A 57,671-nucleotide genomic window follows, 5' to 3' on the forward strand; every position below is an offset into this window, starting at 1 on the left:
GCCGCTCGGCACCTGCGCCGCCGCCGCGCCGTCAGGCCCCGGGCCTTGGCCTTCCGTCCCGGGCGACGGCTGCTGCGATTGCGCGTGCGCGCGCGCCCTGGGCTGCTCCTGCCGCGCCGCCTGCGCCTGCGGGCCTTCCCCGGGCGCCTGCGGCGCCTGCTCCTGCGCCGGGCCGGGCGCCCGCCGCTCGGCGGACCCCTCCCGCGGCAGCGGGCCCCGCGGCTGGTCAGGCCGCTGCCGCTCCTCCCGCGGGTCCCGCGGACCCTCCGGGCCCCGCGGCTCTCCGGTCTCCGGCCGTGCCTGGTCCGGCATCCTGCTGCACCTCTCCCCGTGCGTCGCCCCCCGTGAACGGGCCCAGCGTATGCACCGTGCCCGCTCCTGGCATCGGCCCTCGGTGGGAGAAGCGGGTGGAGAGCGGGTGGAGACATGCCCGGCGCGCACCACGCCACGGCCGGCTTACGACATTCGTGCCTCTTGTCCACAGGCGTACGCGAGCGGGCTGATCATCTCATCGGCTTCCGGCAGCCAGCGGTTGGCCCGGGTGGGCCTGCGCGCCCACTGGACCGCGCCCATCCCGCCGATCCGCGTCGGCGGCGCCGCGACGTAGTGCCCCTCGCCGCGCGGCACCAGGTCGATCGCCGTCGGCGACCAGCCGAGGGCGCGCACGAGACCGGCCGCCTTCGCGGCGGCGCCGGGCAGCACGAAGAAGAGCATCCTGCGATCGGGCGTGCGGGCCACAGGACCGAGCGGCAGCTCCATGCGCTCCATGCGCGCGAGCGCCAGGAAGCCCGCCGACTCCGGCACGTCCAGCACGTCGAACGCGCGCCCCGTCGGCAGCAGGACCGAGGCCATCGGCTGCCGCGCCCAGAGCCTGCGCGCCGTGCTGCCGCTGCCGGTCGCCTCCGTCGCCCAGCCGTCGCCCGCCGGGTGCGCGCCGGGAGCGGAGCACCGCGGCTGCCCGCAGGAGCAGGCCTCCGTGCCGCCGGCCGCCTCCAGCCAGGTCCCTGGGAAGACGTCCCAGTGGCGTTCCTCCGTGTACATCACGGCGCTGTCGAGGGGGAGTTCCGTGCGCTGACCGGGGATCCTGGCGGCGTCCTTGACACCGATGCTCTCTTCCACGAACAGCACAACTCCCGCCACCACGCCGGGTTACGGCCTGGTACGGCGTGCGCCCCCGCTCGCGGAAGGGCCGAATCCGGCATCCGGGGCGCACCGGTGCACTGCCGGGGGCGCGCGCGAGGCCGCGCCGCCGTGGCGGGTAACCCTCTGCGGGGACCTGACGCGCGGCCAGGGACGTGCAGTCCCGGACGCACCGGTCGGCACCAGCGTCCCAGGCGGCACCTCCGACACACCCGGTGAACAGCGCGAACGTCATCAATAACGCTGAACTTTCGCATTCTCCGCATATTCGCAGGGCAGTGTCACGGAGATGATCACTGCGGGCACAGGAGGCATTCCTTGGCAGCCAGACCTCTCGTCGCGCGCCAGCCGAACGAACGGCTCCAGGCGCTGATCCAGGAAGCGGCGTGCTCCAACGCCGGGCTCGCCCGGCGCGTCAACATGGTCGGCCACGAACGCGGCCTCGACCTGCGGTACGACAAGACGTCGGTGGCGCGGTGGCTGCGCGGCCAGCAGCCGCGCGGGCGCGCGCCCGGCATCGTCGCCGAGGCGCTCGGGCGCAAGCTCGGCCGTACGGTCACGATCGACGAGATCGGCATGGCCAACGGCAAGCACCTCGCGTCGGGCGTGGGGCTGCAGTTCGCGCCCACGGTCGTCGGCGCGATCGAGCAGGTCTGCGAGTTGTGGCGCAGCGACGTGGGCCGCCGCGACTTCCTCGCCGGGTCGTCCGTCGCGTCGTCGGCGCTCGTCGAGCCCAGCAGGGACTGGCTGATCACCGGCGCCGACGCGGCCGTCGAGCGGTCGTCGGGCGCGCGCGTGGGGCACACGGACGTGGACGCCGTCGTGGCCATGACGGCGGCGCTCAACGACCTCGACCACCGTTTCGGCAGCGGACACGTGCGTCCCGTCGTCGTGCACTACCTCAACAGCGTCGTGTCGGGGCTGCTGGCGGGGTCGTACCCGGACGCCGTCGGCAGACGCCTCTTCGCGGCCGTCGCGCGCCTGACGGAGCTCGCCGGGTACATGGCCGTCGACACCGGCCAGCCGGGCCTCGCGCAGCGCTACTACATCCAGGCGCTGCGGCTGGCCCAGGCGTCGGGCGACCGCGGCTACGGCGGATATGTGCTGGCGGCGTCGATGAGCCATCTCGCCGCGCAGCTCGGCAACCCGCGCGAGATCACCCAGCTGGCCAGGGCGGCGCAGGAGGGCGCACGGGGGCACGTGCCGGAGCGCGCGCTCGCCATGTTCTACGCGGCGGAGGCGAGAGGGCACGCCCTCATGGGCGACGCGCACCTCTGCCAGGAGGTCGCGAACAGGGCGCAGACCGCGCTCGACAGGGCGGGTGACGACCCGGCGGACGACCCGGACTGGATCGCCCACTTCGACCAGGCCTACCTGGCGGACGAGTTGGCGCACTGCTACCGCGACCTCGGACGCCCCCAGGCGGCGGCCCAGCACGCGCGCGACGCGCTCGAAGGCCACCCGGAGACGCGCGCGCGGCGCAGGGCCATCGGCCTCGTGGTGCTCGCGACGGCGCAGGTCCAGCAGCGCGAGGTGGAGGAGGCGTGCAGGACGGGCGCGCAGGCGGCCGACCTCCTCGGCACGCTGCGCTCCAGCCGCGGCACGGAGTACCTGGAGGACCTGCGGCTGCGCCTGGAGCCTTACGGGAGCGAGCCGGTGGTGCGGGAGTTCGCCGCGGAGATGGAGGTGCACGTCGCGTGAGGCGCGGGCCCAGGCCGTGCGGGTGGACGGACGGGGAGACGGGCGGGAGACGGGCGGGGGACGTTCGTCACGTGAGGCGGCGCCCGTGGCAGAGCGCTGGATTCACCCGGTAGCGTGAGCCGACGGTTCCGAAGGTCCACACGTTCCACACGTAGGAGTCCTGGTGACGCACGGCGGGCAAGGGGATGAGCGGGTCGCGCCCGGAGGCGAGCAGCCGTGGGCGCAGCCCTGGCACGCGTCCGGCGACGACCCGAACGGCCCGGGAGGGCAGCCGCTGCCCGCCTACCAGGACACGCGCGACGGCCGGCCCGAGGACGGCCCGCAGCACGGCCAGGGCGGCCAGGGCGGCCAGGGGCGGCACGGCAGGCACGCCCAGCCGTCGTACGGCGATGCCCCTGGCGACGCGCCGTACGGGGGCGGCGGCGGCCAGTCCTTCCAGGGCAGGCTCTACGAAAGCCCGTCCTACCCGCAGGACTCGGGCCCGTCCGGCCCGTCCGGCCCGTCCGGCCCGACCGGCTCGTCCGGGCCTGCCGACCCGTCCGCACCGTCGCAGCTGTCCCAGGCGTCCTACGGGTACGGCGCCGGCGCGCAGCCCCTGCCCGAGGAGAGCGCCGCCCCCGGCAGCGCCGACGCGACGCGGTTCCTGCCGCCCGTGCCCGGCGCGGGCGTCCCCATGCCGCCGGGCGGCGACTCGGCGGCCACGCAGTTCATCCCGCCGTTCCCGCAGCAGGACCCGGCGGCCCATCAGCCGATCCCGCAGCCGGGCTTCCCGCAGCCGGAGCCCCAGCAGCCGGGCCCCCAGCACCCGGACGCGCAGGCCACGCAGTTCATCGCGCCCGTGCCGCCGCAGGACCCGCACACGCCGCCGCCCGGCGGCGCCTACGGTGCGGGCCCCGGCGGCGAGGAGCCGCCCAGGCAGCCGCCCGCCGAGTTCGACAACCTCTTCCGCAACGGCAACGGCAACGGCGGGCCGGCGTCCGGCGGACGCATAGGCCAGGCGAGGCAGGTCAGCCTCGCCGCACCGCAGAACGCCGACGCCACGCAGCACTTGCCGCAATTCGACGGCTACGACGCCGGCGGCCCCCAGCAGGCCCCCGGTTACGGGTACCCCCAGCCCCCCGCGTACCAGCAGACGTCCGGCTACGGGTACCCCCACCCCGCCGCCCATCAGCAGACGTCCGGCTACGGATACCCCCAGTCCTCCGGCTACGACACCCCGCCGCCCGGCGGCCAGGGCGACTACCGCGACGGCGGCAGCAGCAGGCCGGGCCGCAAGAAGTCGCCGGCGATCCTCATCGGTGCCGTCGCCGTGGTCGCCGTCGTGGGCTTCGGCGTCGGCGCGCTGCTGAGCAGCGGCGGCGGGGACGGGAAGAAGGGCGACGCGACGGTAGCCGCCGACTCCTCCGCGTCGGCGGGCAGCGGCAAGTCGGCCCCGGCCGACCCGGCGCAGCCCCAGGCCAAGGCGCTCGACCAGCTCCTCGCGGACAGCAACGACAGCCGTGAGGCCGTGATCGGCGCGGTCGGCGACATCAAGACGTGCAAGAACCTGGACGGCGCGGCGTCCGACCTGCGTGACGCGGCGAAGCAGCGCCGCGGCCTGGCGGACCGGCTGGACAAGCTCGCGATCGACAAGCTCCCCGACCACGACCAGCTGGCGTCCGCCCTCACGGCCGGCTGGAAGGCGTCGGCGGCCGCCGACGACCACTACGCGACCTGGGCCCAGCAGGCCAAGAGCCACAAGGTGTGCAAGCACGGCAGCGCGCGCAGGACCTCGGCGGCGGCCCAGGGCGACAGGTCGAGCGGAGAGGCGACGACGGCGAAGAAGCAGGCCGCCAAGTTGTGGAACGTCATCGCGGCCAAGTACGGCCTCAAGCAGCGCTCGTCCGCTGATCTGTAGCGCGGGGCGGATCTGTAGCGCGGGGCCCGGCGTGTCCCCGCGCTGGGTGCGCTCTCACCGCTCCAGAAAGCCGGACGCCCACCCGGCGGCCAGCGCGCAGAGCACCGGCACCACGAGCAGCGCCACCCCCATCGGCCACGGGAACGGCCCTCGCGGCCGCTCCACCTGACGCGGCGTGAACGCCTTCGTCGTGGCCGCCTTCGTCCCCCGCGTCGACAGCGGCGTCAAGGCGCTCACCAGCACGAGCAGCGCCTCGCGCCACCGCAGCCGCTCATCGCCCTTCACGGGGAGCGTCCACGACGACGTCCACCGGCGGAACGGCAGCAGCGCCAGCACGGTCCCCCACAGGAACCCGGCGCCGCCCGCGAACGACTCGGACCACGGAACCTGCGCGCCGAACCGCAGGACCAGCACGAGGCCTGCGAGCACCGGCGCTGACAGCGCCGGTATCCACCGCTCCCCGCGTACCGGCAGCCACCGCAGCAGCACGCAGGTGAGCACCACGTTCGGCACCAGCGCGATGGCGGCCCAAAGGATGTACGGCACTTCGGCTCTCTTTCTCCAGGGGCGCGTCCGCCCGCTGCCGGTCAGTGGACGAGGAACGCCACACCGACGACGACGAGCGCGAAGGTGCCCACGAAGAGCCAGCCGTACTTGGTGGCCTTCGCCTCCACGCCCATCGCCTTCCCCTCGCGGCGCAGGGCGATCTGCCGTCTCATCCATGGCATGTAGATGAGCCCCGTGATTGCCGCGCTGAGTGCCGCCAACGTGTACATGTACGACGCCTCGTGTGCGGACTCACCCACTGCCAACGTACGGCCGAGCACGTAGGCGAGGCCTACGCAAGGGGGCACCACGAGCGCGTACAACCGCTTCCGCCACGTCTGGCACAGGCTCGCGATCACGACTCCCATGGCCAGCCCGGCGAGGACGGCGAATATCCACCACCCCGTGTCCGACATATCGGGTGTCAGCATGTGCCTTTCCTTGCTGCTCGGCGAAGTGAAGGGGAGCGGGGAGGGGCGGCGCGGCGGCCGCCCTCCCCGCCGGCTGGATCAGCCCCAGCTCAGCCAGCCGATGACGGTCGTGACCCCCTCGGTGGCCTTGTGCACCAGCTTGCCGCCGAACTCCTCCGCCGCCCCGCCGCCGAACTTCCTCAGGAGGGCCCCCTGGCCCATGAAGATCCCGTCGACGAGGAACATCCCGAGCGACTCCTGGAACTCGCTGCTGGTCCAGCCGTCGGCGAACCCTGTCAGGACGGTGCTCACCCCGTGGATGCCCCAGGCGGCCACACCCACGCCGAGCGCCACGGCTTCCGCGGCGCCGTCGAGCGGCGGCGGGAGGAACGCGCCGCCGATGGCGATCCCGAGGCCGGCCGTGCCCACCAGCGTGCTCCAGTGGTGGGTGACCTCGGCCCAGTCCTTCGCGCTGCCGATGTCCTCGGGCCAGATCCCCCAGTCCTCGTACCAGGGCTTGTCCTCTTCCTCGGTCTGCGAGGGGTTCGTGCCGTCCGCGTAATGCTGCTTGGCCTCCTCCGCGGCCTTCTTCGCAGCCGCGGCCGCCTCGGCCTTCGCCTTGTCCGTCGCGATCTTGCGGGCGTCGCTCGCGGCTGCCGCGGCGGCCTGCGCGTCCTTGCCCGCCTGTACGGCGGAGGCACGCGCCGCCGCGGCCGAGGACTGCGCGTTCGCCGCGTACGAGACCGCCTGCTGGGCGGAGGCGGCGGCCTGGCGCATCGACCAGTTCGCCGTGCGGGCCGCGCCCCGGGCGACCTTCGCCGCCTCCTTGGCGGTCGCGGCGGACTTCGCCGCGTCGGCCGCGGACTTGTCCGCCGCGTCAGCGTTGTCCTTGGCCTCCTGCGCGGAGTTGGCGGCGTCATCCGCGTAACCCTGCGCCGCTGCCGCCCACTCGGCCGCCTCCTGGGCCGCGTCGTTGGCCTCCTTCGCCGCCTTCGTCGCGAGCGCGGCGTCCTGCTGGGCGGTGAACGCGATCTTCGCCGCGTGCGCGATGGAGGCGCGGACGGCGGCGACGTGGGTGGCGTCGTCCTGGTCGAGGCGCGCGATGTCGAACTGGTCGTGGACGATGAAGTTGCGCCGCATCCGCGCGGAGCCCTCCAGCACGATCTGCGCCGCCGACTTCATGTAGGCGCCGCCGGTGCCGAGCAGGCGGAATACCTCGACCTGGTCGTCCTTCTTGATCGCGTCGATCAGATCGATCGTGAGGAACCGGTGCAGCGCCTGGGCGCTTCCGTCGTCGAGCGCCGCCTCCGCTCCCGCCTTCACGGCCGTGCCCGGGTTGCCGCCCAGAAGCGCGAACACCTTGAGGCGGTTGTCGCCCACGGCTGCCTCGACCGCGCCGGACTCGAGGAAGACGCGGGCGGCGTCGGGGTCGTCGCTCGCCAACGCGTCCGCGGCCGCTGCGGACACGGCCGCCGTCGACACCTTGGCGACGGACAGCACCGTCTCGCGGTCGTCCTGACGCTCGGCGATGGCCCGGTCGGTCTCCAGCCAGTTGACCACGTCCTCGTCCGCGCCCCCGAGGGCGAAGGCGGCGGCCTGGCTGGTCCACGTGCCGGTGGAGTCGAGGAGCAGGACCGCGGCCTTGCGGCCGTTCACGACGGCCGTAGGGGTGTCCTTGGCCTGGAGCGCCGACTCGGCCGCCGCGACGGCGTCCTTGACGTCCTGTGAGGTCTTCTCAGCCTGCGTGCGCTGCCTGTCGGTCCTCGCCGTGTCGTCGGTCTCGGCCTGCGCCAGGATGCGCGCCTGTTCGACGCCGGTCTCCGTGTCCTGGGCGATGCGGTCGGCGTCCGCGGCGCGCGCGGCCTTCTCCACGTCCGTGGCCTCGTTGACCGCGTCCGTGGCCGTCTTGGCCGCCTCCACCGCGGCAGCGGCGTACGCGGTCGACCGCTTGGCGTACTCGACGGCCTCGCCGGCGTGTTCCGCGGCCTCGTCGGCGGCGTCCGCGGCGGCGTCCGCGTGGTCGGCCGCGCTGTTGGCGGCGTCGCGCGCGACACGTGCCGATGAGGCAGCCTTGTTCGCCAGGGACTGGGCTGTGCTCGCCGCCTTGGTGGCACGCGCAGCGGCCGCGTTCGCCTCGGCTGCGGCCTGCCGCGCCGCGGCGGCCTCCGACTTGGCGACGCCGGCCGAAGTGGCGGCGTCCGCGGCGGCGTTGGCGGCGGCCGCGGCGTTCTGCGCGGCGCTGGTGGCCGGCACCCTGGCGATCGGCCTGGGCACCGCGGTGATGCTGCGCGGTCTCGGGCGGTTCGCCCGTACCGCCGTGACGCTCACACTGATCGCCTCGTGGGCCATGCCCAACGTCGCGGCGACGCTGGTGTGGCAGTGGCTCTTCCAGCCCGGGTACGGCGTGGTCAACTGGTGCCTCACGCGGCTGGGCTGGTTCGGCGATCTGACCCAGCACGACTGGACCGCCCACTCCCTGACCGCGTTCGCCATGGTCTGGCTGCTGGTGGTGTGGCAGTCGGTGCCGTTCGTCGCCCTGACGCTGTACGCCGGTCTCACGCAGATCCCGCGCGCCTACTACGAGGCCGCGTCGCTCGACGGCGCGGGCGCGTGGCGCTCGTTCCGCGTCATCACCGTGCCGTTCCTGCGTCCGGTGCTCGGCCTGGTCACCGTCCTGTCCGTCATCTGGGACTTCAACGTCTTCAACCAGTTGTGGATCCTGACGCAGGGCGGGCCCGGCGGGTCCACCACGACCCTCGGCGTGTGGTCCTTCACCAAGGCGTTCAGTTCCAGCTCCTTCGGGCAGGGCGCGGCGATCGCCGTCTTCTCGGTCGCCGTCCTCGCGGTCCTCACCGCCGTTCACGTACGCGGTCTGGTGCGCGCCGGGGAGGAGTGGTGAGCCGCCGGGGGGCCGCCCGCACGGCGGCACGCCGCGGGCGCAGGATCGCGCTGAACACCACGGCCGGCCTGTTCTGCCTCCTGTGGATCTTCCCGGTGTACTGGATGCTCAACACCGCGCTGACGCCGTACGCGAGGATCGTCCGGCCGACGCCGAGCTTCCTGCCGTCGCCGCCCACGCTCGCGAACTTCTCCGACGCGGTGCACCAGCACGGCTTCCTCGTCGATCTGCGCAACAGCCTGCTGGTGACGTGCACCGTCATCGTGGTGGCGCTGCTCGTCGCCTTCGTGGCGGCCGTCGCCCTGACCCGCTTCCGCTTCCGGGGCCGCCGATCCTTCCTGGTGGCCGTGCTCGCGGTGCAGATGGTGCCGCAGCCCGCGCTGATCATCCCGCTGTTCCTCAGCCTGAAGAGCGCGCACCTGCTCAACCACCTCGCCGGCCTGGTCGGCACGTATCTGGCGCTTGTGCTGCCGTTCACCCTGTGGACGCTGCGGGGGTTCCTGGGTGGCGTGCCGCGTGAACTGGAGGAGGCCGCCATGGTGGACGGCGCGGGGCGTGTCACCGTCATGCGCCGCATCCTGCTGCCGCTCGTCCTGCCGGGGCTGATCGCCACCAGTGTGTTCTCGTTCATCACGGCCTGGAACGACTACCTCTTCGCCTACGTGATCATGAAGGACCAGAGCGGCTACACCCTCCCGGTGTGGCTCGTCTCCTTCTCCACCGGCACCGGTACCGACTACGGCGGCCTGATCGCCGCATCGGCCCTCTTCTCGCTGCCCGTGATCGTGTTCTTCATGCTCGTCCAGCACCGTCTGGTGGAGGGAATGACGGCGGGCGCGGTGAAGGAGTGACGCGCGCACGCGCCGCGACCCGCGACCGCCGGCGGCATGGGCGCCGGGGGCCTGAGCGCCGGGGGCCTGAGCGCCGGGCGCACGGTCCGCCCCCGGTGGGACGAGCCCGCTGCCCACGCCACCGTACGCCCGCGCGTCACCGGAGGAAGCCCTCGTGATCATCCCTCAGCCCGCAGGAGTGCGCCGGATGCCCGGCCGCCTGGCCCTCGCACCGTCCATCCGCCTCGACGCGGGCCCCGGCGCCGTCCCCGCCGCCGAACTCCTCGCCCACCACCTCGGGCCAGGCCGCCCGCGCTCCCGCGAAGGGACCCCCCTGCGGCTGGCGCTGCGGCCGGGCGGCCCGCCCGAGTCGTACCGCCTCGTGGTGGCGCCTGGCGGGCTCGACCTGACCGCCCCGGCGCTGGCAGGACTGCTGCACGGAGTGCACACACTGCGCCTGCTGATGGACGAGGACGGGAGCGGCTGGCCGTGTGTCGAGATCGACGACGCGCCCGTGATGCCGCGCCGCGGTGTGCTGCTCGACGTGGCCAGGCACTTCATGCCCCTGGACTTCCTGCGCTCCTTCATCGACGAACTGGCCCTGCACAAGCTCAACGTGCTGCACCTGCACCTGACCGACGACCAGGGGTGGCGCATCGAGATCGGCGCGCGGCCGCGGCTGACGGAGATCGGCGCCTGGCGCACCGAACCCGACGGCTCCGTGCACGGCGGCCACTACACGAGGAAGGACCTCGTGGCGCTCGTCGAGTACGCGGCGTCCCGCGGCGTCGAGATCGTCCCGGAGATCGACATGCCGGGACACGTGCGTGCCGCGCTCGCCGCCTATCCCGGCCTCGGCAACGATCCGCGGGGCGGTGTGACGGTGTGGAACGGCTGGGGCGTCAGCGAGGACGTCCTCGCCCCGCACGACGGGTCGCTGGAATTCCTGCGTGACGTCCTCACCGAGGTCGCGGAGGTCTTCCCCTCCCCCATCGTCCACATCGGCGGCGACGAGTGCCCGACCGTCCAGTGGGAGCGCAGCCCCGCCGCGGTCCTGCGCGCGCGGGAGGCCGGCCTGGACGACCCCAGGCTGCTGCGGTCGTGGTTCGTCGCCCGCATGCACGAGCACCTCACGCGCCTCGGCCGGCGCACCGCCGTGTGGGACGACGGATCGCGCCTGCCGGGGGGCCGCCTGCCGTCCGACGCGCTGCTGACGGTGTGGCTCGACGCGGCGCACGCCGCCACGGCCGTGGCCCGTGGGCACCAGGTCGTCATGGCCCCGCACACCGCCACCTACTTCGACTACCGCCAGGGCGACGGCCCCGACGAGACGCCCGCCCCCGGGCATCCCGTGACCACGCTCGCCGACGCGTACGCCTTCGAGCCGCTCGCCGGCGGCCTGCCCGCGGCCGACATCCGCCGGCCGGAGCAGGCAGGAGTGGTCGCCGTCCAGGCCCAGTTGTGGACGGAGTACGCGCCGACACCCGACCATGTCCGCTACCTCGCCTACCCGCGCCTGTGCGCGTTCGCCGAGGCCGCGTGGTGCGCCGAACGCCCCGGCTTCGCGGCGTTCCGCTCGCGGCTGCCAGGGCACCTCGGCGTGCTGCGGTCGCTGGGCGCGCTCGCCGGCCCGGGGCCTCGGTGGGAACGGCCGGCCGATGCGGCTGAGAGGATGAAGCGGTGAGCAGCACCCAGCGCAGGGAGGCCGGCATGCCGACGGTCCGACGACCGGCCACGGCGAAGAGGGACCTGGTCCGGCGCCATCTGGTCGACATCATCGAGAGCGCGGGGCCCGGCACCGGGCTGGCGTCCGAGCGTGACCTCGCCCTCGAACTCGGCGTGTCGCGCCCCACGGTCCGCGCCGCGGTCGAGGAGCTGATCCACAGCGGGCTGCTGGTCCGCAGGCACGGCCAGGGCACGTTCACCAGCCCGCACAAGGTAACCCAGGAGCTGTCGGGCACCACCACCAACGGCATGGCCGTGCCGCCCGCCGAGGGCCACTGGACGAGCCGCATCGTCTCCTTCCGCACCACGCAGGCCGGGCCGACGCGCGCCCAGCGCCTCGAGGTGCCGCCCGACGAGCCGGTGCGGCGCGTCACCCGGGTGCGTCTCGTGGACGACGAGCCGATGGCCATCGAGCACCTGGAGCTCCCGGCCGCACTGGTGCCGACGCTCACCGCGACCGACCTGGAGCACGGCAACTTCTACCAGCTGCTCAGGGAGCGCTTCGACATCCGCGTCCGCGACGCCCTGCAGACCCTGGAGCCGACCGTCACGAACCCCGAGCAGGCCGAGCTGCTCGGGGTCTCCGTGTACGCGCCCGTGCTCCGTGTCGAACGCACCACCCGCGACGTGCGGGGCCGCGTCGTGGAGCTGGCCCAGTCGTTCTACCGGGGTGACCGCTACCGCATCACGTCGAAACTGCGGTTCGACGACGCCTCGGGGTGAGCCGGGCGCCGCCTCCCGGTGGCGTCCGGCTCAGCCCGAGCAGGTGAGGGTCGGTGCGGCCCAGTCCCCGTGGTCGTAGGCGTTGCCGTCGCCCGCGTCGCCGACCACGAGGTCGAGGGTCTGCACGCCGGTGAGGTCGGCGGTGAGCTGCTGCGCGGGGTCGCCTCCTTTGATCGTCTTGGTGGCCGCCAGTGTCTTGCCGTCGCCCAGCACGCTGAACGTCATGGACCCCGAGCTGCCCGCGTCGTCGTCGTTGCCGACCGTGGAAGCGAACTTCGAGCAGTTGCCACCGAGGTAGATGGTGACGTCGCTGACCGAGTTGGTGCCCAGGCCCTTCGGGTAGACGGTGCCGTTGATGGTGAGCGGCCCGCCGTCGCCGGCGTTGGTGCCGCCCACGGACTCGTCGCGCTCGACCGGGCCCCAGCCGTTCGTCGACGCGACGAAGTCGAGGGCGCTGACGTCGTTGACACCGGAGGGCGGCGGCGGGTTGGTCACCGACACCTGTGCGTCCTGCCGCAGCCACTGCGCCACGCCGCCCTGTGCGAAGGTGGCGGTGGCGTTGATCGTCGCGGTGGACGCCTTGTCGGTGGGCGCGGTCAACTGCCAGGAGGCCGAGGCACTGTGGCCCGGCCTGACCGAGCCGAACACCTGAGGCTGCGCGTCGAAGGTGAAGCCGGGTGCGTCAAGGCCGATGTTGACGCCCTGAGCCGCCTTGGCGTGCTTGGGCACCGAGACGGTGGTGGTGACGGTCAGTGTCTTCCCGCGCCGCACGCTCTTGGCCGAGGGTGTGACGGCGAGCGCGGCCGTCGGCCTGGCCGCGCGGACCTTGGTGAAGGAGAGGTTGTCGAACTGGTCGGTGTCGTACGAGGTGAGTCCGAGCCCGCCCTGTCCCGCGCTGTAGCTGCTGTCGTCCACCACGCCGATGTTCTTGCCGTCGACGGAGGCGGTGATCCGTGATCCGCTGAACGACAGGCCCAGGCGGTGCCACTTACCGGTGCCCAGCGGTGCGGTGGCCGACCTCGTCAGGACGGTGTGCTTGCCGTCGGCGTCGCTCTTGAAGATCGTCCAGGCGCCTGTGTCGCTGATGCGGAAGTAGTAGCCCTGCTGGTGGGACTGGGGGCGGTTCTGCTTCCCGGCGCGGCCGATCAGTTCGACGGTGCCCGGCTTGGCGAGTTCGACGTCGGAGTGCATGGAGTAGTTCGTCCACGACGGGTCGCCGACGAGCGTGAAGGCGTCGGAGTCGTCCTGCCATTCGATCGGCTTGACCGGCGCCATCTGCTGCAGGCACATACCACGGCGGCCGGCGGCGCACTTCTGCACCTCGAACGACCCCTGCATGTCGGAGACGTAGCGCGCTTCGGTGCCCGCCGCGTCGCGGTTGAAGTCGTCCTTGTAGGGGAGGGCCAGCGGGTGCGCGGCGGGCGCGGTGGCGGTGCCCTTGCCCTGGCCCGTGGTCGTGGTGACCGTGTAGATGTACCCGGGCTTCATGGTCAGCGCGTACGTGCCGCCGGACGAGGGGGTGATGTCCTGGGTGTGGACGAAGTCCGTTGCCGTGTCCGGGTGGTTGACGTCGGTGGCCCAGACGTGGACGGTGCCGGTGGACAGGCCGCCGCCGACCGTGAAGTGCGCGGTCTGCGTGTCGCCGGCCGTGGTGGTCTCCAGCACGGTGGAGTAGTCCTTGCCGTCCGGCGACTTCAGCGTCACGTAGCTGCCGTTGGACTCGTCGCCGCCGAGGTAGCCGGAGCCGCCGTCGATGAACTTCCAGCCGGGCTCGGCGAACTGGGTGACCTGCGCGGTCGCCCAGGTGTTCTCACCGATGCTGTAGTGCCCTGACCAGGGCGAGCCGGCGGTGGCCAGGCCGACCGTGGAGTACGGCAGGTTCGGGTAGATCGCGGCGATCAGGGGCCAGTTGAAGTAGCTCGTCATCTTCGCGTCGACGTACCCGCGGGTGATGGAGCGGATCAGCGCCGGGGCGCCCGTGTTCATGTCCTGCGAGCCGTTCTCGCTGGCCCACAACGGCTTTCCGTTGTCCTGCGCGGTCTTGGTGCTCGAGCAGCTCGTCGCCGGTCCGCCGTCGCCCTGGCAGGGGTAGTGCGCGCCGATGATGGAGACCGCGTCGTTGAACGCCTTGTCCTTGGCCATGTCGTCGGCGACGTCCCAGCCGCTGTCGTCGGCGACGATCTTGATCTTGGAGTAGCCGGCGTCGTTCAGCGCGGAGCGCAGCTGGACGTACCAGTCGGCGTCGTGGCCGCGCTCGTTCCAGCCGCCGAGGTACTTGATGTCCAGGCCGTGCTGCTTGGCGCAGCCCAGCCACGAGATGAGGTAGTGGATCGTGTCGGTGGACCAGAAGCCGCCCTTGATCCAGCCGGGCGCCGCCCACGCCAGCCCGTAGAGGCCGATGTCCGGGTTGCGCTTCTGCGCCTGCTTCGCCAGCCAGAACTCGTAGCCGGCGTCGCAGTTGACGCTGCCCTTGCTGTGCTCGATCGACGGCTCCGAGCCGTCGGTGGAGTTGGCGTCGCCGCCGATCTCCAGCTTCAGCAGCTGAAGGTCGGCACCGTAGCCCGGCTTGAAGAGGTAGTCGAGGATCTGCTTCTGCTGGGCGGCCGGGTAGTCCGTCAGCAGCCGCGAGTTGCCGCCGCCCCCGCTGATCGCCCCGATGCCGTCGAAGGTGCGTCCGCCCTTGCTCCCGTCGACGCTGATCGACGTGGCGGTGTCCGCGTGGGCGGCGGGCGCCGTGCTCGCCACCAGCAACGCGGCGAGCAGAGCCAGGATCCATAGGGGGATCAGACTTCGTAGGTGCTTGAGCGCTCTGGGCACGGCTGGGACCCTTCAGTTCAGAGTGATGCGAGTCAGCGTGCCTATCTGTTGAATATTTCGTCAATATCGCGAACAATAAAACATAATCAAACATCACAGCCCGCACTGCGACTGGCCCCCGTCCCGCCTATCGTGACCCCGGGGGCCGTGCCATCCGCCATACCGAAGCGAGCGACCATGGACCGCTATCCGCCGATCGCCGACCACGGCCTGGTGGGCGACCTCCAGACCACCGCCCTCGTCTCCGGCAAGGGCGTCCTGGACTGGTTCACGTCACCCCGGTTCGACTCGCCCAGCATCTTCGCGGCCCTGCTCGACCACGACCGGGGCGGCTGGTTCAGCCTGGCGGCGGACGAGCCGGAGGCGACGTGCCGGCAGCTGTACTACCCGGACACCGCCGTCCTGGTCACCCGCTTCATGTCGCCCCGGGGTGTCGGCGAGGTCCTGGACTGGATGCCGCCCAACCCCTCAGGACCGGCCACCGACCGGCACACGGTGATCCGCGTGGCCAGGGCGGTCCGCGGCACGGTCGACTTCACCCTCGACTGCCGCCCGCGCTTCGACTACGGGCGCGCGCCGCACGAACTGACCCTGGGGCCCGACAGCGCGGCCTTCCGCGCGGCCGGCACCGCCGTCCACCTCCAGGCCACGTTCCCACTGGAGCGTTCGGGTGACGACGTGCGAGGCCGCGTCACCCTGGACGCGGGCCAGGCCGCAGGCGTCGTGCTCACCGCCTGCGCCGGAGGCGAGGCCCCCGCGCCACCGACCGTCGACGGCCTGACCGAGCGGCTGTGGGACGCGGTGAACTTCTGGCAGGACTGGGTGCGCACCTCCACCTACCGCGGCCGCTGGCCGGACATGGTGCACCGCTCCGCCATCACCCTCAAGCTCTTGACCTACGCCCCCACCGGTGCCCCGATCGCCGCCGCCACCACCGGCCTTCCCGAGCAGATCGGCGGGGAGCGCAACTGGGACTACCGCTACACGTGGATCCGCGACGCCTCCCTGTCGGTGCGCGCGCTGCTCGACCTGGGGTTCGTGGAGGAGGCTGCCGGCTTCACCGACTGGCTCGGCGACCGCCTGCGCGACCGCATCGACCTGCCGGGCGAGCGCCTGCAGATCATGTACCGGGTCGACGGCGCCCCCGACCTCCAGGAGGAGGTGCTGGAGCACTTCGAGGGCTACCGCCGCTCGTATCCGGTCCGAGTCGGCAATGCCGCCATGGATCAGCTCCAACTCGACATCTACGGCGAGGCGTTCTACGCGATGGCCGAGGCCCGCACGGCCGGCATCCAGGCCGGCTACCAGGCCTGGAAGGCCGCCGCGGCGACACTGGACTGGCTCGCGGGCGCCTGGGACCGGCCGGACGAGGGCATCTGGGAGACACGCGGCGGCCGCCAGGACTTCACCTACAGCCGGGTGATGACCTGGGTCGCCTTCGATCGCGGGCTCAAACTCGCACAGGACTTCAGCCGCCCCGCCGACATCGAACTGTGGCGGCGCACCCGCGACTCCGTGCTGGAACAGGTCATGACGCGCGGCTGGAGCGAGACCCGGCGCGGTCTCGTCCAGCACTACGGCAGCGACGTGCTCGACGCGTCCCTGCTGCTGATCCCCCGGGTCGGCATGCTGCCGCCCAGGGACCCCGCGTGGCTGTCCACCCTCGACGCCATCGATCGCACACTGGTCCGCGACAGCCTGGTCCACCGCTACGACCCGGCCGCCTCACCCGACGGCCTGCGCGGCTCGGAGGGCACGTTCAACCTGTGCAGCTTCCTGCACGTCGACGCGCTCGCCCGCGCCGGACGCCGGCAGCGCGCCCGCTACGCCTTCGAGAAGATGCTCACCTACGCCAACCACGTGGGCCTGTTCGCCGAAGAGGTCGGCCCGTCGGGAGAGCAACTCGGCAACTTCCCGCAGGCCTTCACGCACCTGGCCCTGATCATGGCCGCGACCACACTGGACGAGGTGCTCGACAACGCCGCCGGCACCGCACAGGGAGCCCGCCGCCCGCCCCGCTGAGCACCACGCGGAGGCGAGGCGTCCAGGGCTGACGCCACGCCATCGAAGCCGATCTCGAAGGCCACCGTGGTCCGTTCACCATCCGAACAGGCGGCTGGGAGGGCAGCACCGGGAGAGCCGGTTCTTTTTGACGCGACATCAGCCGGTTTCCCGCGCGCCCATTGACGCGATCGAAAGACCAGGAGGACCATCTGGGAGAGCGCTCTCCTTCATAAGGTGAAGGGGAGCGCGTGCACGCGGGCGTCGTCCCGCGCCTTTCACTCCCTCACACAGGAGCCGTCCCATGCTCGTTCCGCACGCCGCCGTCGAGTCGGCCTTCGCACGAAGATGTGTGCGATGGCGGGTTCTGACCGCCGCGCTCATCTCCTCCCTCGTCGCCGGGTTCCTGCTGGTGGCTCCGGCCGGCGCCGCTCACGCGGCGGACACCCTGCTGTCGCAGGGGAAGACAGCCACCGCGTCAAGCACCGAGAACTACGGCACACCGGCCGCCAACGCCGTGGACGGCGACACCGGCACCCGCTGGTCCAGCGCCGCCGCCGACCCCCAGTGGCTCCAGGTCGACCTCGGCGCCGAGGACACCGTCAGCCAGGTCGTCCTGAACTGGGAGGCCGCCTACGCCAAGGCTTACAAGATCCAGCTGTCGGACGACGGCACGACCTGGACCGACGCGTACTCCACCAGCGTTGGCAAGGGCGGGACGGAGACCGTCGCGGTCTCCGGAAGCGCGCGCTATGTGAGGATGTACGGCACCCAGCGCGCCACCGGATACGGCTACTCCCTGTGGGAGTTCCAGGTGTACGGGACCGCGGGCACCGGCGGGACGGGCGGCGGTGGCGGCGGTTCGACCTGCGGCACCGGCGACGCCGCGAAGTCGAGGCCCGCGACGGCCTCCAGCCAGGAGAACGGCGGGACCCCGGCGTCCGCCGCGGTGGACGGCGACACCGGCACCCGCTGGTCCAGCGCCGCCGCCGACCCCCAGTGGCTCCAGGTCGACCTCGGCTCGGCGCAGAGTGTCTGCCAGGTCGTTTTGAACTGGGAGGCCGCCTACGCGAAGGCGTACAAGATCCAGCTGTCCACCGACGGTACGAACTGGACCGACGCTTACTCCACCACCAGCGGGAAGGGAGGCACCGAGACCATCGCCGTCTCGGGCACCGCCCGCTACGTGAGGATGTACGGCACCCAGCGCGCCACCGGATACGGCTACTCGCTGTGGGAGCTCCAGGTCCACACCGCGACGTCCACCGGCGGCACCGGCCCGATCACCGGCGGTGGAGACCTCGGCCCGAACGTGCTGGTCTTCGACCCCTCCTCGACCGACATCCAGTCGAAGCTCGACGCGATCTTCAAGCAGCAGGAGACCGCGCAGTTCGGCACCGGTCGCTACCAGATCCTGCTCAAGCCCGGCACGTACAACAACCTCAACGCGCAGATCGGCTTCTACACCTCGATCTCCGGGCTCGGCCAGGACCCCGACGACGTGACCATCAACGGTGACGTGACCGTCGACGCCGGCTGGGACAACGGCAACGCCACCCTGAACTTCTGGCGCTCGGCCGAGAACATGAAGCTCAACCCGGTGAGCGGCACGGACCGTTGGGCCGTCGCACAGGCGGCGCCGTTCCGGCGGATGGACGTCAACGGCGGCCTCAACCTGGACTCGGCAAGCTACGGCTGGGCCAGCGGCGGCTACATCGCCGACAGCCGGATCTCCGGCCAGGTCGGCAACTACGCACAGCAGCAGTACTACACGCGCGACAGCTCGATCGGCGGCTGGTCCAACGGCGTGTGGAACCAGGTGTTCTCCGGCGTCCAGGGCGCCCCGGCGCAGAGCTTCCCCTCGCAGCCGTACACCACCCTGGACACCACGCCCGTCTCGGTCGAGAAGCCCTACCTCTACCTCGACAGCAGCGGGGCCTACCGGGTGTTCGTCCCGTCCAAGCGGACCAACGCACGCGGCGTGTCCTGGGCGAACGGCCACACCCCCGGCAGCTCGATCCCGCTGAGCCAGTTCTACGTGGTGAAGGCCGGCGCGACCGCCGAGACCATCAACGCCGCGCTGGCACAGGGCCTGAACCTGCTCTTCACACCGGGTATCTACCACGTCGACCAGTCGATCGACGTGACACGGCCCGGCACCGTCGTGCTCGGCCTCGGCGAGGCCACGATCACCCCGGACAACGGCGTCGTCCCGATCAAGGTCGCGGACGTCAGCGGTGTGCGCGTGGCGGGACTGCTGCTCGACGCCGGGCCGGTCAACTCCCCGCAGATGATCCAGATCGGCGCACCCGGAGCCAACGCCGACCACTCCACCGACCCCACCACCGTGCAAGACGTCTACGTGCGCGTCGGCGGCGCGGGCCCCGCCTCGGTCGGCACAGCGATGGAGGTCAACAGCAACGACGTGATCATCGACCACACCTGGCTGTGGCGCGCCGACCACGGCGCCGGCGCCGGGTGGAACACCAACCCGGCCACGTACGGACTGGTCGTCAACGGCGACGACGTCGAGGCAACCGGCCTGTTCAGCGAGCACTTCAAGAAGTACGACGTCGACTGGTTCGGCAACGGAGGCCGCACGATCTTCTTCCAGAACGAGAAGGCGTACGACGCGCCCGACCAGGCCTCGGTCCAGAACGGCGGCACGCTGGGCTACGCCGCGTACAAGGTGGAGGACTCGGTCACCTCGCACGAGGCGTGGGGTCTGGGCAGCTACTGCAACTACACCGCGGACAAGAGCATCCGGCAGGACCACGGCTTCGAGGTCCCGAACTCCTCCGGGGTGCGGATGCACGATCTGAGCGTGGTGTCGCTGGCCGGTGACGGCGAGTTCAACCACGTGATCAACGATGTCGGTGCGCCCACCGTCGGCACCGGCACCACCCCGTCCACCGTCACCGACTACCCGTGACGTCCTCCCCCGCCGGGCCCTGGAGGGGGCAGGGCCCGGCGGGGGAAGTGGCGGACAGGAGCGGCGCCAAGATCTGGTTGGACCGTGCCGCCACCGTCGCTGATCGCGCCGACACCGTCGAATGTGCGGCCGCTCTGACCTGTTGGATTGAGCGTCAAATTTCTGCCGGTGGGGCAGGTCCGTCATGGGCGTGTGGCCGCCAACGGCAGAAGCACCTCGTCGACGATGGCCGCCACCTCGGACAGCGGCACCGAGTCGCGCTGCATGGACTCCATGACGATCAGGCGGGGGCCGAGCGAGGCCATGCGCTGGGTCACCGCGGCGGGCCGCGCCTCACCGCGTTCGGCCGCGGCACGGAGGATGTCGAGGAGCAGACCTTGGTGCGGCACGATCAGCGCCCGGAAGACCTCGTCGAACAGTTCCGGATGGCGCGGGCGCTGGGTGATCAAGGGCCGCAGTGCGCGCCCCCTCGGCTCCTGAAGGCCGCGCGCCAGCCCGGCCAGCACGGTCGTGAGATCGCCGCGCAGGGAACCCGTGCCGGGAGCGGCCGGCGGCGGGAAGCCGGTCCCCGGGTCGGACAGCGCGGCGAGCACCAGCTCGGCCGTCGTGGACCAGCGGCGATAAAGGGTGGTCTTGCCGGTGCCGGCTCGGGCCGCGACCTTGTCGAAGCTCAGCTCCTCGTAGCTCGTCTCCGCCAGTTCTTCCAGCGTCGCCAGGAAGATCGCCTGCAGGAGTGCGGCCCCCCTTCGCCGGCTGCTCCCGCGCCGGCGACCCGGAGCGTCCTGCGCTTCCGGAGAGTCCGGCACGTCCGGAGAGTCCGGCACGTCCAGCGCGTCCGGCACCTCCGGCGGGGAGGTCCCGGCGCGTTGACCGGCGGGGCGGCGAGCTGCTGTCACCGTTCGGTTATAGCCGCGAAGGCGCCGGTCCGTCGAACGCACGAGCCGCCCACGGCCCCCGGTCGCAGGGGTTCGGCAAGAGGAGTACGCTCCTTAGGAAACAAGTCAGTATCCTATTTCGTCTGGAGTACGTGTGACCACTGTCAAAACGGCTCTGACCGACGTCCGGGTCTTCGACGGCACACGGTTGAGCGAGCCCACCACCGTCGTCATCGACGGCGCCGTGCTGGGCGACGACGCGGCAGGGGCGCGAACCGTCGGCTGTGACGGCGCCACCCTGCTGCCCGGCCTCATCGACGCCCACGTGCACCTGGTCGTTCCCGACGACCTGACGAAACTTGCCGGCCACGGCATCACCACCGCCCTCGACATGGCCTGCTGGCCTGCGGAGCGTGTGGACTCCTTCCGCGGCCGGGTTCCCGACATCCGCAGCGCGGGCGTGCCGGCCATCGGGCCCGGCGGGAACCATGCCCGCATGCCGGGCATGCCGGCCGAGGCCATCCTGACCAGTCCGAATCAGGCGAAGGACTTCGTCGCCCGGCGAGTCGCCGAAGGCTCCGACTACATCAAGATCGTGATCGAAGGGGACCTGCTCGACCAGGCCACCATCGAGGCGGTGATCACCGAGGGCAAGGTCAACGGCAAGCTGACGATCGCGCACGCCTCCTCGGTCGATGCCTACCGCCGGGCCGTGCACGCCGGTGCCGACGTGGTGACCCACGTGCCGCGCGACGGTGTCCTCGACCCCGGCACCGTTGCCCTGATGGCGAAGCGGCGGCAGGTCGCCGTCCCCACGCTGACCATGATGGAGGCCGTCGTCGACGGCGCGCGCGTGCCCGGGGAGGACTACGCCTTCTGCCGTGACACCGTGGCCGCCCTCCACGAGGCAGGGGTCCCTGTCCTGGCCGGGACCGATGCCTTCTCGGGCCACGCTCCCATCCCGAATCCCGTCGTGCACGGCCCGAGCCTCCACCGCGAGCTGGCTCTCCTCGTCGCCGCCGGCCTCACCCCGGCGGAAGCCCTGCGGGCCGCCACCACGCTGCCAGCCCGCCACTTCGGCCTGCCCGACCGCGGGGCCGTGCGGCCCGGCCTCCGGGCCGATCTGCTCCTCGTCGACGGCGACCCGCTGTCCGACATCACGGCCACCCGGCACATCAGGGGTGCCTGGTCGGCGGGGACCGAGATCACCCACGTCTGAAACGGAGGACCTGCCATGGCCGGCACGGCCGACGAACTGATCGACGTCCACGCCCACTTCGTGACCGACTCCTACGTGGCGTCGGCCAGGGCCGCGGGGCACGCGCATCCGGACGGGATGCCCGGCTGGCCCTCCTGGAGCACCGAAGAGCACCTGCGGCTCATGGACGAGCACCACATCCGCACCTCGCTGCTGTCCATCTCGTCCCCCGGCACCCACTTCGGTGACGACGCCGCCGCGCGCGCACTCACCCGCCAGGTCAACGAGCACGCCGCGGAACTCGTCCGCGCCCACCCCGGCCGTTTCGGGCACTTCGCCTCGCTGCCCCTGCCGGACGTGGACGGCAGCCTCGCCGAACTCGCCTACGCGCTCGACGAGCTGGGCAGCGACGGCGTCACCATCGAGACCAACGCGCACGGCCGCTACCCGGGTGACCCGCACTTCGAGCCGCTGTGGGCGGAACTCGACCGCCGCGGGACCGCGGTCTTCGTCCATCCCACCTCGCCCGTCCACCCCGAGACGGTGGCAGTGGGACGTCCCAGGCCGATGCTGGAGTTCATCTTCGACTCCACGCGGGCCGTCTCGGACCTGGTGCTGAGCGGTGTCGTGAATCGCTTTCCCGGAGTGCGGTGGATCTTCACCCACGGCGGCGGAACGCTCCCCCTGCTGATCGACCGGATCGAGCTCTTCCGCACCGCGTTCCCCAGCGGGCACCAGGACGGCGGCCGCAGTGTCCGGGAGCAGGTCTCCGAGCTGTGGTTCGACATCGCGGGAACACCGTTCCCGCGTCAAGTACCCGCGCTTGAGGAGGCTTTCGGCAGCCGGAGGATCCTGTACGGGAGTGACTGCTGCTGGACACCGGCCGACGCGGTGGCACGCCAGATCGCGTCCATCGACGCGGCCATCCAGCCCGGCCCGGCCACCTGGCGATCCCTGACATCGGCGAACGCACGGCGCCTCTTCCCCCGGCTCGACCGGCTCGGCTGAGGGATCCCTACGGCCTGTCCCGGCCCCCGGAGTGGCCGAGCTCCTCCGACATGGCCCGGGTCGAGCGCAGCAGTTCCGCCGAAAGGCCGGCGAACTCCTGCTCGCTGACGCCGCGTCCGGGCATCACCAGCGTGACGACGAGCGGGAAGGAGTCGCCCGCGGTGAACACCGGAGCCGCCACCGACGTGACGCCGGGGATGACGCCGCCGACCGTGGTGGCGACGCCCTCACGCAGCACGTCGGCCCTGATACGGGCCACCCTCTTCAGAGTGGGCGCGTCCAGGGCTGCCACCTCCAACTGCCCGCGCAGCACCGCTTCGGTGAGCCGCTCGGGCACATGGGCGAGGAACGCGCCTCCCATCGCGGAGTTCAGCAGGGGCATCGTGGCGCCGACGCGGACGGTGATGGGCAGTGTGTGCGCCCCGTACTCCCAGCGCACGACGACCGGGCCGTGGTCTCCCCACACCGCCAGGTTGACCGCGTGGGACGTACGGTCACGCAGCCCCGGCAGGTGATCGCTCACCAGCGCGACCTCGTCCATCCGGCGGAGGGACTCGACGCCGAGCCGCCGCATGGCCGGGCCCATGTCGTAGCGCCCTGAGCTCGGCGACTGCGCGACGAGCCCGACCCGGGCGAGGCTCACGAGGTAGCGGTGCGCCTTGCTCGGCTGCATCCCGCAGGCCCCGGCGATCTGCGTGAGGCTCATCGGCCCGCGGCCCTCTTCAAGTGCCCGGAGCACCGTCATCGCCAGTTCGACGGACTGGATGCCCTGCCGGCCCGGCGGCACTCCGTTGCCGTCGGGCTCGTCCGGATCACGAAGACGCTCAGCTGCCACACGGGCGATCATAGGACTCCCTCCGCGCGGCGCGGGCACCCGCGGCCACGGTGCCGCCCGCGGACACGCGGAGAGCGAGTGGTCAGGCGGCCGGCAGGCCGAGCGCCCCGGACCCGGTGACCGTCCGCAGCAGCTCGCCCGCCAAGGCGTTCGCCGCGCCGGGACCGCTCGCGGTCCCGAACACGTAGAAGTCCGGTCGGACGGCCACGGCCGAGGAGCCGAGGTCGGCGAACCAGCGGCGGTAGGTGCCGTCGACGTCCGACACCACCGAGGCCCACGGGTGCCCGCCGGCTCGCTCGCCCGGCGCGGCGACACGGACGCCCGCCCGTACGAGGGCGGGAAGGACGTCCGCGAGCCCACTGCCGTCCAGCAGGCCCTGGTCGAGAATGAGCTGGAAGCCGCCCCCGACGACCTGGTCGAGGCGGTCGCGGCGATCGCCGTCGTCCACCAGGCCCTGGACCGACAGCTCACCGCGTCCGGGCCCGGAGACGGCGGCGAGCAGCCCGTCCGCGAGCCCGGGGAACCGGAGGGTCTGCGGGGCCCTGGGCCCGGAGCGGCCCGCGAGCAGGGTGCGGTCGCGTTCGGCCGCGCGCCCGGGGTCGCGGATGGTCTGCAGGTGCCCGAGCTCCACGCCCTTCTCCGTCACCGCTCGCACGTGTGGCTCGCGCTCGGCCTGATAGGTGTCGAGCAGGCCGTCATCGGCAGCGCCCCGCAGCACCAGGTCCAGTTTGAAGGCCAGGTTCTGCGCGTCACGGATGCCGGAGCACATGCCCTGGCCGAGGAACGGCGGCATCTGGTGGGCGGCGTCGCCCGCGAGGAGGACCCTGCCGCCGCGCCACTCGTCGGCCACCAGCGAGCGGAAGGTGTACGTGGCAACCCGGATCAGCTCGGCGTCGTCGGGCGTGAGGTAGCCGAGGACCCGCTTCCAGACACGCTCAGGGTCGCTCTCGGTCTCGAAGTCGTCCGGCGAGTCCAGCATGAAGCTGAAGCGGTGATGGTCGGGGCCGAGCGAGATGATCGAGGTCGGACCCGACGGATCGCCGCACTGGAGGGCCGGAGGCACCGCCACGGGGCGACGGAAGCGGAAGTCACACACCATCCACGGCTCGGAGAACCCGTAGTCGTGCTGGCCCACGCCGAGCGCCGACCGCACGAAGCTGTTGCCCCCGTCGCAGCCGAGGACCCACCGCGCGGTGACCGTCCGCCGTCCGCCCGGTTCGTCGACGGTGAGCACGGCACCGTCCGCCGCCTGCTCCAGCGCGACCACCGGGCTCGCATGCCGCACCTCGACCCGCGGAAGCGACCGGCAGGCGGCGTCCAGCACTTCTTCCAGCTCGGGCTGGTACATCATGTACCACTCGGCCCAGCCACTGCGCCCTGCCTCGGCGAACGCCTGCTCCATCAGGAGGTCGCCGAGGCCGTTGCGCCACTCGTAGGTGCGCTGCACCCGGAGTTTCGGCAGCAGTTCCCCGGCCACCCCGAGCCGCGCGAGCGTGCGCATGGTCTCGTCGTCGAAGCTCGCCGCGCGGGGGAGGTTGTAGAGCCCCGCATACCGCTCGAGCACCAGCACCCGGTGGCCCGCCTGTCCCAGCAGCGCCGCCGCCACCATGCCCACCGGCCCGTATCCGACGATCGCGACGTCCACCACCGCGTCACTCCGGCCGGCACCGGCACCGTCCGCCGTGTCCATCCGGGTACCTCCGTTTCCCTGACCACTTCCAAGGGGTTGACACCGACGGAACGTACGTTTCACCATCGTGAAAGTCAATGCATATTAGTGAATTTAGTGAGGCGCTCATGGGGCCCCGTAACCGCATCGACGTACACGCCCACTACCTGGGCGGCACCGTCGAGTCCCTGTTCAGATCCGGCTTCACCCTGGCGGGTGGCTACAAGATCGCCGTGCGCTGGACGCCCGAGGCCGCTCTCGCCTTCATGGACCGCCACGAGATCGCCGCCCAGATCCTCTCCGCCCCCTGGCCGTTCGCGGGCCGCCCCGACGACCCGGCCTTCGCGACCCGTTTCTGCCGCGGCGTCAACCGCGAGTACGCCGAACTCATCGCGAAGCATCCCGGCCGGTTCGGGGGATTCACGGCTGTCCCGCTGGACGATCCCGAGACCATGCTGGCCGAGATCGCCTACGGGCTCGACCAGTTGGGGCTCGATGGAGTGGTGCTGACCTCGAACAGTCTCGGCCACTACTTCGGCGACCCCTTCTACGAGCCGGTGCTGGCCGATCTCAACGAGCGCCGGGTGCCCGTGTTCCTCCACCCGACGGACTGCCCGCACGTGGACGTGCTCGGGCTCGGGCGCCCCAGTTCCGTCTGCGAATACCCCTTCGACACCGCGCGCAACATCGTCAACGCCCTGTACACCGGCGTGTTCCAGCGCTATCCGGACCTGAAGCTGATCCTCGCCCACTGCGGTGGCGGCCTGCCCACCCTGGGCGGCCGCGTCGCCGAGCACACGACCATGGGCATGGGACCGGGAGACGCCGGCATCGATCCCCAGCACGTGGCCCACGTCCTGCACCGCCTGTACTACGACACCGCCCTGGCCGGCACGGCCCACTCCCTGCTGCCGACGCTGCAGGTCACCGATGCCGACCACGTGTTGTTCGGGACCGACTGGCCGGCGGCCCCTGAGGCGACCGTGGACCGCAACAACACCGGCCTCCTGGATTTCGAAGGCTTCAGCGGGGACCAACTCGCGTCAGTCGAACGGCACAACGCCGCGCGGCTCTTTCCCCGCCTCGCCTGAGGCGATCAAGTCCGGCCCGACGAAGACAACAGATCCGAGAAGGGAAACGGCACACATGGACAACAGAGAGTGGACCAGACGCGGCCTCCTCAAGGCGACCGCGGCGGGCGCCGCGCTGGCCTCCGTTCCGGCCGCGCTGGGGGCCCCGGGGACGGCCGCGGCGGCCGAACGCACCACCGGCGGGAGACCGGAAAGGGTCGCGCTCACCAACGTGCGGGTCTTCGACGGACGGGCACTCAGCGCGCCTCGTACCGTGGTGATCGACGGTGGTGTGATCGGGCTCAGCCCCTTTGGCGCTCGGACGATCGACGGCAAGGGCGCGACGCTGCTGCCCGGTCTCATCGACGCCCATGTCCACCTGGAGGATGTCGGCACACTGGAGCAGCTGACCGGCTACGGGGTGACCACCGCGCTGGACATGGCCTGCTGGCCGCCTTCCCTGGTCGACTCCCTGCGCCACCGGCCGGGGCTCACGGACATACGCAGCGCCGGTGTCCCCGCCACCGCCCCCGGCAGCACGGAGAGCATGCTTCCCGGCTTCCCCCAGTCCGATCTCGTCGACAACCCCGCGCAGGCGCCGGGGTTCGTCGCCGCCCGGGTCGCCGAGGGGTCGGACTACATCAAGATCATCGTGGATGTCCCCGGCGGCCTCGACCAGGCCACGATCAATGCGCTGTCCGCCGTGGCGCATGCGTACGGAAAGCTGGCGAACGCCCACACCGTCACGTCCGCCGCCGTGGACGAGGCGCTGCTCGCGGGCGTCGACGTGATCCACCACGTACCGCTGGACACGGCGGTGACCTCCGCCGTGGCCGCCCGGTACGCCGCAGGACGGCGCGTCTCCGTCCCCACGCTCACCGTGATGGAAGGGTTCGGCGCCCTGGGCATACCCGGTCTGAGCTATGCCGCGGCGCGCGACAGTGTGATCGCGCTCCACAAGGCGGGCGTCCGCATCCTCGCCGGGACGGACTCCAACCGCAAGCAGGGCATCCCGGTGCAACCCGCGTTCGGCGCCGGCCTCCACCACGAACTCGAACTTCTCGTGGCGGCCGGCCTCAGCACGGTCGACGCCCTGCGCGCGACAACCGTGTTGCCGGCCCAGACATTCGGTCTCCACGACCGCGGGGTCATCAGCCCCGGCCGCCGGGCCGACCTCGTGCTCGTCGACGGCGACCCGGTCTCGGACATCCGCACGACGCGGAACATCCAGCGCGTGTGGGCCGGCGGCATCGAGTACGCGCCAGTGGCCTGAGGCCGGACCTCCGCCCGGCATGCGCGCCGGGGCGCCACCACTCACACCGTGGAGGCGCCCCAGTGCGCCACATATTCATCATCCCCTATTTCGACCGCCCTCTGCCCCCACTTCGGGAGTCACATCGTGCGTATCGCCAACCTCTCCGGCCGCCTGGTCCTGATCCGTGACGGCCTGGCCGTCGACGTCGAACGGGCGAGTGACGGCGGCTTCACCGCCGAGCCGCAGGCCGTCTACGAGCGGTGGGAGGAGTTCCGCGCCTGGGCCGGCCGTGCGGATCTGCCCATGGGCACGGCGTTCGAGCCTGCCGATCTGGGCTCCCCCGCCCCGGCGCCGAGGCAGATCCTGGCGGTCGGCCTCAACTACCGTGACCACGCGGCCGAGTCCGGGTTCTCGGAACCCGACGGGCTGCCGCCGGTGTTCACCAAGTTCGCCACGAGCATCAGCGGACCGGTCACCGAGGTGACACTGCCTGCGGGCGGCCACACCGACTGGGAGGTCGAGCTCGTGGCTGTCATCGGCCGCCGCGCCGAAGGCGTCCTGGAGGCGGATGCCTGGAGTCACGTCGCCGGTCTGGCCGCCGGGCAGGACATCTCCGAGCGTGTGGCACAACTGGCCGGTCCAGCGCCTCAGTTCAGTCTCGGTAAGTCCCTTCCCGGGTTCGCCCCGATCGGCCCCTGGCTCGTCACGCCTGACGAGTTCGACAACCCCGACGACCTGGAGCTGCGCTGCTCGGTCAACGGGGAGGAGATGCAGAAGGGCCACACTCGGGACCTGATCTTCTCCGTGCCGGCGCTGATCGCCCGCCTGTCCGCGCTACTGCCGCTGCTCCCCGGTGACGTGCTCTTCACCGGCACCCCGGCCGGTGTGGGAATGGGCCGCGACCCGCAGCGCTGGCTGGCCCCGGGGGACGAACTGGTCAGCGCGATCGAGGGCATCGGCGAGCTGCGCCAGACCTTCGTCGCCTGAGCCCCCGGCCCCGATGGACGAAGGAGTTCCCCCATGGCACTGCACCGTCTGACCTCCATCACCATGGGGGTCCCCAACGTCGCGGAGACGGCCGCCTACTACGCCGACTTCGGCCTCACCCCGGACCGCGACGGCTGGTTCACCACGCGCGACGCCGGACGCCAACTGCGCATCGTCCACGAACCGAACCGCCGCCTCGTCGAGTTGTGCGTAGGCGTGGACACGGCCGACGACCTCGCGTCGGCCGCTGCCCGGTTGAAGCGGCTCGGCGTCGCGAGCACCTTCGACGCGAGCACACTGACCGCATATGACCAGGCGACAGCCGTGCGCGCCGTCCTGCGGGTCAGCCCCCGTCTCACGCAGGCACCCGTCGCGGCCACCGTCTACAACGGACCCGGCCGCGCGGAGCGCACCGGTTCGCGTGCCCCGGGCGTCCTGCGCACGGGGAGGGTTCGTCCCCGCAAGCTCGGGCACGCCGTCGTCGGCACCACCGACTTCGACGCCACGACCGCCTTCTTCCGTGACGGGCTCGGCTTCAGGCCGTCCGACTACATCAAGGACCACGGGGCGTTCCTTCGCTGTTCCACGGACCACCACAACATCCTCGTGCTGGCCGCGCCGGTCACCTTCCTGCACCACTCCTCCTGGCAGGTCGACGACATCGACGAGGTCGGCCGCGGCGCCGCGGCCATGCTGGAGGACAACCCCGAGCGTCACGTCTGGGGCCTGGGCCGCCACCACGCCGGTTCCAACTTCTTCTGGTACCTCAAAGACCCGGCGGGCAACTTCAGCGAGTACTACTCCGACATGGACTGCGTCGTCGACGACCAGCTCTGGACGCCGGAGGTCCTGGAAGGCGCCAAGGGCCTGTTCAACTGGGGGCCGCCGCCTCCGCCGTCGTTCCTCGCCCCGGACGATCTCGCCGCCCTGATGACCGGCACCCACAGCCCGGCGACGTAGCACGGGCACGGCACAGCGGCGCCCGGGCCTCCACACGGCCCGGGCGCCTTCGCGCGCCGCCGCCCCCGGGTGCTGTGCCCTGCAGGCGGTCAGCCGGCGCCGGCCGATGCCGCGTCGGCCACGGGAGGTTCGGCCGTCATGGCGGCGTAGGCGTCCCGTACGGCCGGTACGAGTGCCCTCGCGCGCTCGACGTCGGTCCTCTCCGCCCTGAGTTTGAGGATGTCCCCTGCGCGGCGATCGGCGGGCAGGTCCGCGGTGCGAGCCGCGATCAGCACGTGGAAGTGCCGGTAGTTCTCACCGAACATGAGCATGTACGTGGCCTCGGCCCCGGTCGCCGCGGTGACCGCGGCGACCATGTCACGGGCCCGCCGTCCGAACGTCTCCTGCTCCGGTACGTCCAGCCCGGTGATCAGCTCCGCATGGCGCCTGGCGCGCAGGAAGAACCATCCGGGTACCTCGTATCCCGGGGCGACCTCCGCGGCCCAGAGCGCGTCGCGCAAGACCACAACGGACTCGTCGGCCTCATCGAGTTCACAGATCAGGCAATTCGGTTCCATGCCAACACTCTTCTGGTAGGTGCGGGTGGGGTCGGACGAACGCACGCGGCGTGACGCGCCCCCTTGCTGTCAGGCTCCGCCGCCCATGAGCACGGGCATCGGGTCGGGCAGATCGGCCCCGAGCGCCCACGCGCGGTCGGAGAGCTCCTCCACCGTCGCGCCGCCGCGTCGTGCCTCGAGAAGGGCCTCGGGATCGAAGGCGGGGCCGACGGAGTCGGCCGCGTACTCGGGGCCCTTCATGTAGGCGGTGGCGTCGTCCGGCTCCGCGAACCGGTCGATCTGCAACTCGACCATGTTGCCGTCAGGATCGCGGTAGTACATCGAGGTGGTCACACCGTGCGCGATGCACACCGCCGGCCTGACACCCTGGTCGCGCAGGAGAACGTAGCGTTCGAGCAGGTCGTCGACGGACTCGAAGGTGTACGCGACGTGGTGCATCGCGGCCGTGCCGGGCGCCTTGCGGCTGAGCGGTACGGGCGGATGGATCAGAGCCACCCTGTGGTGCTCCTCGTCGAACGTGACGAACGACAGCGCATCGTCCTGGTAGACGACGTGGCCGTCGAGGACGGTGCAGTACCAGTCGCGCATCTCCTGCGGCTGACCTGTCTGGAATACGACGTGGGCGAACTTGGGACTCGCTGGCATGGCGGATCTCCCTGGACTGTGACGTCGGGTTTCACGTTCGAGAGCCTGCTCTCTCACGGTAGCCGTGATATGTGATAACAGAAAGGCTCTGGGAGGAGCTTGTTGCGAGCCGACGGACCGCGCGGGGCCGGTCAGTCGACGACGGCCGCGATGCCCTGCTGGGCGATCCGTTCGTTGGTGTCGAGGTGCACAAGGAGCGCGTGCGCCGCGCGGCCGGCGTCGCGTTGGGCCACCGCGGCGAGGAGATCCGCGTGCGCGGCTTCCCGTCGCCGCGGCTCGTCGGGGTCGCTGTCGCGACCGCCGAAGGCGAGCCGGACATAGCGCTCGGCCGCGTGCCAGAGCATGCCGAGGGTGCGCAGGTCCCAGTCGGTGGCGGCGGGACGCAGCAGGTCCAGGTGGAACTCGTGGTGGGCTTCGTAGATCTCGTCGAGCCCCAGGCTCACGTCGCCGAACACGGCGAGATGGCCCGCGAGCCGGTCGTGGTCGCGATCGGTGAGGAGCAGGCAGGCCCGCCCCACGAGTTCCGGTTCGATCTGCCTGCGCAGGCGGTAGATCGCACGCAGGTCGTCATGGCTGAGCGGGGCGACCGCGGCGCTCTTGCCGCGTGCGGTGACGACCAGTCCCTGGCCCTCCAGATGCCGAAGGGCCTCCCGTACGGGAATGATGCTGACGCCGAGGCGCCCGGCGATCTCACGGAGGGAGAACTCCTGGCCCGGCCGCAGATCGCCGGCGAGGATGGAGCGACGGATCTCCTTGGTCACCTGCTCGACCACGGAAAGGGTCTGCACGCGCCGTACGCCGGTCGTGCTCGCCTCAGCCACTCCGGCCCTCCCTCACGGCAACCCGCGCCAGCCTCACCGAAGAGCCGACGTTATCAGGCATGTCGCTCCCGCGTCCCGGTTCTCGCGTCGGCGACCCGCTGGAGCAGCGGGGTCACGCGGTAGCCGACCAGCCGGCGCATGACGAGGGCCGTATGGGTCCGTTCCACCCCGGGGTTGCCGAGTATCCGTCCCGCGATCCGGTACAGGTCCTCGGCGTCGGCCGCCACCACGTGCACCAGCAGGTCGCTCTCGCCGCTCAGGCCGTACACCTGGAGGACCTCGGGGACGGCGGAGAGCGCGGCGGCGACCTCGTCGAGCAGGCGCTGGACGACGCGGGTGGTCACGAAGGCGGTCAGCGGGCAGCCGAGTGCCGCCGGGCTGATCCGTCGCTCGAAGGAGCGGACGGCGCCGGTGCGGTCCAGCGCGGTGAGCCGGGACTGGACGGAGTTGCGGCTCAGGCCCGCACGGTCGGCGAGGGCGACGGCGGTGGCGCGGGGATGCTCGGCCAGGGCGAGCAGGAGCTTGGCATCGGTCTGGTTGACGCGCAGTGGATGATTCACGATGAACACCTTCCCGGGGGCGGGGACCGGAGTTTTGGTCACTGTGCACTGTTATCACGCCGCCTCTTGCGCACGTTCCGGCCGGATGGTGTGCTGCACGGCAACGGCTGCTCCCGCGGTGGGTCCCTCGGCCGCGCTCCGGGCACGGCCACGGGCTCGCCCGCACATCCCAGGACCTCGCCGCGGGGAGTGGTGTCCCTGCCGCGTCGCGTACGGCGCGCTTCTCCCTCTCGCTCGCCGACCACTCGACTCGTCCGGTCGGGCACAGGTCGCCAGGAGGTCCGTCACGCCATGACCACCGCCGAAGCCCACTCACCCACGTCCAGCGCCCTCGACGACGGCTCCCTCGATGTCCTGCGTGAGGTCGAGGACCGTGTGCTGTGGCTGTCCAGCGCCATCGTGCACCACGCGAACCGTGTCAGGCCCAACTCCTCGGGGCTCAAGGTCGGGGGCCATCAGGCCTCCTGCGCCTCCATGGTGTCGATCATGACCACCTTGTGGTTCCGGCACCTGCGACCCGGGGACCGGGTCTCGGTCAAGCCACACGCGTCGCCGGTCCTGCACGCCGTCAACTACCTTCAGGGCAGGCTCGATCCCCGCTTCCTGCCCACGCTGCGAGCGTTCGGCGGTCTGCAGAGCTATCCGAGCCGGTCGAAGGACCCCGATACGGTCGACTACTCCACCGGCTCCGTCGGCATCGGTGCCACTGCCACCATCTGGGGCGCCGTCGCCCGCCGGTACGTCTCCTTCGATGCCGGCACCCCGGGCGGCCGCCAGTACGCGCTGGTCGGGGATGCCGAGCTGGACGAGGGGGCGGTCTGGGAGGCCGTGCTCGACCCGCAGGTCGCCCATCTCGGTGAGCTGGTGTGGATCGTCGACCTCAACCGGCAGTCGCTGGACCGCGTCGTGCCCGGCATCTCCGCCGGCCGGCTGGAGGGCATGTTCGCCTCGGCCGGCTGGCAGGTACTCACCCTCAAGTACGGCAGGCTGCTCGATGAGTTGTTCGCCCGCCCCGGCGGCGGCGAGCTGCGCCGCCGTCTCGACGCCATGCCCAATCCGGAGTACCAGCGGCTACTGCGCTGCTCGGCGGCCGAGCTCCGTGAACGCCTTCCCGGGGAGGGCGCCGGCTCGCGGCCCGTCGCCGCACTCCTGTCGCAGCTGGACGACCCGACCCTGATGCGAGCGCTGCGCAACCTGGGTGGCCACGACATGGCCGCCCTCGACGCGGCGATCGGCTCGGTCGAGGACCACCGTCCCACCGTGATCCTCGCCTACACCGTGAAGGGCCACGGCCTGCCCACCGAGGGGCATCCGCAGAACCACTCCTCGCTGCTGACCGAGGACCAGATGCTGGAGCTGGCATCCCGGACGCACGCCGATCCCGCACGCCCCTGGGACGCCTTCCCCGCCGGATCGGCCGCCGGACGCCTGTGCGCCGACGCCGGGGCACGGCTGAACCGTGAGCCGATCGAGCCGAAGGCTCCCCCGCTCGTGCCCACCGACATCGGCCGGACGCCCACCGGCACCGCGACCACCCAGGGCGCCCTCGGCCGCGTGCTGCTCGACCTGACGCGCGCCGCTCCCGAGGCGGCACGCCGCGTCGTCACCGTAAGCCCTGACGTCAGCTCGAGCACCAACCTGGGCGGCTGGGTCAACAAGGCGGGCGTCTGGGCGCCCACCGAGCGCGTCAACTGGTTCCACGACGACGCCGAGACGCTGCTGCACTGGCGCGAGAAGCCCACCGGCCGGCACATCGAACTCGGGATCGCCGAGACCAACCTCGTCGGCCTGCTCGGCGAGCTCGGCGCGACCTGGAGCCGATGGGGCGCACCCCTGCTGCCCATCGGCGTCCTGTACGACCCCTTCGTGCAACGCTGCCTGGAACCTTGGTCGTTCGGCATCTACGCCGGAGGCCAGTCCATCCTGGTGGGCACTCCCTCGGGCGTCAGCCTGGCTCCGGAGGGCGGCGCCCACCAGTCCATCACCACGCCGTCGCTCGGCATCGAGCAACCCGGCTGCACGGCCTGGGAGCCCGCCTTCGCGCTCGACACCGAGTGGACGCTGCTGGCCGCGCTGTCCCGCCTGGGCAAGCCGGACGGCGCGTCCGCCTATCTGCGGCTGTCCACCCGGCCCGTCGACCAGTCACTCGCCCGGGTGCCCACCGATCCCGCCGCCCGTGAGCGCCGCCGCCGCCAGGTCGTCGCCGGCGCATACCCGCTGCGCCGTACCGGCAGCCCGCGGGTCACCATCGCCGCCATGGGCGCCATGGTCACCGAGGCCCTGGCGGCGGCCGACCGTCTCGCACAGCAGGGCACCGCGGCGGACGTCGTCTGCGTCACCAGCCCCGGTCTGCTGTTCCGGGCCCTCGACAGCCGCATGGGCCACGGGCACGCGGACACCTGGGTCCTCGACCAGGCCTTCCCCGCGGATCGCGCCACTCCCCTGGTCACCGTGCTCGACGGCCATCCGCACACCCTGTCCTTCCTCGCAGGGATCCACCGGGTCCCCGTGTCCACTCTGGGGGTCACGCGGTTCGGGCAGTCCGGCTCGCCGGACGACGTCTACCGCCATCACGGCATCGACACGGACAGCATCGTGTGCGCTGCCCTGGACCTGACGGAGTGACCCGGCCTTCCCCGCTCCGGAGGGTTGACACCGACGGAGTGCGCGTTTCACTATCCATGAAGTCAGTGCATATTAGTGAAACGGAGCCGTGATGCGGACCATCGGCCTTGAGGAGCACTTCGTCACACCCGAGCTGGTGGGTCACGGCACCTCGTCGGCTTCGATCCTCCAGCCGGACAAGTGGCGGGAGGCCTCCCGGCGGCTGCTGGACGTCACCGGCGAGCGGCTGGCCGAGATGGACGCGGCCGGGCTGGACATGCAGGTGCTGTCCCTCAACTCCCCCGGTATCCAGGCCGAGACGGACGCGGCAGCCGCGGTGGCACAGGCGGCGGCGGTGAACGAGCTGCTCGCCGGCGTGGTGGCGGACCAGCCCGACCGGTTCGCCGGCTTCGCCGCACTGCCGCTTCAGGACCCGCAGGCCGCCGCCAAGGAGCTGGAGCGCTCGGTGACCGAACTGGGCATGCGCGGAGCGCTGGTGAACGCCCACACCCAGGGCACCTACCTCGACGACCCCCGCCTGCGCGTGGTGTGGGAGCGCGCCGAGGGCCTCGACGTACCGCTCTACCTGCATCCCGCCAACGGCGTCGGAACGCCCCATGTCATCGAGGGGCACCCCGAACTCGTCGGGCCCATGTGGAGCTGGGGCACGGACACCGCCTCGCACTTCCTGCGTCTCGTCTTCGGCGGCGTGTTCGACGACTTCCCGGAGGCCAAGCTGTTGCTGGGCCACATGGGCGAGGGGCTGCCCTACGCACTGTGGCGGCTGGACTCGCGCTGGGACTACCACAACCACCACGGAATCGAACTCGCCCGGGGCTACCCGTCGGAGTACGTCCGGCACAACCTGTACATCACGACCAGCGGCGTCTGCTCGGCCCCTCCGCTGCTGTGCGCACTGCTCGCGCTCGGCCCCGAGCACATCCTCTTCGGAACCGATTACCCCTTCGAGGACATGGCGACGGCCACCGAGTTCCTGCGTACCGCGCCGGTGAGCGAGGCCGACCGGACGAAGATCGCCCACGGCAACGCGGAACGCCTGCTCCGTCTCCGGTGACAGCGCGCCGCACCCAGCAGCAGGCGACGCCACGGTCCGGCGCACACCCGCCGCTCGCCCTCCCCTCCGTCTCGAGCAAGGACAAGCAAGGAGTTGCCGGTATGGCCCGCGAAGACACCGCACGACACTGGATCGACGGAGAGTGGACCGGTTCACACCGAACCTCCGACAGCGTCGACCCTGCCACGGGCGCAGTGATCGGCACGTACGCGGAAGCGGATGCCGAGCTGGGGCAGGCCGCGATCGACGCGGCGCACCGCGCCTTCACGGACGGGCCCTGGCGCTCGGACCCGATGGTGCGGGCCACTGCCCTGAGCCATCTCGCCGACGCGTACGACCGGCGTATGGACGAGGTCGTCAGCACCCTGTGCGAGGAGAACGGAAAGCTGCGGCCCGAAGCGGGCTTCGAAGCGCACTTCATCCTCCGCGCGCTGCGTTTCGCGGCGGGACTGGCTCTGCAGCCGCACGGCCGGGTCACGGACACCCACCCGGGCCGTCAGGCCTTGTCGATCCGGCAGCCCGTCGGCGTGGCCGGGATCGTGGTTCCGTGGAACTCCCCCGCCTACCTCTGTATCCGCGCGCTCGCCCCGGCGCTGGCGGCAGGATGCACGGCGGTGGTGAAGATGCCCGGGCAGGCGGCGCGCACCGCGGCTCTCATGAGCGACATCCTGGCATCTGTTCCCGAGTTGCCGAAGGGGGCGGTCAACGTCCTCGTCGAGTCCGGCTCCGACGTCGCCCGGCTGCTGGTCGGATCCCCGCGGGTGCCCGTGATCAGCTTCACCGGCAGCACCGCCACCGGACGCCTCGTCGCCCAGGGCGCGGCGGCGCACTTCAAGCGGGTGGGGCTGGAGCTCGGCGGCAAGACCCCGCACCTGGTCTTCGCCGACGCGGACCTGGAGGCGGCGCTCGCCACCGCCGTCCAGTCGTGCACCGTCTTCGCCGGGCAGTTCTGCATGACGGGCAGCAGGGTCCTGGTCCAGCGGGAGATCGCCGACGACTTCACCTCGGCTCTGGCCCAGCGGCTGGAGAGTGTGCGTCCAGGGCCGGCCTCCGACCCGGCCAGCCAGATCGGCCCCCTCATCGACAAGGCGTCGGTCGCCCGGGTCGACGCCCTGGTGGAGGCCGCGATCGCGTCCGGCGCCAAGCCGCTCGTCCGCGGCGGCCCCAGCACGCGTCCCGAACTCCAGGACGGCGCCTTCTACCACCCCACGCTCCTCGCGGTCTCCGACTCCTCGCTCCCGATCGTGCGTGAGGAGACGTTCGGGCCCGTGCAGACGGTCCAGGTCTTCGACACCGAAGCGGAGGCCGTCAGCCTCGCCAACGACAACGAATACGGGCTCAGCGCATGCGTGTGGACCCGGGACGCGGACCGCCCGATGCGCGTGGCGCGGCAGCTCGACGCGGGGCTCATCTCCGTCAACAGCTGGGCCAACCTGACCGTCGAGTTCGAGGAGGGCGGCTTCAAGTCCAGCGGCGTGGGCCGGCTGGGGGGTCTCGCCTCCCTGGAGGACTTCCTCGAGTACAAGCAGATCACCCAGGACTACGCGCCGTTCGGCGGATGAGCCAACCTTCCGGCAGGAGGCCACAGATGGCCAAGCAACGCGAACCTCTGATCTTCGAGGTCGACGGGCACAGAATAACGGCAGTGACCGCCGGTCCCGCCGAACCGACCGGCAAGCCCCTGATCGCCGCCCTCCACGGCGGCACGTACACGGCGCGCTACTTCGATGTCGCGGGCGCGCCCGAGGGCTCCTTCCTCGACGTCGCCACCGCGCACGGCTACCCGGTCGTGGCCTTCGACCGCCCGGGTTACGGAGGCAGCACGCCTCTGGAGCCGGACGCCAACACCTTCACCCGGCACGCGCGACTGCTCGGTGACGCCATGGCGCAGGCGGCGGCACGCCTCGCGGCCGGCAGTGTGTTTCTGCTCGGCCACTCGATCGGCGGCATGATCGCCCTGATGATCGCCGCCTCGGATCCCGGGTTCCCCCTGATCGGTGTCTCGGCGACCGGAATGGGTGCCGTCATCCCGAGCGGCGGAGCGGCGGAGGCCCTCGGTTCCCTTCCGCCCGACGAGACCGTGGACCTGCCGTACCAGGAGCGGGACAAGGTGATGTTCGGCCCGGCACACACGTACAGGAGCGAGGGGCTACGGCAAGCGCACGAGTCCTACGCGCCCGTGCCCGTACGGGAGTTGGTACAGGCCCCGGCCTGGCCGAGGGAGCATCTGCCCACCGTCGCCCCCCGGGTCGCCGTTCCCGTGCACAACGCGCTCGCCGAGTACGACGCGCTGTGGAGCAGCGGCCCGGAGAACGTCGCCCGATTCGCCGCGCTGTTCACGGCGGCCCCCTTCGTCGACGCGAGCGTCGCCCGGGGCACCGGCCACTGCATCGACCACCACACACTCGGCCACGCGCTGCACCTGCGCCAGCTCGCGTTCGCCGAGGAGTGCGCACACTGGGCCGCGACGCGGCAGACGGCACCGCGTACAGCAGGGGACGAGGGGTGACGTCGTCGGCCGGCGACACGCGCCTGCCGCGGCACGTCCAGGTCCTCATCGCCGGCGGCGGACCCGTCGGACTCGCGGCAGCCGTCGAGCTCGGGCGCCGTGGCGTCGACTGCCTGGTCGTCGAGGTGCGCCCCACCGTCTCCAGGGCCCGGCCGCGGTGCAAGACACTCAACGTGCGCACGATGGAACACCTGCGCCGATGGGGCCTGGCCGACCGGCTGCGGGCGCGGGCGCCCCTGCCCGTGTCCTGGTCCCAGGACGTCGTGTTCTGCACCTCACTGGCCGGCCGGGAGCTGTCGCGCTTCACGGGTGTCCTCGGGCTCGCCGCGGAAGGCGATCGCTTCCCGGAGACCGGCCAGCAAGCGCCGCAGTATGTCCTGGAGGAGGTCCTTCGCGAGGCGGTGGAAGAACTCGGCGCGTGCCGGCTCGTGCTCGGGTCGCGGGTCGTCGCCGTGAGCCAGACCGACGACATGGTGTCCGTGACCGTCGAGAACGGCTCCGGGCAACGGAGCACCGTCACCGCCGACTTCGTGATCGGCTGTGACGGGCCGCGCAGTGTGGTGCGCGAACAGATCGGCTCCCGCTATGTGGGCGGGGAGTTCCTGCGCCCGAACTTCGGCATGGTCTTCGAGAGCACCGGCCTCTGGGACCACGTCCGCCACGGGCCGGCCGTGCAGTACTGGATCATCAATCGTTCCGCTCCCGCGCTGGTGGGTCCGCTGGACCGGAGGAACACCTGGTGGGCCATCGCCTTCGGCGTCGACCGGGAGACCGGGGAACGCGAGGCGCACCGCATCATCGACGGCGTGGCGGGCCGGCACGTGCCGGCCGAGGTGGTCTCCACCGACCCGTGGACCGCGCGGATGCAGATCGTCGACCGCATGCGGCACGGCAGGGTGTTCCTCGCCGGTGACGCCGCGCACCTCAACCCCCCGTTCGGTGGCCACGGACTCAACACCGGCATCGGCGACGCGGTCGACCTGGGCTGGAAACTCGCGGCCTCGCTGGCGGGCTGGGGCGCGCCCGGCGTGCTCGACAGCTACGAGAGCGAACGGCGCCCCGTTCAGGAACGCGTCATCCGCGAGGCGACCGCCAATATGCGCGTGCTCTCCACCGAGCTGCTCGCCGACAACCTGGACGAGACCGGCCCGGCGGGCGAGGAGGCCCGCCGGGCCGCGGGCGCGCGCATCCAGGAGACCAAGCGGGCGGAGTTCCACTCGCTCGACCTCGTCCTGGGACTGCGCATCCCCGCCTCGCCGATCCTCCCCGTGGGCGGCAAGGGCTCGGCAGGCGAGGCACGCAAGGGCGCCCGCCTGCCCCACGTGTTCCTCGACGACGGTCGTTCCCTGTACGACCTGCTCGGGGACGGACTGACGCTCCTCGCCCTCGGGGGCCGCGGGCCGGAGGTGACGGCCGTCGAGGAGGCGGCGCGCGTACGTGGCGTTCCGCTGACGGTGGTGAATCTGCCGGAGGCGGCGTCGAGCGCCTACGCCCGGCGGCTGGGCGCCCGCCTGCTCCTGGTGCGCCCGGACCAGGTCGTCGGCTGGCTGGGCGGCGAAGCCCCCGGGGACGCGCTCGCCCTCGTCGACACGTTGAGGGGCTGCCCGCGGCAGAGCGCGGCACCGCGAGCTGGTCGACGCCCTCGACCGGCGGGACCGTGACGAGTCACTGCGGCTCATCCACGAGCACAGCACCAGCCATTGATCCGCTGACGGGTCGAATTGCTGGGCGTAAGAGCCCGGCATGGAGCCAAGGGCAGCAGACTTCTGTTCTTTCAACGGAGTAATTGCAGCCTCTAAAGTTGCGCCATGACAGATACCACGGAGCCGGTCTCGGCGCGACGCCGCCGCAGCCGGGACCAGTTGCTCGCCGTCCTGGCGGAACACGACGCCGTGAGCCGGGCGGATCTGAGCCGGCTCACCGGTCTTTCCCGCAGCGCTGTCGGCGCGTGCGTCGCGTCACTGCTCGCCGACGGTCTGGTCAGCGAAGGCGCCGCGCTGTCCGGTGCGTCCGGTCGCGGCCGCAAGGCGCACGTGGTCCGTCTTCGGTCGGTGAGCGGCGTGGTGGCGGGGATCGACTTCGGGCACTCCCACATCACGGCCGCGGCGGCCACGGCCACGGGAGAGATACTCGCCGAGTGCTCGGAGGAGCTCGATGTGGACGGGCGGCCGACGCAGGCACTGGACGCCGCCTCTTCCCTGGTCGGGCGCGCGCTGGCCGAGGCCGGCCACGAACTGGACGACGTGCTCGGCATCGCCGCGGGCATCCCGGGCCCTCTGGACGTCCGGACCCAGACGGTGCGGGCTCCCACCATCCTGTCGGACTGGGTGGGCCTCGACCCGGCCGACGAGTTGAGCCGGCGGCTGGGCCAGCCGGTGGCGGTCGGCAACGACGCGGACATGGGTGCGAGGGGCGAGCGCGCCTACGGGGCCGGTCAGGGTCTTGACGACTTCCTGTACATCAAGGCTTCGCACGGTATCGGGGCCGGCATCGTCCTCGGCGGAAGGACCTACCGGGGCTCGACCGGCATCGCGGGAGAGATCGGCCATACGCAGCTGCCCGGCGCCACCAGCTGGTGCCGTTGCGGCAGCCGCGGTTGCCTGGAGACCGTCGTCTCCCTCACGCAGGTGCGACGTCAGCTCATCCATGTGCTGAAGACCGGCCCGGCCAGTGGCCCGATGGCCGTTCCCCCCTTGTCGGAGCTGGAACCCGACTCCGCCGCCGCCCGCGTGATCACGGACGCCGGACGTACGGTGGGCCGCGTGCTCGCCGATCTGGTCAACTGCCTCAATCCCGCGGCGATCATCCTGGGCGGCGAGCTCGGTACCGCGGGCAGGCCGCTGGTGCTCGGCGTGCGCGAGTCCGTCGACCGCTATGCCCAGCCGGCCGGCGCGCAGGCGGTCAGCGTGCGCAGCGGCCGGCTCGGGTCGCGTGCCGAGTTGTTCGGCGCCCTGGCCACGGCGGTCAGGCAGCGGTCGGCCGTGTCCGCCGCGGCAGACAGCGGCCGGCTCGGGTAAGCGCGCGCCGGTCCTCCGGGGTCAGCGTTGGAGGCTCCAGGTCTGCGCGGCCGTGCCGTTGCAGTCGTAGATCTGCAGTTGCGTGCCCGGGTCGGTCGACGCCGCGGGGACGTCGAGGCAGCGGCCGGAGGCGGGATTGAGGAAGGCGCCGTTGGCTTGCTGTTGCCAGGATTGCGCGCCGGTGCCGTTGCACTCGTAGAGCTGGACCTCGGTGTTGTTCGCGGTGCCGGCGGCTTTGACGTCGAGGCATTTGCCCAGCGCTCGAATGCTGTCGTCGGCGCCGGGGACCACTGCTGGGCCGGGGTGCCGTTGCAGGTCCAGGTCTGTACGGGTGTCCCGTCGGCGGTGCTCGCTGCCTGGACGTCCATGCAGAGGGTCGATGACAGCCCCGAGACGACGGGGCCGCCGGGGCCGCCGGGGCCGCCGGCCGGTGTGACGGTCCACACGAACGAGGTGCTTCCCGTGGCTCCGGTGCCGTCCGTGGCCGCGACGGTGACGGTGCTGGTGCCTGCCGTGGTGGGGGTACCGGAGATCGTGCCGGTGCCCGGATCGACGGCCAGCCCGGCGGGCAGACCGGTCGCGGTCCAGCGCAGGCTCTGGCCCGTGGAGGAGTCGCTCGCATGCAGGGCGAGGTTCGCGCCGGCGCCGGCGGTGCTGCTCATGCCCGCGGGGTTGCTGATCGCGATCGAGTTGCCGGTGCTGGTGGAAGTGACGTTCAGGCTGCCGGTCAGCTGCGGACGGTCGGAAGTGTCTCCGACGGCGATGCCGTAGGCGCCGGTCGCCATGGTCCAGCTGTCGATGGCGGTGTTCCAGTACGAGAGCGAGTGCGCCGGTAACGTGAAGCTGACCTGCTCGCTCGCCCCGGGTTGCAGGTCCACCCGCTGGAAGCCCTTGAGCTGCCTGCTCGGCTCGCTCGCGGCGGCGGGGTCGGTGATGTAGAGCTGTGCGACGTCGGCCCCGGCCCGGTCTCCGGTGTTGGTGACGGTGGCGGTGACCGTCGCGTTGCCGTGCTGGTCCGGGCCGGTGACGGAGAGGGCGCTGTAGCCGAATGTGGTGTAGGACAGGCCGTACCCGAAGGGGAAGAGCGGTGTGACTGTCTTGGACTGGTACCAGCGGTACCCCATGGCCAGGCCCTCGGAGTACTCGACCTGATCGTTCTGGCCGGGCCACTGCGCGGCCGTGCTCGCGGGGAGGTCGGTCAGCGCCTTGGGGAAGCTCACGGGGAGCTTGCCCGACGGGTTGACGTCGCCGAAGAGCAGCACGGCGATCGCGGCGCCCTCGCTCTGGCCCGCGTACCAGCCCTCCATATCGCGGGTATGACTCCGGCGTAGGAGCCGCTGCCGGTGCCGGCGATCATGGTCAGTTTCTGGTCCTGCGTCATGGCGCCCAGCAGCCGGGAGACCCGGTCGGCGACCGGTGCACCGGACCCGACCCACGGGCAGGACGCGCTCGCCGCCGCCCGCGGTGGTCCGGCGGCGGCTTGTCCGGCCGCGCAAACGGCCGTCAGGACAGCGCCGAGCGCGGCGGCCGGCCATCGTCTCCGTCGCATGAGCACTCCTTGTCAGGGGTCTTGGCTGCGGCCAGCAGCGGCGGTCAACATGGAGGTGCCCGTGCTCACTGCGCCTGCATCTGCTGCTGGGCCTTTTGCAGCTCGGCCTTCACCGAGTCGGTGGTCACCGTGCGGCCGGCCGCGACATCGGCGAACAGGTTCTTCACCGCGGTGCCTACCGCTGTCTCGAACTGGGACTCGTCGGCCACCTGCGGCAGTGCCTGCGCGCTGGTGGCGAGAGTCTTCCTGAGTACCGCGGTGCCGTGGGCGTTGAACGCCGGGTCCGACTGGGCGGCCTTGACCGGCGGGATGGACCCGTAGGCGGTGTTGAGGATCTTCTGCTCCTCATCGCTCGTCATGAACTTCACGAACTTCGCGGCGCCGTCGAGGTTGTCGGTGTTCTTGAAGACAGCCATGTTGATCCCGGCGACCATCGAGTTGATCTGGGTTCCGGTGCCCGGGGACCCCGACTGGACGGGTGCGGGGGCCGCTGCCCATTCGGAGTCCTTCATGCCCAGGGACTTGAAGGTCGCGGAGGCCGTCTGCCACAGCACCATGGCCGTCTTGCCCCTGGCGAAGTCACTCAGGGACTGGTTCTGGGAGTACTCGGCGTCACTGATGTCGATAATCTTGTCCTTGGCCATCAGATCGATGTACTGCTTGACCGCGGCGACCACACCGTCGTTGGTGAAGTCGGGCTTGCCGTCCGCGGTGAAGAAGTCGGCACCGTGCTGCTGGGCCAGGACGAACACCTGGTGGATGTTCTCCGAGAGGTTGGAGCACTCCGCGCCGATGGCCTGCTTGCCCAGGGCCTGGATCTTCTTCCCGTCGGCGGTCAACTCGTCCCAGGTGGCCGGTGGCTTGGTGATGCCCGCGTCGGCGAAGATTTTCTTGTTGTAGTAGAGGGCGTACGACATCGAGTACAGCGGCACGGCCGCCGGATCCTTGCCCCGGGCGCCGGTCGAACCGAGGGCCGAGGGGACGAAGCGGTCCTTGCCACCGATCTTCGCGAAGTTCTTCGCGTTCCACGGCAGCAGCGCGTCGGTGGCCTGCAAGGACGCGGTCCAGGTGTTGCCGATGTTCAGCACGTCGGGGCCCTGACCAGAGGTGGCCGCGGTGAGGATCCGGTTCAGCAACTGCGCCCAGGGCACGACTTCCAGCTTCACCGTGATGCCGGTCCGCTTCTTGAACTTGTCGAGTTCGGGCTGCAGGACCTTCTTGTCCACGGCGATGCTGGCCCCCTGGTTGGAGGCCCAGTACGTGAGCGTCTTCGGCGAGTCGTTGGAGCCGCCCTCACTCGACGAACCGCCTCCGCAGGCCGTTGCCGCGAGAGCCAGGGACAGGGTGACGGCGCCTACGGCTGCGGCTCTGATGTTGCGCATGACTGTGGGTGTCCCTTTCCGGGAGTCGACGTCAAAAAGTGTCAGACATGTCTATGTTGTGGGCGTCATCTCTTCGTCATGGCACGACTACGCACGCTCTCCTCCCAGTTCCACACCCAGTTCCAGTGGCAGGTCTCCCGCCGAGCGGCCCGCCAGCACCCGGCAGCGCCCCGGCTCGGTACGCCACCGGCTCGCCTCTTCGTCCCAGTGGCGCAGGAGCCTGGCGGGAACGTGTACCTGCGCCGTCACCGCCTCCCCCGGGCGGGCGTGCACCGCCGTGTAGCCCGCGAACCACCGTTCGGGGTATTCCACCGCGGCGCCCGGCCGGGCCAGGTAGACCTGGACGACTTCACGGCCCGCGCGCCCGCCGGTGTTGCGCACGCGCACGCACACGGTGAACGGGTCCCCCGCCCGGATGTCGGTGGGACCGGTCAGCTGCTCGTAGGCCCACGTCGTGTAGCCGAGTCCGTGACCGAACCAGTAGGCCGGGGTCCGGAGTGCCCGTAGCCAGCCCCGGTGGCCGACATGCAGGCCCTCGGCGTAGTCGAGGCGTCCGCCGGACGGCCGGGTGTCGGTGACGGGTGAGTCGTCGAGCGCGGCCGGCCAGGTGGTCGGCAACCGGCCACCGGGTTCGCTGCGGCCGAACAGCACGTCGGCCAGAGCCTGACCGCCCTCCTGGCCGGGGAACCAGGCCAGCAGAAGGGCACCGGCCTCTTGCCGCCAGGGCATCTCGACCGGGCCGCCGCTGTTGACGACCACGACGGTGCGCGGATTGGCGGCGATCACCGCCCGGACCAGGGCGTCTTGGCCGGGCTCCAGCGCGAGCCGGACCCGGTCGCGGCCCTCGCACTCGTCGTGCTCGGTGGTGCCGACCACCACGATCGACGCGTCCGCCTCTCCCGCCGCCTGCGCGGCTTCCTCCAGTGCCACTGCCACGTCGGGGGCAGGTGGCCCCGCGCCGACGACCAGCGCCCTTCCCGTGCCCGGCGTGAGTTCGCGGCGGGCGACGAGGAGGGGAGCGGTGCCGACGGTGAGCTCAGCGACGGCAGTGTGTACGGGCGGGGTGACGTGGATGGTGGCGGGGTCGTCGGTGTCCTTGGGGAAGTCCCCTGCCAGGACCTCTTCCTCGTCAAGCCGCAGGCTGATCCGTCCGAATCCGGCGACACCGAAGGTCCACGCCCCGGATTCGTGCGGATGCAGGTGAGCGCTGATCTCCACCGTGTGCGCGCCGGGCGCGAGAGGCGGCTCCAACTGCCGTCCACTCGCGCGGTGTACGGCGCACAGCTGGTTCCCTTCGGCGTCGAGGACCCGCAGCAGCACGCCGGGCGCCCCGGAGCCGGGATCGGTGCACAGCGCAGCGTCCAGCGGAGGCGGCGGGCCCTCGGGAGCGGGACCCGGTACGGCCACCACCTTCGCGCGGCCCCGCAGCAGGGACCGGACTCCGTCCAGGATGCTCACCTCGGCCGTGGGGAACACACCGGCGCTGCCGCCTCCCTGGAGACGGGTCCTGACGGCGTGTGATCCGATGACCGCCACCTTCGCCAGGCTCCGTGCGTCGAGCGGCAGTGTGCCCCGGTTGGCGAGCATGACCGTGCCGGCCGCGGCAGCCCGGCGCACCAGTGCCCGTTCGGTGTCCGACCGTGGAGGAGGCAGAGCCCGCGGAAGGGCCCCGCCCAGCCGGCCGAGCCAGTGGGCCTGCGTCAGCAAGTGCCGTACCTTGTCGTCCACCGCCTGCTGCGTGACGTGTCCCTCCTCCACGGCACGGACCAGCGCTTCGCCCCAGGCCTCCGCCGGGCCCGGCATCGCGAGGTCGAGCCCGGCTTGCGCGGTGTCCCCCGTGGTGCGCACCGCTCCCCAGTCGGAGACGACGGCGCCGTCGAAACCCCACTCGGTCCTCAGCGGAGCGGACAGCAGCGGGCTGGCGGTCATGGTGGTGCCCTCGACCGCGTTGTAGCCGGCCATGACGAAGCGCACACCGGCCGCCACCGCCGCCTCGAACGGCGCGAGGTACACCTCGCGCAGTGCCCGCCCACCGACACGCACATCCACGGTCAGCCGGTCGGTCTCGGAGTCGTTGGCGACGTAGTGCTTGGCTGTGGCGGCCACACCGTGCGCCTGGATGCCGCGCACCAGTGCGGCCCCGATACGGCCGGTCAGCTCGGGGTCCTCGGAGAGGCACTCGAAATGCCGGCCGCCGAGCGGACTGCGGTGCAGGTTGAGGTTGGGCGCGAGGACCACGTGCACGCCCTTGCGCCGCGCCTCCAGCGCGAGGAGGGAACCGAGTCGCTCGACCAGCGGCTCGTCCCAGGTCGCGGCGAGCGCGGTGGCCGAGGGAAGGAGCACGGCGGTGTGCCGCTCGTCCCACGACGGCCCGCGCACGCCGGCCGGCCCGTCCGACATCGTGAACGGCCGCAGCTCGACGGACGGTTCCGCCGCGGTGCTCCAGGTGTCGGCCCCGGTGAGCAGCGTGACCTTCTCTGTCAGCGTCAGCTTGCCCATCAACCGGTCGATCTCGTCATCCTCGTGCATCCCCCGCCCCCTCATCCTGCGAAACCGCTCACCCGCCGTGCCGCGGACCTCAGTTGTAGACTCCGAACTCGTACAGCGAATAGCCGTAGCCGGTGCCGCGTTGTGTTCCGTTGACGCGGACGTAGCGGCCGGTGCCACTGACGTCGAAGTCGTCCACACCGCCGTTTCCGTCAGTCACCGTGTGCACGGTTCGCCAGTTCTGGCCGTCATCAGAGGTCTGGATGGTGTACGCCTTCGCGTAGGAGGCCTCCCACACCAGCTGCACGTGCTTGAACGAGGTGCGCGTGCCGAGGTCGACCTGGACCCACTGGGGGTCGCTCCAGTCGCTGGCCCAGCGGGTGGAGAGGTTGCCGTCCACCGCGTTCGCCGCCGTGCACGGGCAGTCGCCGTAGCTGCCCTGGAACGAGGACGCCGTAGCGGGCTTGCCGAGAGCGAGGTTCGTGCCGTTCACCACGGGCGGCACCACCCTGATCGAACGGGTCTCCACACCGACATTGCCGTGACCGTCGGTCGCCTTGACGTACACCTTCCAGACGCCGGGCCGGTCGGGGGCGGCGATCTTCAGCCGGCCGCCGCCCAGATTGCTGGAGGGCAGGGAGACCAACTGCTTGCTGCCGTCGATGTAGTTGCTGTTGTCGAGGACCTCATAGCTGATCGGGTCGCCGTCCGGGTCCGTGGCCCGGACGTCCAGCGTCAGGTCACGGCCGGCCTGCACATTGCCCGCACCGCCCTCGACGGACAGGTCCGAGATGACGGGCGGAGTGTTGTCGTGAGAGGTGTCCCCTCCGTAGGCCCGCTTCACGGCGTAGTAGGAGAGCCGCTTCTGGCCGGCGGGCAGCAGGTTGAACCAGATGCCGCCGAAGTCGTACTCCGTTCCGTAGTGGAACATCGTCGCGCCCAGCGCCACGCCCTTGTGCCCGGTGATGCAGCCCCACGCCTTCGTGTAGCCGTCGGCCTTGGCCTGGTCGGTGGGTTCCTGGGGTACGCCGTTGGCGTCGTCGGGGACTTCCCACTCTCCGGCGGGGCCCGTTTCCGTGACGATGTACGGCTTGGTGTAGCCGCCCTTCTCCCAGGCGGACCTGACGTCGCAGACGGCGTTGTAGGAATTGACGGCGTACAGATCGAGGTCGGGCGCGTTCTTCTTGAAGTACGGCCATGCGCCGACCCACGCGTCGGTCGACGTGACCGGGTGGTTCGGGTCGATGCTGTGGATCTTCTTGGTGATGTCGTTGACGAGGGTGGTGTAGGCATCGCGCTGTGTTTCCAGCTCGGCGCCGCTGTAACAGTTCTGCAGGCCGAGGACGGACTCGTTGCCGACGTCCCACATGAGCACGCCCGGGTTGTCCTTGTACTGCTGGACCCACTTCGGGAACTCGTCGAGGACCTGGTTCTTGTACGTCGTGTCGGTGACGTAGTTGACGCAGCCGCCGGCGCCGGGGCCACCCCCCGGCTGCAGCCAGAACCCGGCGATGACCTTGATGCCGTGAGCCGCGGCGGAGTCGAAGAGAGGACCGCTGGAGGCGTCGGTACCCCAGGTGCGGATCGTGTTGACGCCCATGGACCGCAGGTCGGGCATGTACTTGTCGGCGTCGGCGATGGACGGGCCCCAGGTCAGGCCCTTGATCTGGTAGGGACTTCCGTTCACGGTCAGCTGCCAGTTGCCTTGCGTTCCGGTCACCTTGACCACGTCTCCCGCGGCATGGGCCTCGGTCGCGGGCAGGGCGGCAAGTGCGCCGATCGCCAGAGCACCCGCGGCCACGGGAACCAGGAGTCGGCGCGCACGAGCGTGCAGTGGGCTCATCATGTCCTCTTCTGATCTGGACGGCGGGGGCTGCCGACCCGGCCGCGACGGGAGCGCCGGGCCGTGGCCGGCCGATACGGGTTCGGGCGGACGCACCACGAGGGGCAGCGGATCAACCTGTTTCGGAGAGCGCTCTCCCGCTGGGAGTCTCAGGGATGTGCCGCACGGGTGTCAAGGCGCGCGACAGGGCGGGATCGACGCGCCGGTCGGTGCGGAGGGTGTGCGCACTCGGCGCGCGGAGGGTGCGCCCGCTCGGCGTCCGGTCGGCCGGGCCCTCTTCCCAACGCAAGGGCCAGAAGCAACACTTGCCCCCGTCATTCCAGCATCGCGCTGGAACGAGACCCCCGAAGAGGAGAACCACGGCGATGCGGCTCAGTCAGCACTTTGCCACCACCGAGTCGGCTCGGTGGCGGCCCGGTGGCGCGTCGCTGCCGGCGCGGGGCGAGAGCATGGTGGAGCTCGCCGGCTCCACCGACCAGACCTTCTTCGGGTTCGGCGGCTGCTTCAACGAACTGGGCCACCTCGCGCTGTGCGCGGCCGGCACGGAGGCGGCGGACCGACTGCTGGACGATCTCTTCTCACCCGACGCCGACGGCCTGCGGCTGCGGATCGGGCGCGTCCCGGTCGGTGCGAGCGACTACGCCTCGGACTGGTACAGCCACGACGAGACCCCCGGCGACCTGCGGTTGCGGCACTTCTCGATCGAACGCGACCACAAGGAGCTCATCCCCTTCATCCGGAGGGCACAGCAGCGCCGGCCCGGGCTGGACCTGTGGGCTTCGCCGTGGAGCCCCCCGACGTGGATGAAGACCCCGTCCGCCTACGCCGGAGGGTCACTGACCTGGACTCCTGACATCCTGCGTGCGTACGCGCAGTACCTGGGTCGTTTCGTTCAGGCCTACGCCGCGATCGACCTGCCGATCGGTCAGATGCACGTACAGAACGAGCCGACCGCCGTCCAGAACTTCCCGTCCTGCGTATGGGACGCCTACCAGTTCGCGCGGTTCATCGGCGACCATCTCGGTCCCGTCCTCGCCCGGCAGGCGCCCACGTGCGACATCTGGGTGGGCACCATCAACGACGACGCCATGGCGTCCACACGCGACTTCTACCGCGACTACGTACTGGTGTGCATGCACGACGAGAAGGCCAGGCAGTACGTACGGGGAGCCTCCTACCAGTGGGCGGGCCGACACTCGATCGAGTCGACGCACCGGTCCTTCCCGGAGCTGGCGCTCGCGCAGAGCGAGAACGAGTGCGGCGACGGCGGCAACACCTGGTCGTACGCGCGGTATGTCGCCGAGTTGTTCCGCCACTACCTGAACGCCGGGGTCGGCAGGTACTCCTACTGGAACATGGTGCTTCCGCGAGGAGGACGGAGCAGCTGGGGCTGGCGGCAGAACTCCCTGGCCACCGTGGATCCCGTCGACGGCGGCATCCGGTACGAGCACGAGTTCTGGATCATGAAGCACTTCTCCCGGTTCATCGAACCGGGCGCCGTCCGCGAACGGCTTCGCGGCCCGTGGAGCGGGCGCGCGGTCGCGTTCCGCAACGTCGACGGATCACTCGCCGTCGTCACCTTCAACCCCCTGCGGCATCCCGTGCGCGTGAACCTCTTCGGCGACGAGAGCGTGACGCTCGAAGCGGATTCGATCAACACGATCGTCCTGCGGTAGACCGCACGCTCGGCGAGCAGAGGGCAGGCGCCGGCTCTCCGGTCGGCGTAGCCGATCCCGAGCAGGGGCCCACGAGAGCCTGCCGGTTCTTCACCGCGGCCACGCCCGCGTCAGACTGTCGCGCAACTCCGCCAATTCCGCGTGCCCCAGCCGACTGGCGAGTACCTGTTCCAGGTCGTGAAGAATCCCCGATGCGACGTCACGACGCCGGCAGCCCGCGTCGGTCAGTTCGATGAGTGTGCTGCGGGGAAACCCCGGCCCCGGCGTACTGGCCAGTAGTCCTTCGCGAAGAAGCTGGGTGACCGCACGATGCATCGTCTGGCGCGTGACGCCTGCACGGCGGGCCAGTTCGGCGATGCTCATCGAGGAGCCGCGGTCCAGGTGCGCGAGCACGGCCGCGTGCGCCGGCGTGATGGGGTCCACGCCCGCGGCGTCCAGGCGCTCAAGCAACTCGTCCGAAAACCACCGGGCCCCTCGTTGCAGGAGTGAGAGGAGGGGCGGGTTCGCGCCCGAGTGCTCCTCGTTGCTCATGGGACGCAGTCCTCTCGTTGATGGGCTAGGCTCCTGTGTCAGCGTTACTGACACAGAGGAGCCGGATCGCCATGACAGGCTATGACGTTGATGTCCTCGTCGCAGGGGCCGGGCCGGTCGGCCTCACGGCGGCATTGCAACTGGCCCGGTGGGGCGTTTCGGTTCGCTTGGTGGATGCCGCGTCCGGTCCGGCGACGACCAGCCGCGCACTGGGGACTCACGCCCGCGGGCTGGAAATCTACGATCAGCTCGGGATTCTCGGCGACATCGCCCCGCACGGAACGAGGGTCAACGCGTTCATCCGCCACCAGGACGACCGTTCGAGCCGACTCGACTTCGATTTCGGCAGCCTGGCGACGCGGTTTCCGTACATGTTCAACATCGATCAGGTCATCACCGAACGCGTGCTTCGCGGACATGCCGCTGCGGCCGGGATCGAGGTGGAGTGGGGCACCGCGCTCGAGTCGTTCGAGCACGACGACGACTCCGTGACAGCCGTATTGCGCAACGGCGATGGCGACGGCGATGGCGCCGGCGCGAGGCACGAGACGGTGCGTGCGCGATACCTCTGGGGCTGCGACGGCGGACACTCGACCGTCCGCAAGACCCTCCAGCTCCCGCTGACGGGCGAAGCCGCTCACACCTGGCTGATCGCCGATGCGACCGTGCACACCGACATCGATCGAGATGGTGTGCACTGGCTGTTCCCGGCCGGCGGTGCGCTGATGCTCTTCCCGTTTCCGGACCCGGGCAAGTGGCGGCTGCTGGACACGACCGGCGAAGGAGACGCGGAGCAGCCCGGGCAGATCGCCCGGCAGGTCAGCACCAAGCTGTCGCAGGCTCTGGGCCGCGACACCGTCGTGGACAGCCCCAGCTGGGCGTTGAAGTTCACCATCCAGCAGCGCGCGGTACCCGCCATGCACGTCGGGCGGTGTTTCGTCTCGGGTGACGCCGCCCACGTCCACTCCCCCGCGTCCGGGCAGGGCCTCAACACCGGCATCCAGGACGCGTACAACCTGGCGTGGAAGCTGGCCATGGTCGTACACGGCCACGCCGATGCCTCGCTGCTCGACACGTACGACGCCGAGCGCGTTCCCGTCGGCCAGGCCCTGCTCGCCTCCACGGCGAAGGTCATGAACACGGCCATGGTCGACACCACCGCCGAGGACAGCCAGGAATCCGACCGCGGCTTCATGCGCCGGCTCATCCGGAACATGTCGGGTCTTGGCATCGCCTATTCCGACAGCGCCCTGACGGTGCCCGACGAGGCAGGTGAAGGTCCACGACCTGGCCGGCGACTCACGCAGATCTCCGCTGCCGAAGGCCAATCACCCGGCTGGACGGCACTGCGCGCGCTGCTCAGGACCTCGGCCTGGCACCTGCTCGTCTTCGCGGGGAGCAAGGACGCCACCAGTCAGGATCAGGTCACAGCGAAGACCACGTCACTACCCGTCTGGCTGCGCGAAGTGACGATCAGCCGGCGCCGGCAGACTGACGATGACCACGTCGTGTGGGACCACGACGGCGTGGTGCAGGACACGCTGGCCGCGAGCGACAGGGACTGGATCCTCGTACGTCCCGACGGCTACATCAGCGCGCGCGGCACCGGCGACACCAGCCTCCGCGACTCCCTGGACCGACTGACCTGCCTGCACGTGCGGGCGTCAGCCCGTGCGTGATCGATCGGCTACCCCGTCACCGCCAGCCGATGGTGGGCAGGATTACACACCTGTCACCGGAACGGAGCAGGAAATGACCGAGACACACCTCCCGACCAACTGGGGGCGGTGGGGCGACGGTGACCAGCTGGGCACGCTCCACCTCATCGACGCGGCAGCGAGAAGGCGAGCCGCGGCCGAGGTACGTGAAGCGCGCCATGTCAGCTTGGCCCGCCGCAGCCGGCCGGTGCCGCTGACGACCGGACTCGGCCCCGTCGGAAGCCCGGCCACCATGCCGGCCGGCGTCCTGCAGGCCATGAACTTCAACGGCGCAAGGCCTCTCGCGATGACGGACACTCTCGTCGTCAACACGCACAACGCGGCCTTGACGCATCTCGACGCCGTCGCCCACATACCGGTCGAAGAGCGTGTCTATCCCGGCGTACCGGTGCACGCCGCCGTGACACCGACCGGCGTGACACATGGCTCGGCCGATCCGTTCGGCGAGGGAATCGTGACCCGCGGCGTGCTCCTGGACCTGGCGCCCGGCGGCGCCGGCCTGCCCGCCGGCGCGCGCATCGGGAGCACCGACCTGGACGCCGCCCTCGAACGGGCGGGCACCACGCTGTCGGCCGGAGACGCTGTCGCGGTGCGTGGCGGGTGGGACACGAATCAGCCGCTCGACCAGCCAGTGCCCGGCCTGGACCTCAGTGCCGTGCGGTGGCTGGACGAGCACGGTGTGAGCGTCTATGCCGGCGACATCGGCGACGCCCGCCCCGCACAGCTCCCCTTGCCCATGCACCAGGTCGCCCTCGCGCGCCTCGGCCTGCCACTGGTCGACGCCGCCGACCTCGAAGCGCTCGCTGAGCTCTGCGAGGCGTCGAGTCGCTGGAGCTTCATGCTGGTCCTGGCGCCGCCGCGCATCACAGGAACCACCGGGCTCGTCGTCAACCCGATCGCCATCCTCTGACGCGGAGCAGACAGGGCCCCTCTGGCCGCCGGTGGTGCCGAGTGAAACCGACGCACCGAAGACAGAGGGGCCCTGAAAGGCTCACTCAGGCCTTGAGGTCGAGCATCCCCTTCTCCGCGGCCAGCGTGTAGTTCTGCCCGAACACGTTGAGTTGCTGGATTCCGACCTTGACGTTCTCCGTCGTCCCGAGAAGCCGTACGCGAATCGCGTGGGTCCGGACCACCGGGAATGTCATGTAGTCGATCGGGAACGCCGTCGTGTTCGCACTCTTGTCCACGAGCCTGTCGGCAGCAGACCTCTGGAATCGCCGATCCCCGAGTCCGTGGGAGGCATGGAGCTGGGAGCCGAGCGCACCTCGATCCAGGGCAGATTGACCGGATTGACGTACGTCTTGGCCATGTCGACGTGACGCGTCATGTACGTGGGCAGGCTTTCGGGTCCGGGTCCGGGCGCGGCCGGGGCCGCGGCGTCGGCCGCGGGCGGCGCCGCGAGCGGGAGCGCCGTGGCGGCTGCCGCCACCGCCGACGCCTTGACGAAGCCACGCCGCCCGATGGCGAACTGGTGTCCTTCTTCCACGCGAGGATTCCTATCCCTTGATCCGTGATCGCTTCGGCTATCGGCCGACCGATGCGGCGAACAGGTGCAGGCCGGGGAGATCGGGCAGTGAGACGTAGGCGACGGTCTTCCCTGGTGTCAGGGGGACGGAGGTCGCGTAGAGGCTGACGTCGTGCGGTCCCTGGCCGCCGCTCGGGGGCTGGTTCCAGGTGGTGGTGGTGACGAGGGTGTCACCGGCCGCCGGGGAGTTCGCCCACCAGTCGGCCAGGGTGACCGGTGCGGTGGAGGTGGCGCCGTCGGTGTAGGTGATGGTGATGTCGCCGCTCTGGTTGCCGGGGGCTCCCGCGCCGAGCAGGTTGAGCTTGCTGCCGGAGCCGCTCATCGCGATCACCTGGTTCTGGGTGGCGATGTTGTCGGGCCGGCCGGCGGCCGCCTTCGGCCAGGTGAAGCTCGCCTTTCCGGACGTGACGGTGGCGCCTGGGGTGATGCCGGCCGCGGCCAGCCGCTGGGCGGAGTAGCTGTCGCCGGAGCCGTCGAAGTCGGCCGCGCCGGGATCGGAGTCGTCGCTGACGCCGACGTTGTCGTAGGCCTTGTCCCAGCTGCTGTAGGGCACCTGCAGTGTCTGGTGGTCCTGGGTCACCTTGCCGTGTCCGACGCGCTGCTCCTGGAAGCTCGCGTCCGCGGTCAGCGAGTAGGAGCCCGACTTCGCGGAGGCGGGTGGCGTGAGCGTGAAGTTGATCTTGGCCTTGCTGTGCGGTGCGACCACGCGCTCGGTCGCTCTGCTCGGAGTCACCGTCCAGCCCTTGGGCGCGTGCGGAGCGATCGCCACCTGACGTACCGGCACGTCGGCGTCATTGGTGAAGGTGGCGGTGACCCGGCTTCGGGTGCCGGGCGCGACGATCGTCGGCGCGTGCAGGGACACGCCCTGGGAGCCGTAGCTGCGCGTGACGCGGACGGTGCCGCGCTCGGGCAGGTGGGTCGACGAGTCGCCGACCATCAGCCGGTAGGTGCCGTCGGCGACCTGCCAGTTGTGCGTGGTGTCGTTCCAGGTGGCGAAGTCCTTGGCGGGGACGGTGAAGCTGATCTGCTTCGTCTGCCCCGGCCGCAGGTCCACCTTCTCAAAGCGCTTGAGCTGGGCCGGCGGCTCGCCGGTCTTCGCCGGGTCGCCGACGTAGAGCTGCACCACATCGGCGCCGCTGCGCCGACCGGTGTTCTGCACGTCCACCTTCGCTCGGACCGTGCCGAGTGACGAGGTCTGCTGCGGGCCGATGCGCAGGTGGCTGAAGCGGAAGGTCGTGTAGGACAGGCCGGAGCCGAAGGCGAACAGCGGGTCGATGTTCTTCGCGTCATACCACCTGTACCCGACGTTCAGGCCTTCGGAGTACTGCACCTTGCCGCCCACACCCGGCCATTGTGCGGGTGTGGAGGCCGGCACGTCGGACAGGCTCTTCGGGAAGGTCACCGGCAGCTTGCCGGAGGGGTTCACGTCCCCGAACAGCAGGGAGGCGATGGCGTCCCCGTCGTTCTGGCCGGGGTACCAGGCCTCGAACACACCCTTGACCGAGTCCAGCCACGGCATCGTGACCGCGGAGCCGGTGTTGAGCACCACGATCGTGTTGGGGTTGGCCGCGGCCACGGCCGAGATCAGCTTGTTCTCGTCGGCCGGCAGGTCGATGTTGGGCAGGTCGCTGCCCTCGCCTTCGAAGTTGCTCGCGAACACGACGGCGACGTCGGACGACTTGGCGGTCTGGACGGCCTGCTGCAGCAGGTCGCCCGGGCCACCGGGCGGCTGCCAGCCCAGGTGCAGCAGCGAGCCGCCGCCGCCCTGGTAGTAGTCGACCTCGATGCTCACCGGCTCGCCCGCCGTCAGCGTGACGGTGCCGGTCTCGGTGTTGCCGCCCTGGTCACGCCAGTTGTCGATGATCTGCTTGCCGTTGATGGACAGCCTGCTGCCGTCGTCGCTGGTCAGGGAGAACGTGTAGCTGCCGGTGGTCGGCGCGGTGATCGTTCCGGTGTACTTGGCCGACCACTGGCTGGTGGGCACGCCGGCGGCCGGTGACCCGCCGTTCCAGTTGAAGTCCACCTGCGGGACGTCCTGGTGCGCGATGGGGGTTCCCGACGCCGTCGTCCCCCGGTAGTACTGGGCGGTGAGCCCGCTGCCGGAGCCGGAGCTGGGGGCCAGCACGTTCGACGGCACGACCGGCAGCCCGCCGTACGAGCTGTTGCCCTGTGCGTAGCGGACGGTGACGTTCTTGCCGGCCCGCGAGGCGATGCCCTGATACGGGGTGACGACGGAGTCCGCGGCGACCGCCGCGGATCCGCCACCGGTGGTCATGGCGTCGGTTCCGGCGTCGTCGCCGATGACCGCGATCGACGACTTCCTGGTCGGCGACAGCGGCAGGACGTGCCCGGAGTTCTTCAGCAGCACGGTGCCGTCCTCGGCGACGCGCTGCCCCACCTCCTGGTGGGCGGGCGTCGTCACCACCGAGCTGGGGGTGCCTGTCGGCGGGTCGGTGAACAGGTGGAACCGGAACATCTCGGTCAGGATCGGCTTGACGAGCTTGTCGATGGTGGCCGTCGACACCTGACCGTCGGACACCGCCTGCTCGAGCGCGGCGCCGTAGTAACCGCCGTCGGGCATCTGCATGTTCAGGCCGGCCTCGGCCGCGGGGACCGTCGAGTGGGTGCCACCCCAGTCCGAGGTGACGAAGCCCTTGTAGTGCCACTGGTCGCGCAGCACCTGGCTCAACGTGTACGGGTCCTGGCAGGCGTTCGTGCCGTTGATGAAGCTGTAGGAGCACATCACCGAGGCAGGGTCGGCCTGCTTGATGACCGAGTCGAACTGCGAGAGGTACATCTCCTGCTCGACCCGCTGATCGATGATCGCGTCGTCGGTGGAGTTGTTGCGGTTGGTCTCCTGGTTGTAGACGGCCAGATGCTTCAACTGCGCCATCTCGCCGGTGTTCTGGATGCCCTTGACGTCACCCGCGCCGATCTGCCCGGCGAGGTACGGGTCCTCGCCGTAGGTCTCGAACGCCCGGCCCCAGCGGGGATCGCGCACGATGTTGACGGTCGGCCCGAGGTCGACCTCGTTGCCCTTGCCCCACTGCTCGCTGCCGATGACGTCCCCGTACCGCTTGCTCAGGCCGGTGTCCCAGGTCGAGGCGAGGGAGACCGCCGAGGGGAGCTGCGTCACCCCGGTCATGCCGTGGCCGACGCCGCTCGGCGAGTCGTCCAGCGTCAGTGCCGGTATGCACAGCCTCGGGATCGCCGGCACGGTGCCGGCGTAGGCAGCGCTGTTGTCCCCATGCAGTTCGTGGACCTTGTCGGCCAGTGTCATCTTCGACAGCAGCTGATCGACCCGCTGAGCGATCGGCGCTCCCGAGCTGACCCATGGGCAGCTCGGCCCGGTCGCCTGTTGTGCCGAGGCCGACGGGCCGGCGGCCACGACAGAGGCGAGCACGGTCAGCGTCCCCACGCCCGCGGACAGACCTCTGAATCGTTGACGGTAAAACACAGAAATTCCCCTTCGCTCTGGTGAAAGAGAGCGATCGAGAAGTTATGACAACGATGCCATGGCGTCAAGAGGCATAACCGCAAGCCTTTTTGGCCGTTGAACGGCGTAAATAGTCATGGGGAGCAGCTCGGCTCGGTGCCCGAGCCTGCCTACGCGCGCCCGGAGGCTCCGCCCCGCGGACGCCCGCGTCCGGCCAGTCGCACCAGGCCGGCCAACGCGGCCAGCGCCCACACGCCT

The 57,671-nt window shown here is 71.0% G+C and carries 43 protein-coding genes and 2 pseudogenes (1 of these 45 running past the window's edge); 23 read left to right on the plus strand and 22 right to left on the minus strand.

What is annotated here, in order from left to right:
• Both JFN87_RS06650 and JFN87_RS06655 read right to left on the minus strand, forming a co-directional pair.
• A pseudogene (locus JFN87_RS06650) lies at positions 1-312 on the minus strand (hypothetical protein); the annotation flags it as partial.
• Between the two features lie 144 nt (positions 313-456).
• Positions 457-1,128 (minus strand): bifunctional DNA primase/polymerase, encoded by a 672-nt coding sequence (locus tag JFN87_RS06655; protein WP_209339000.1) that lies wholly within the window; start codon positions 1,126-1,128, stop codon positions 457-459.
• 330 nt (positions 1,129-1,458) lie between these two features.
• On the opposite strand from JFN87_RS06655, the gene JFN87_RS06660 reads away from it, so the two are divergent.
• Both JFN87_RS06660 and JFN87_RS06665 read left to right on the plus strand, forming a co-directional pair.
• Positions 1,459-2,841, plus strand: a complete 1,383-nt coding sequence (locus JFN87_RS06660) for an NsdA family TPR-like regulatory protein (RefSeq protein ID WP_209338960.1) — start codon at positions 1,459-1,461, stop codon at positions 2,839-2,841.
• Between the two features lie 163 nt (positions 2,842-3,004).
• Entirely contained in the window at positions 3,005-4,738 is a 1,734-nt protein-coding gene (locus tag JFN87_RS06665) for a hypothetical protein (RefSeq protein ID WP_209338961.1), read from the plus strand.
• Between the two features lie 54 nt (positions 4,739-4,792).
• Here JFN87_RS06665 and JFN87_RS06670 read toward each other — a convergent pair whose 3' ends face one another.
• From JFN87_RS06670 to JFN87_RS06680, 3 genes are all read right to left on the minus strand, one after another.
• The gene (locus JFN87_RS06670) at positions 4,793-5,284 is read right to left on the minus strand and encodes a hypothetical protein (RefSeq protein ID WP_209338962.1); all 492 of its coding nucleotides are present in this window, start codon (positions 5,282-5,284) and stop codon (positions 4,793-4,795) included.
• Between the two features lie 41 nt (positions 5,285-5,325).
• Positions 5,326-5,715: a hypothetical protein gene (locus JFN87_RS06675; protein WP_209338963.1), complete on the minus strand. Its 390-nt coding sequence runs from the start codon at positions 5,713-5,715 to the stop codon at positions 5,326-5,328.
• A 78-nt stretch (positions 5,716-5,793) separates the two neighbouring features.
• Positions 5,794-7,968 carry a hypothetical protein gene (locus tag JFN87_RS06680; RefSeq protein ID WP_307865333.1) on the minus strand — a complete coding sequence of 725 codons (2,175 nt, stop codon included), beginning with the start codon at positions 7,966-7,968 and terminating at the stop codon, positions 5,794-5,796.
• On the opposite strand from JFN87_RS06680, the gene JFN87_RS06685 reads away from it, so the two are divergent.
• From JFN87_RS06685 to JFN87_RS06700, 4 genes are all read left to right on the plus strand, one after another.
• Complete coding sequence (locus tag JFN87_RS06685) at positions 7,937-8,593, plus strand: carbohydrate ABC transporter permease (RefSeq protein WP_307865334.1); 657 nt, start codon at positions 7,937-7,939, stop codon at positions 8,591-8,593. The two genes, JFN87_RS06680 and JFN87_RS06685, sit on opposite strands and share 32 nt — an antisense overlap.
• Positions 8,590-9,444, plus strand: a complete 855-nt coding sequence (locus tag JFN87_RS06690; protein ID WP_307865335.1) for a carbohydrate ABC transporter permease — start codon at positions 8,590-8,592, stop codon at positions 9,442-9,444. Before JFN87_RS06685 ends, JFN87_RS06690 begins: the two co-directional genes overlap by 4 nt.
• Positions 9,445-9,598: 154 nt before the next feature.
• Entirely contained in the window at positions 9,599-11,107 is a 1,509-nt protein-coding gene (locus JFN87_RS06695) for a beta-N-acetylhexosaminidase (RefSeq protein ID WP_307865336.1), read from the plus strand.
• Complete coding sequence (locus tag JFN87_RS06700; RefSeq protein WP_209338966.1) at positions 11,104-11,871, plus strand: GntR family transcriptional regulator; 768 nt, start codon at positions 11,104-11,106, stop codon at positions 11,869-11,871. The genes JFN87_RS06695 and JFN87_RS06700 overlap by 4 nt, the downstream gene beginning before the upstream one ends.
• Positions 11,872-11,901: 30 nt before the next feature.
• On the opposite strand, the gene JFN87_RS06705 is transcribed toward JFN87_RS06700, so the two are convergent.
• Positions 11,902-14,688 carry an NPCBM/NEW2 domain-containing protein gene (locus JFN87_RS06705; RefSeq protein WP_209338967.1) on the minus strand — a complete coding sequence of 929 codons (2,787 nt, stop codon included), beginning with the start codon at positions 14,686-14,688 and terminating at the stop codon, positions 11,902-11,904.
• Positions 14,689-14,865: 177 nt separating this feature from the next.
• On the opposite strand from JFN87_RS06705, the gene JFN87_RS06710 reads away from it, so the two are divergent.
• Together JFN87_RS06710 and JFN87_RS06715 are read left to right on the plus strand one after the other, a co-directional pair.
• Complete coding sequence (locus JFN87_RS06710; protein ID WP_209339003.1) at positions 14,866-16,710, plus strand: glycoside hydrolase family 15 protein; 1,845 nt, start codon at positions 14,866-14,868, stop codon at positions 16,708-16,710.
• 283 nt (positions 16,711-16,993) lie between these two features.
• Positions 16,994-19,621, plus strand: a complete 2,628-nt coding sequence (locus tag JFN87_RS06715; RefSeq protein WP_209338968.1) for a discoidin domain-containing protein — start codon at positions 16,994-16,996, stop codon at positions 19,619-19,621.
• Positions 19,622-19,803: 182 nt separating this feature from the next.
• Here the strand turns inward: JFN87_RS06715 and JFN87_RS06720 are convergent, their stop codons facing one another.
• Positions 19,804-20,427 carry a TetR/AcrR family transcriptional regulator gene (locus JFN87_RS06720; RefSeq protein ID WP_209338969.1) on the minus strand — a complete coding sequence of 208 codons (624 nt, stop codon included), beginning with the start codon at positions 20,425-20,427 and terminating at the stop codon, positions 19,804-19,806.
• Between the two features lie 223 nt (positions 20,428-20,650).
• On the opposite strand from JFN87_RS06720, the gene JFN87_RS06725 reads away from it, so the two are divergent.
• On the plus strand, positions 20,651-21,715 hold the full coding sequence (locus JFN87_RS06725; protein WP_209338970.1) for an amidohydrolase family protein: 1,065 nt from the start codon (positions 20,651-20,653) through the stop codon (positions 21,713-21,715).
• Positions 21,716-21,730: 15 nt separating this feature from the next.
• A complete protein-coding gene (locus tag JFN87_RS06730; RefSeq protein WP_209338971.1) occupies positions 21,731-22,702 on the plus strand; it encodes an amidohydrolase family protein in 972 nt (323 codons plus the stop codon).
• Positions 22,703-22,709: 7 nt separating this feature from the next.
• On the opposite strand, the gene JFN87_RS06735 is transcribed toward JFN87_RS06730, so the two are convergent.
• Positions 22,710-23,537, minus strand: coding sequence for an IclR family transcriptional regulator (locus tag JFN87_RS06735; RefSeq protein WP_307865337.1), 828 nt, complete (start codon positions 23,535-23,537; stop codon positions 22,710-22,712).
• Between the two features lie 82 nt (positions 23,538-23,619).
• On the minus strand, positions 23,620-25,227 hold the full coding sequence (locus JFN87_RS06740) for a bifunctional 3-(3-hydroxy-phenyl)propionate/3-hydroxycinnamic acid hydroxylase (protein WP_209338972.1): 1,608 nt from the start codon (positions 25,225-25,227) through the stop codon (positions 23,620-23,622).
• Positions 25,228-25,334: 107 nt separating this feature from the next.
• Here JFN87_RS06740 and JFN87_RS06745 point away from each other — a divergent pair, with 107 nt between their 5' ends.
• The 4 genes from JFN87_RS06745 to JFN87_RS06760 all read left to right on the plus strand — a co-directional run bounded on the left by JFN87_RS06745 (position 25,335) and on the right by JFN87_RS06760 (position 29,478).
• Positions 25,335-26,297: an amidohydrolase family protein gene (locus JFN87_RS06745; RefSeq protein ID WP_209338973.1), complete on the plus strand. Its 963-nt coding sequence runs from the start codon at positions 25,335-25,337 to the stop codon at positions 26,295-26,297.
• Positions 26,298-26,352: 55 nt separating this feature from the next.
• Positions 26,353-27,549 carry an amidohydrolase family protein gene (locus tag JFN87_RS06750; protein WP_209338974.1) on the plus strand — a complete coding sequence of 399 codons (1,197 nt, stop codon included), beginning with the start codon at positions 26,353-26,355 and terminating at the stop codon, positions 27,547-27,549.
• 126 nt (positions 27,550-27,675) lie between these two features.
• Positions 27,676-28,518: a fumarylacetoacetate hydrolase family protein gene (locus JFN87_RS06755; RefSeq protein WP_209338975.1), complete on the plus strand. Its 843-nt coding sequence runs from the start codon at positions 27,676-27,678 to the stop codon at positions 28,516-28,518.
• A gap of 33 nt (positions 28,519-28,551) precedes the next feature.
• On the plus strand, positions 28,552-29,478 hold the full coding sequence (locus JFN87_RS06760; RefSeq protein ID WP_209338976.1) for a VOC family protein: 927 nt from the start codon (positions 28,552-28,554) through the stop codon (positions 29,476-29,478).
• Between the two features lie 89 nt (positions 29,479-29,567).
• On the opposite strand, the gene JFN87_RS06765 is transcribed toward JFN87_RS06760, so the two are convergent.
• The 4 genes from JFN87_RS06765 to JFN87_RS06780 all read right to left on the minus strand — a co-directional run bounded on the left by JFN87_RS06765 (position 29,568) and on the right by JFN87_RS06780 (position 32,061).
• Positions 29,568-30,035, minus strand: a complete 468-nt coding sequence (locus JFN87_RS06765; RefSeq protein WP_245178864.1) for a hypothetical protein — start codon at positions 30,033-30,035, stop codon at positions 29,568-29,570.
• 69 nt (positions 30,036-30,104) lie between these two features.
• On the minus strand, positions 30,105-30,680 hold the full coding sequence (locus JFN87_RS06770; RefSeq protein ID WP_209338977.1) for a VOC family protein: 576 nt from the start codon (positions 30,678-30,680) through the stop codon (positions 30,105-30,107).
• Positions 30,681-30,811: 131 nt separating this feature from the next.
• Positions 30,812-31,501 carry a GntR family transcriptional regulator gene (locus JFN87_RS34290; protein WP_307865338.1) on the minus strand — a complete coding sequence of 230 codons (690 nt, stop codon included), beginning with the start codon at positions 31,499-31,501 and terminating at the stop codon, positions 30,812-30,814.
• A 53-nt stretch (positions 31,502-31,554) separates the two neighbouring features.
• Positions 31,555-32,061, minus strand: a complete 507-nt coding sequence (locus JFN87_RS06780) for an Lrp/AsnC family transcriptional regulator (protein WP_209338978.1) — start codon at positions 32,059-32,061, stop codon at positions 31,555-31,557.
• A gap of 291 nt (positions 32,062-32,352) precedes the next feature.
• Between JFN87_RS06780 and JFN87_RS06785 the strand changes: the two genes are divergently transcribed.
• The 6 genes from JFN87_RS06785 to JFN87_RS33520 all read left to right on the plus strand — a co-directional run bounded on the left by JFN87_RS06785 (position 32,353) and on the right by JFN87_RS33520 (position 41,266).
• Positions 32,353-34,686 carry a transketolase-like TK C-terminal-containing protein gene (locus tag JFN87_RS06785; protein ID WP_209338979.1) on the plus strand — a complete coding sequence of 778 codons (2,334 nt, stop codon included), beginning with the start codon at positions 32,353-32,355 and terminating at the stop codon, positions 34,684-34,686.
• A gap of 91 nt (positions 34,687-34,777) precedes the next feature.
• On the plus strand, positions 34,778-35,740 hold the full coding sequence (locus JFN87_RS06790) for an amidohydrolase family protein (RefSeq protein ID WP_209338980.1): 963 nt from the start codon (positions 34,778-34,780) through the stop codon (positions 35,738-35,740).
• 101 nt (positions 35,741-35,841) lie between these two features.
• Entirely contained in the window at positions 35,842-37,302 is a 1,461-nt protein-coding gene (locus JFN87_RS06795; RefSeq protein WP_209338981.1) for an aldehyde dehydrogenase family protein, read from the plus strand.
• A gap of 26 nt (positions 37,303-37,328) precedes the next feature.
• Positions 37,329-38,249 (plus strand): alpha/beta hydrolase, encoded by a 921-nt coding sequence (locus JFN87_RS06800; protein WP_209338982.1) that lies wholly within the window; start codon positions 37,329-37,331, stop codon positions 38,247-38,249.
• Positions 38,246-39,910 carry an FAD-dependent monooxygenase gene (locus tag JFN87_RS06805; RefSeq protein WP_307865339.1) on the plus strand — a complete coding sequence of 555 codons (1,665 nt, stop codon included), beginning with the start codon at positions 38,246-38,248 and terminating at the stop codon, positions 39,908-39,910. The genes JFN87_RS06800 and JFN87_RS06805 overlap by 4 nt, the downstream gene beginning before the upstream one ends.
• Positions 39,911-40,057: 147 nt before the next feature.
• Entirely contained in the window at positions 40,058-41,266 is a 1,209-nt protein-coding gene (locus JFN87_RS33520; protein ID WP_245178865.1) for an ROK family transcriptional regulator, read from the plus strand.
• Between the two features lie 21 nt (positions 41,267-41,287).
• Here JFN87_RS33520 and JFN87_RS33525 read toward each other — a convergent pair whose 3' ends face one another.
• From JFN87_RS33525 to JFN87_RS06825, 5 genes and pseudogenes are all read right to left on the minus strand, one after another.
• On the minus strand, positions 41,288-41,710 hold the full coding sequence (locus JFN87_RS33525; protein WP_307865341.1) for a ricin-type beta-trefoil lectin domain protein: 423 nt from the start codon (positions 41,708-41,710) through the stop codon (positions 41,288-41,290).
• A pseudogene (locus JFN87_RS33530) lies at positions 41,596-42,801 on the minus strand (Ig domain-containing protein); the annotation flags it as partial. The pseudogene JFN87_RS33530 and the gene JFN87_RS33525, both read right to left, overlap by 115 nt.
• Before the next feature lie 79 nt (positions 42,802-42,880).
• Complete coding sequence (locus JFN87_RS06815) at positions 42,881-44,197, minus strand: ABC transporter substrate-binding protein (protein ID WP_209338984.1); 1,317 nt, start codon at positions 44,195-44,197, stop codon at positions 42,881-42,883.
• An 87-nt stretch (positions 44,198-44,284) separates the two neighbouring features.
• Positions 44,285-46,726: a glycoside hydrolase family 3 C-terminal domain-containing protein gene (locus JFN87_RS06820; protein ID WP_209338985.1), complete on the minus strand. Its 2,442-nt coding sequence runs from the start codon at positions 46,724-46,726 to the stop codon at positions 44,285-44,287.
• 49 nt (positions 46,727-46,775) lie between these two features.
• The gene (locus JFN87_RS06825; protein ID WP_245178866.1) at positions 46,776-48,527 is read right to left on the minus strand and encodes a discoidin domain-containing protein; all 1,752 of its coding nucleotides are present in this window, start codon (positions 48,525-48,527) and stop codon (positions 46,776-46,778) included.
• 365 nt (positions 48,528-48,892) lie between these two features.
• Here JFN87_RS06825 and JFN87_RS06830 point away from each other — a divergent pair, with 365 nt between their 5' ends.
• A complete protein-coding gene (locus JFN87_RS06830; RefSeq protein WP_209338987.1) occupies positions 48,893-50,203 on the plus strand; it encodes a glycoside hydrolase family 30 protein in 1,311 nt (436 codons plus the stop codon).
• 90 nt (positions 50,204-50,293) lie between these two features.
• Here JFN87_RS06830 and JFN87_RS06835 read toward each other — a convergent pair whose 3' ends face one another.
• The gene (locus JFN87_RS06835) at positions 50,294-50,734 is read right to left on the minus strand and encodes a MarR family winged helix-turn-helix transcriptional regulator (RefSeq protein WP_209338988.1); all 441 of its coding nucleotides are present in this window, start codon (positions 50,732-50,734) and stop codon (positions 50,294-50,296) included.
• A gap of 35 nt (positions 50,735-50,769) precedes the next feature.
• On the opposite strand from JFN87_RS06835, the gene JFN87_RS06840 reads away from it, so the two are divergent.
• Positions 50,770-52,413, plus strand: coding sequence for an FAD-dependent oxidoreductase (locus JFN87_RS06840; protein WP_307865340.1), 1,644 nt, complete (start codon positions 50,770-50,772; stop codon positions 52,411-52,413).
• A gap of 73 nt (positions 52,414-52,486) precedes the next feature.
• On the plus strand, positions 52,487-53,362 hold the full coding sequence (locus JFN87_RS06845) for a cyclase family protein (RefSeq protein ID WP_209338989.1): 876 nt from the start codon (positions 52,487-52,489) through the stop codon (positions 53,360-53,362).
• An 85-nt stretch (positions 53,363-53,447) separates the two neighbouring features.
• Here JFN87_RS06845 and JFN87_RS06850 read toward each other — a convergent pair whose 3' ends face one another.
• The 3 genes from JFN87_RS06850 to JFN87_RS06860 all read right to left on the minus strand — a co-directional run.
• Positions 53,448-53,639, minus strand: coding sequence for a hypothetical protein (locus JFN87_RS06850; protein ID WP_209338990.1), 192 nt, complete (start codon positions 53,637-53,639; stop codon positions 53,448-53,450).
• Between the two features lie 336 nt (positions 53,640-53,975).
• Positions 53,976-57,395: a glycoside hydrolase family 3 C-terminal domain-containing protein gene (locus tag JFN87_RS06855; protein ID WP_209338991.1), complete on the minus strand. Its 3,420-nt coding sequence runs from the start codon at positions 57,393-57,395 to the stop codon at positions 53,976-53,978.
• 188 nt (positions 57,396-57,583) lie between these two features.
• Positions 57,584-57,671, minus strand: the final stretch of a protein-coding gene (locus JFN87_RS06860) for a CBU_0592 family membrane protein (RefSeq protein ID WP_209338992.1). The gene runs 176 nt beyond the window's last position; 88 of the gene's 264 nt are visible here — the last part of the coding sequence; its start codon lies beyond the right edge, outside the window; the stop codon is at positions 57,584-57,586.

The organism is Streptomyces montanisoli (assembly GCF_017813245.1).
Taxonomy (GTDB): Bacteria; Actinomycetota; Actinomycetes; order Streptomycetales; family Streptomycetaceae; genus Streptomyces; species Streptomyces montanisoli.

Bases quoted from the DNA above. Each gene is read 5' to 3' on its own strand.
- JFN87_RS06790 (WP_209338980.1), top strand. From the start codon at position 34,778: ATGCGGACCATCGGCCTTGAGGAGCACTTCGTCACACCCGAGCTGGTG.
- JFN87_RS06765 (WP_245178864.1), bottom strand. From the start codon at position 30,035: ATGGAACCGAATTGCCTGATCTGTGAACTCGATGAGGCCGACGAGTCC.
- JFN87_RS06760 (WP_209338976.1), top strand. From the start codon at position 28,552: ATGGCACTGCACCGTCTGACCTCCATCACCATGGGGGTCCCCAACGTC.
- JFN87_RS06830 (WP_209338987.1), top strand. From the start codon at position 48,893: ATGCGGCTCAGTCAGCACTTTGCCACCACCGAGTCGGCTCGGTGGCGG.
- JFN87_RS06730 (WP_209338971.1), top strand. From the start codon at position 21,731: ATGGCCGGCACGGCCGACGAACTGATCGACGTCCACGCCCACTTCGTG.
- JFN87_RS06715 (WP_209338968.1), top strand. From the start codon at position 16,994: ATGCTCGTTCCGCACGCCGCCGTCGAGTCGGCCTTCGCACGAAGATGT.
- JFN87_RS06745 (WP_209338973.1), top strand. From the start codon at position 25,335: ATGGGGCCCCGTAACCGCATCGACGTACACGCCCACTACCTGGGCGGC.
- JFN87_RS33520 (WP_245178865.1), top strand. From the start codon at position 40,058: ATGACAGATACCACGGAGCCGGTCTCGGCGCGACGCCGCCGCAGCCGG.
- JFN87_RS06815 (WP_209338984.1), bottom strand. From the start codon at position 44,197: ATGCGCAACATCAGAGCCGCAGCCGTAGGCGCCGTCACCCTGTCCCTG.
- JFN87_RS06820 (WP_209338985.1), bottom strand. From the start codon at position 46,726: ATGCACGAGGATGACGAGATCGACCGGTTGATGGGCAAGCTGACGCTG.
- JFN87_RS06845 (WP_209338989.1), top strand. From the start codon at position 52,487: ATGACCGAGACACACCTCCCGACCAACTGGGGGCGGTGGGGCGACGGT.
- JFN87_RS06835 (WP_209338988.1), bottom strand. From the start codon at position 50,734: ATGAGCAACGAGGAGCACTCGGGCGCGAACCCGCCCCTCCTCTCACTC.
- JFN87_RS06675 (WP_209338963.1), bottom strand. From the start codon at position 5,715: ATGCTGACACCCGATATGTCGGACACGGGGTGGTGGATATTCGCCGTC.
- JFN87_RS06770 (WP_209338977.1), bottom strand. From the start codon at position 30,680: ATGCCAGCGAGTCCCAAGTTCGCCCACGTCGTATTCCAGACAGGTCAG.
- JFN87_RS06825 (WP_245178866.1), bottom strand. From the start codon at position 48,527: ATGAGCCCACTGCACGCTCGTGCGCGCCGACTCCTGGTTCCCGTGGCC.
- JFN87_RS06795 (WP_209338981.1), top strand. From the start codon at position 35,842: ATGGCCCGCGAAGACACCGCACGACACTGGATCGACGGAGAGTGGACC.
- JFN87_RS06740 (WP_209338972.1), bottom strand. From the start codon at position 25,227: ATGGACACGGCGGACGGTGCCGGTGCCGGCCGGAGTGACGCGGTGGTG.
- JFN87_RS06800 (WP_209338982.1), top strand. From the start codon at position 37,329: ATGGCCAAGCAACGCGAACCTCTGATCTTCGAGGTCGACGGGCACAGA.
- JFN87_RS06750 (WP_209338974.1), top strand. From the start codon at position 26,353: ATGGACAACAGAGAGTGGACCAGACGCGGCCTCCTCAAGGCGACCGCG.
- JFN87_RS06785 (WP_209338979.1), top strand. From the start codon at position 32,353: ATGACCACCGCCGAAGCCCACTCACCCACGTCCAGCGCCCTCGACGAC.
- JFN87_RS06710 (WP_209339003.1), top strand. From the start codon at position 14,866: ATGGACCGCTATCCGCCGATCGCCGACCACGGCCTGGTGGGCGACCTC.